Source organism: Streptomyces sp. NPDC004065, assembly GCF_044903565.1.
Taxonomy (GTDB): Bacteria; Actinomycetota; Actinomycetes; order Streptomycetales; family Streptomycetaceae; genus Streptomyces.
In genome coordinates this window covers 191,767-238,097 of the sequence record NZ_JBJDQT010000004.1, presented here as the reverse complement: position 1 = coordinate 238,097, position 46,331 = coordinate 191,767, and the positions used below count along the sequence as shown (strand labels likewise).

40 protein-coding genes (1 of these 40 running past the window's edge) are annotated in these 46,331 nt (G+C 75.6%); 17 read left to right on the top strand and 23 right to left on the bottom strand.

Annotated elements, in window-relative coordinates; all coding sequences use genetic code 11:
* The first annotated feature begins 511 nt into the window (after nt 1-511).
* Together ACI2LW_RS08350 and ACI2LW_RS08345 are read left to right on the top strand one after the other, a co-directional pair.
* The gene (locus ACI2LW_RS08350) at nt 512-1,087 is read left to right on the top strand and encodes a TIGR04222 domain-containing membrane protein (protein WP_404730374.1); all 576 of its coding nucleotides are present in this window, start codon (nt 512-514) and stop codon (nt 1,085-1,087) included.
* 286 nt (nt 1,088-1,373) lie between these two features.
* Entirely contained in the window at nt 1,374-2,129 is a 756-nt protein-coding gene (locus tag ACI2LW_RS08345; RefSeq protein WP_404730373.1) for a hypothetical protein, read from the top strand.
* Between the two features lie 198 nt (nt 2,130-2,327).
* On the opposite strand, the gene ACI2LW_RS08340 is transcribed toward ACI2LW_RS08345, so the two are convergent.
* Both ACI2LW_RS08340 and ACI2LW_RS08335 read right to left on the bottom strand, forming a co-directional pair.
* Nucleotides 2,328-3,983 carry an AMP-binding protein gene (locus ACI2LW_RS08340; RefSeq protein WP_404730372.1) on the bottom strand — a complete coding sequence of 552 codons (1,656 nt, stop codon included), beginning with the start codon at nt 3,981-3,983 and terminating at the stop codon, nt 2,328-2,330.
* A complete protein-coding gene (locus ACI2LW_RS08335; protein WP_404730371.1) occupies nt 3,980-5,653 on the bottom strand; it encodes an AMP-binding protein in 1,674 nt (557 codons plus the stop codon). Before ACI2LW_RS08335 ends, ACI2LW_RS08340 begins: the two co-directional genes overlap by 4 nt.
* Nucleotides 5,654-5,790: 137 nt before the next feature.
* Between ACI2LW_RS08335 and ACI2LW_RS08330 the strand changes: the two genes are divergently transcribed.
* The 4 genes from ACI2LW_RS08330 to ACI2LW_RS08315 all read left to right on the top strand — a co-directional run bounded on the left by ACI2LW_RS08330 (nt 5,791) and on the right by ACI2LW_RS08315 (nt 10,767).
* Nucleotides 5,791-6,726: a response regulator transcription factor gene (locus ACI2LW_RS08330; RefSeq protein ID WP_404730370.1), complete on the top strand. Its 936-nt coding sequence runs from the start codon at nt 5,791-5,793 to the stop codon at nt 6,724-6,726.
* A gap of 269 nt (nt 6,727-6,995) precedes the next feature.
* Complete coding sequence (locus ACI2LW_RS08325) at nt 6,996-9,437, top strand: nitric-oxide reductase large subunit (RefSeq protein WP_404730369.1); 2,442 nt, start codon at nt 6,996-6,998, stop codon at nt 9,435-9,437.
* Nucleotides 9,434-9,808 carry a hypothetical protein gene (locus ACI2LW_RS08320; RefSeq protein WP_404730368.1) on the top strand — a complete coding sequence of 125 codons (375 nt, stop codon included), beginning with the start codon at nt 9,434-9,436 and terminating at the stop codon, nt 9,806-9,808. Before ACI2LW_RS08325 ends, ACI2LW_RS08320 begins: the two co-directional genes overlap by 4 nt.
* A gap of 134 nt (nt 9,809-9,942) precedes the next feature.
* Nucleotides 9,943-10,767 carry a helix-turn-helix transcriptional regulator gene (locus ACI2LW_RS08315; RefSeq protein ID WP_404730367.1) on the top strand — a complete coding sequence of 275 codons (825 nt, stop codon included), beginning with the start codon at nt 9,943-9,945 and terminating at the stop codon, nt 10,765-10,767.
* A 56-nt stretch (nt 10,768-10,823) separates the two neighbouring features.
* Here ACI2LW_RS08315 and ACI2LW_RS08310 read toward each other — a convergent pair whose 3' ends face one another.
* Nucleotides 10,824-11,204, bottom strand: coding sequence for a putative zinc-binding protein (locus ACI2LW_RS08310; protein WP_404730366.1), 381 nt, complete (start codon nt 11,202-11,204; stop codon nt 10,824-10,826).
* 260 nt (nt 11,205-11,464) lie between these two features.
* Between ACI2LW_RS08310 and ACI2LW_RS08305 the strand changes: the two genes are divergently transcribed.
* Both ACI2LW_RS08305 and ACI2LW_RS08300 read left to right on the top strand, forming a co-directional pair.
* The gene (locus ACI2LW_RS08305; RefSeq protein WP_404730365.1) at nt 11,465-14,281 is read left to right on the top strand and encodes an ATP-binding protein; all 2,817 of its coding nucleotides are present in this window, start codon (nt 11,465-11,467) and stop codon (nt 14,279-14,281) included.
* Nucleotides 14,282-14,605: 324 nt separating this feature from the next.
* Entirely contained in the window at nt 14,606-15,397 is a 792-nt protein-coding gene (locus ACI2LW_RS08300) for a S1 family peptidase (RefSeq protein WP_404730364.1), read from the top strand.
* 191 nt (nt 15,398-15,588) lie between these two features.
* On the opposite strand, the gene ACI2LW_RS08295 is transcribed toward ACI2LW_RS08300, so the two are convergent.
* Together ACI2LW_RS08295 and ACI2LW_RS08290 are read right to left on the bottom strand one after the other, a co-directional pair.
* Nucleotides 15,589-16,014, bottom strand: a complete 426-nt coding sequence (locus ACI2LW_RS08295; protein WP_404730363.1) for a CBS domain-containing protein — start codon at nt 16,012-16,014, stop codon at nt 15,589-15,591.
* Nucleotides 16,015-16,123: 109 nt separating this feature from the next.
* Nucleotides 16,124-16,702, bottom strand: a complete 579-nt coding sequence (locus tag ACI2LW_RS08290; protein WP_404730362.1) for a TIGR03668 family PPOX class F420-dependent oxidoreductase — start codon at nt 16,700-16,702, stop codon at nt 16,124-16,126.
* A 185-nt stretch (nt 16,703-16,887) separates the two neighbouring features.
* Here ACI2LW_RS08290 and ACI2LW_RS08285 point away from each other — a divergent pair, with 185 nt between their 5' ends.
* Both ACI2LW_RS08285 and ACI2LW_RS08280 read left to right on the top strand, forming a co-directional pair.
* Nucleotides 16,888-17,808: a polysaccharide pyruvyl transferase family protein gene (locus ACI2LW_RS08285; protein ID WP_404730361.1), complete on the top strand. Its 921-nt coding sequence runs from the start codon at nt 16,888-16,890 to the stop codon at nt 17,806-17,808.
* Nucleotides 17,809-17,873: 65 nt separating this feature from the next.
* Nucleotides 17,874-18,182, top strand: a complete 309-nt coding sequence (locus ACI2LW_RS08280; RefSeq protein WP_404730360.1) for a DUF3040 domain-containing protein — start codon at nt 17,874-17,876, stop codon at nt 18,180-18,182.
* 379 nt (nt 18,183-18,561) lie between these two features.
* On the opposite strand, the gene ACI2LW_RS08275 is transcribed toward ACI2LW_RS08280, so the two are convergent.
* The 12 genes from ACI2LW_RS08275 to ACI2LW_RS08220 all read right to left on the bottom strand — a co-directional run bounded on the left by ACI2LW_RS08275 (nt 18,562) and on the right by ACI2LW_RS08220 (nt 31,657).
* Entirely contained in the window at nt 18,562-19,458 is an 897-nt protein-coding gene (locus ACI2LW_RS08275) for a glycosyltransferase family 2 protein (protein ID WP_404730359.1), read from the bottom strand.
* Between the two features lie 22 nt (nt 19,459-19,480).
* A complete protein-coding gene (locus ACI2LW_RS08270) occupies nt 19,481-20,341 on the bottom strand; it encodes a glycosyltransferase family 2 protein (RefSeq protein WP_404730358.1) in 861 nt (286 codons plus the stop codon).
* A 21-nt stretch (nt 20,342-20,362) separates the two neighbouring features.
* Nucleotides 20,363-21,409, bottom strand: a complete 1,047-nt coding sequence (locus tag ACI2LW_RS08265) for a glycosyltransferase family 9 protein (RefSeq protein WP_404730357.1) — start codon at nt 21,407-21,409, stop codon at nt 20,363-20,365.
* 122 nt (nt 21,410-21,531) lie between these two features.
* Nucleotides 21,532-22,932, bottom strand: a complete 1,401-nt coding sequence (rfaE2, locus tag ACI2LW_RS08260) for a D-glycero-beta-D-manno-heptose 1-phosphate adenylyltransferase (protein ID WP_404730356.1) — start codon at nt 22,930-22,932, stop codon at nt 21,532-21,534.
* Between the two features lies 1 nt (nt 22,933).
* Nucleotides 22,934-23,518 (bottom strand): SIS domain-containing protein, encoded by a 585-nt coding sequence (locus tag ACI2LW_RS08255; RefSeq protein WP_404730355.1) that lies wholly within the window; start codon nt 23,516-23,518, stop codon nt 22,934-22,936.
* A gap of 73 nt (nt 23,519-23,591) precedes the next feature.
* Nucleotides 23,592-24,809, bottom strand: coding sequence for a glycosyltransferase (locus ACI2LW_RS08250; protein WP_404730354.1), 1,218 nt, complete (start codon nt 24,807-24,809; stop codon nt 23,592-23,594).
* A complete protein-coding gene (locus ACI2LW_RS08245) occupies nt 24,806-25,759 on the bottom strand; it encodes a glycosyltransferase (RefSeq protein WP_404730353.1) in 954 nt (317 codons plus the stop codon). Before ACI2LW_RS08245 ends, ACI2LW_RS08250 begins: the two co-directional genes overlap by 4 nt.
* Nucleotides 25,756-26,751, bottom strand: a complete 996-nt coding sequence (locus ACI2LW_RS08240) for a glycosyltransferase family 9 protein (protein WP_404730352.1) — start codon at nt 26,749-26,751, stop codon at nt 25,756-25,758. Before ACI2LW_RS08240 ends, ACI2LW_RS08245 begins: the two co-directional genes overlap by 4 nt.
* The gene (locus ACI2LW_RS08235; protein ID WP_404730351.1) at nt 26,748-27,542 is read right to left on the bottom strand and encodes an HAD-IIIA family hydrolase; all 795 of its coding nucleotides are present in this window, start codon (nt 27,540-27,542) and stop codon (nt 26,748-26,750) included. The genes ACI2LW_RS08240 and ACI2LW_RS08235 overlap by 4 nt, the downstream gene beginning before the upstream one ends.
* A complete protein-coding gene (locus tag ACI2LW_RS08230) occupies nt 27,539-28,621 on the bottom strand; it encodes a glycosyltransferase family 2 protein (RefSeq protein ID WP_404730350.1) in 1,083 nt (360 codons plus the stop codon). Before ACI2LW_RS08230 ends, ACI2LW_RS08235 begins: the two co-directional genes overlap by 4 nt.
* Nucleotides 28,618-30,255: a carbamoyltransferase gene (locus ACI2LW_RS08225; protein WP_404730349.1), complete on the bottom strand. Its 1,638-nt coding sequence runs from the start codon at nt 30,253-30,255 to the stop codon at nt 28,618-28,620. The genes ACI2LW_RS08230 and ACI2LW_RS08225 overlap by 4 nt, the downstream gene beginning before the upstream one ends.
* A 439-nt stretch (nt 30,256-30,694) precedes the next feature.
* Nucleotides 30,695-31,657, bottom strand: coding sequence for an NAD-dependent epimerase/dehydratase family protein (locus ACI2LW_RS08220; protein ID WP_404730348.1), 963 nt, complete (start codon nt 31,655-31,657; stop codon nt 30,695-30,697).
* 472 nt (nt 31,658-32,129) lie between these two features.
* On the opposite strand from ACI2LW_RS08220, the gene ACI2LW_RS08215 reads away from it, so the two are divergent.
* Together ACI2LW_RS08215 and ACI2LW_RS08210 are read left to right on the top strand one after the other, a co-directional pair.
* Complete coding sequence (locus ACI2LW_RS08215) at nt 32,130-32,861, top strand: polysaccharide deacetylase family protein (protein WP_404730412.1); 732 nt, start codon at nt 32,130-32,132, stop codon at nt 32,859-32,861.
* Nucleotides 32,862-33,076: 215 nt separating this feature from the next.
* The gene (locus ACI2LW_RS08210; RefSeq protein WP_404730347.1) at nt 33,077-33,517 is read left to right on the top strand and encodes an SRPBCC family protein; all 441 of its coding nucleotides are present in this window, start codon (nt 33,077-33,079) and stop codon (nt 33,515-33,517) included.
* Nucleotides 33,518-33,721: 204 nt separating this feature from the next.
* Here the strand turns inward: ACI2LW_RS08210 and ACI2LW_RS08205 are convergent, their stop codons facing one another.
* From ACI2LW_RS08205 to ACI2LW_RS08195, 3 genes are read right to left on the bottom strand one after another with little or no spacing between them, the layout of a single operon-like run.
* Complete coding sequence (locus ACI2LW_RS08205) at nt 33,722-36,106, bottom strand: xanthine dehydrogenase family protein molybdopterin-binding subunit (RefSeq protein ID WP_404730346.1); 2,385 nt, start codon at nt 36,104-36,106, stop codon at nt 33,722-33,724.
* Entirely contained in the window at nt 36,103-36,672 is a 570-nt protein-coding gene (locus ACI2LW_RS08200) for a (2Fe-2S)-binding protein (protein ID WP_404730345.1), read from the bottom strand. The genes ACI2LW_RS08205 and ACI2LW_RS08200 overlap by 4 nt, the downstream gene beginning before the upstream one ends.
* The gene (locus tag ACI2LW_RS08195) at nt 36,672-37,565 is read right to left on the bottom strand and encodes an FAD binding domain-containing protein (RefSeq protein WP_404730344.1); all 894 of its coding nucleotides are present in this window, start codon (nt 37,563-37,565) and stop codon (nt 36,672-36,674) included. The genes ACI2LW_RS08200 and ACI2LW_RS08195 overlap by 1 nt, the downstream gene beginning before the upstream one ends.
* A gap of 362 nt (nt 37,566-37,927) precedes the next feature.
* Between ACI2LW_RS08195 and ACI2LW_RS08190 the strand changes: the two genes are divergently transcribed.
* From ACI2LW_RS08190 to ACI2LW_RS08180, 3 genes are all read left to right on the top strand, one after another.
* Nucleotides 37,928-39,727 carry a PucR family transcriptional regulator gene (locus ACI2LW_RS08190; RefSeq protein WP_404730343.1) on the top strand — a complete coding sequence of 600 codons (1,800 nt, stop codon included), beginning with the start codon at nt 37,928-37,930 and terminating at the stop codon, nt 39,725-39,727.
* Nucleotides 39,728-39,892: 165 nt separating this feature from the next.
* Entirely contained in the window at nt 39,893-40,663 is a 771-nt protein-coding gene (locus ACI2LW_RS08185; protein ID WP_404730342.1) for a hypothetical protein, read from the top strand.
* A gap of 59 nt (nt 40,664-40,722) precedes the next feature.
* Entirely contained in the window at nt 40,723-40,866 is a 144-nt protein-coding gene (locus ACI2LW_RS08180) for a hypothetical protein (protein WP_404730341.1), read from the top strand.
* Between the two features lie 48 nt (nt 40,867-40,914).
* On the opposite strand, the gene ACI2LW_RS08175 is transcribed toward ACI2LW_RS08180, so the two are convergent.
* Nucleotides 40,915-41,823: a GntR family transcriptional regulator gene (locus ACI2LW_RS08175; RefSeq protein ID WP_404730340.1), complete on the bottom strand. Its 909-nt coding sequence runs from the start codon at nt 41,821-41,823 to the stop codon at nt 40,915-40,917.
* A 166-nt stretch (nt 41,824-41,989) separates the two neighbouring features.
* Between ACI2LW_RS08175 and ACI2LW_RS08170 the strand changes: the two genes are divergently transcribed.
* Both ACI2LW_RS08170 and ACI2LW_RS08165 read left to right on the top strand, forming a co-directional pair.
* Complete coding sequence (locus tag ACI2LW_RS08170; protein WP_404730339.1) at nt 41,990-42,823, top strand: (2Fe-2S)-binding protein; 834 nt, start codon at nt 41,990-41,992, stop codon at nt 42,821-42,823.
* A 279-nt stretch (nt 42,824-43,102) separates the two neighbouring features.
* Nucleotides 43,103-44,149: a DUF2637 domain-containing protein gene (locus ACI2LW_RS08165; protein ID WP_404730338.1), complete on the top strand. Its 1,047-nt coding sequence runs from the start codon at nt 43,103-43,105 to the stop codon at nt 44,147-44,149.
* 63 nt (nt 44,150-44,212) lie between these two features.
* Here the strand turns inward: ACI2LW_RS08165 and ACI2LW_RS08160 are convergent, their stop codons facing one another.
* Nucleotides 44,213-44,701 carry an ATP-binding protein gene (locus ACI2LW_RS08160; RefSeq protein ID WP_404730337.1) on the bottom strand — a complete coding sequence of 163 codons (489 nt, stop codon included), beginning with the start codon at nt 44,699-44,701 and terminating at the stop codon, nt 44,213-44,215.
* Nucleotides 44,702-45,236: 535 nt separating this feature from the next.
* Nucleotides 45,237-46,331: the 3' portion of a pyruvate dehydrogenase gene (locus ACI2LW_RS08155; RefSeq protein ID WP_404730336.1), read on the bottom strand. 648 nt of this gene lie beyond the right edge of the window; 1,095 of the gene's 1,743 nt are visible here — the last part of the coding sequence; its start codon lies off the right edge, out of view; the stop codon is at nt 45,237-45,239.

The window sequence follows — 46,331 nt, the reverse complement described above, 5'->3', positions numbered from 1 at the left end:
AGGTCCCCCCGTGCGGGACAGTGCAGACCCCCCTCGCACCGCCCGTGCAGACCTCTCGCGCGGGGCCGCGCAGGCTCCCCGCGCAGAGCCGCGCAGGGCCCAGAACCTCTGTCGCCGGGCTGCGCGGGTCCCCCCGTGCGGGGTGGTGAAGGTTCCCCTCGCGCGGGGCCGTACAGGCGCCCCGCACGGGGCCGAGTGGCCGTGCGCCGCACCAGCCGTGGGGGACGGCGCCGGTGCTCGGGGTTCGAGGTCCCCGCGCGCGGAGCCGTCCGGTCCGTGGCCACGGGGCCGCACCCCCGCCGTGCGCGCCGCGTGCGGACGCCCGCGCGTACGGCAGGCACTGGGCGCGAGCCGCGTACGGCAATGGGCGCAGGCCGGGTACGGCACCCTCAAATCAACCTCTGGAACCGGCCGTCCGGGGCTTGGGCCACCCCCGGCGCCGGGCAGGCTGTCTTCACGCGGGGCCCGCCGGCACGGGGGTGGCGGGCCCCTGTCCCTCGCGGGGGCCTCCATGGACGACGCCACGGCGAACCGGCTGCGGCCGCACCAGATCGCGATGCTGCGCGGCGGCCGGCGCGCCGCCGTCAAGGTCGCCGTCCTGGCCCTGCATCTGCGGGGCTCCGTCGGCGCCGGGCCGGGCGGGACCGCGCGCACCACGGGACCCGTCGGCGACGCGCGGGACCTGCCCGCCCTGACCCGGGCCGTGCACAGCGCGCTCTACCGGCCCGCGGGCACGGGGCAGTTGCCGGCCCGCAGGTCCGTCGCGACGGCGCTGGCCGGTCTGCGCCGCGAACTCGTCGCCGCCGGCCTGCTGCGCCGCTTCCCGCCCGGCCGTACGCGGCACGGCCGGCGGGCCCTGCGCACCCTGCGCCGCCTGCATCCGTTGCCCGCCGCCGCCGAGGGCGTCACGCCCGAGGACCGGCTGTACGCCGTCGCCCTGTACGGCGACCGGGCGCTGACCGCGCTCGTGCCGCGCTTCGCGCGGGACGCTGGCCTGCTGGGCCGCGGCGGGACCACGGAGCGGGAGCTGCGGCAGTCCTGGGGCAGCGGCGGCGGCAGCGGGGGCTTCACCTGCGGCTCGGTGTGAGCCGGCGGCGGGCCGCGCGCGGGCCGCCCCGGTGGACCGCCCGGGACTCGGCTGCCGGGCGGGCCCCGGACAGCCGCGCGCCCCCTGGGCGGCCGCGCGCGCCGGACGCCGTGGCGACGCGGCCCGGACGGCCCGGCGTTGCCACCGCACCGGCGCGAAAGGTGTCAAGGCTGGGCCCAAAGCGCCCCCCCCGGGTGGGTGAAGCGCCGGACAGACGGCGGTGAACGGGAGCACCATGGGACGGCTTTCCCGACCGCCACCCGGACGCGACGCCCTGGAGTGCGCCATGCCCGAGAGCGTGCCGGTGCGATGCCCGGCCTGCCGGCGCGAGCACGTCTACACCGCGCCCTCCTACCCGTGCGCGTGCGGCGTGCCGGTCGCCCCGCCGCTGGACCCGCGCGTCGCCCCCACGCCCGTGGCGCGCCGCGTCTGGGACGAGGACTGGATCACCGTCCGCTGCGCCTGCTGCGGCCGCCGCGACCAGTGGCCGCGCCCGGAGCTGGGCTGCCCGTGCGGGACGGTGCTGCGGATCGCGGTCTCCCGGGCGGACGGCGGCGCGTGGTCGCCCCGGGGCGGCGTGACGGCGGAGCCGGCCGGCGGGGCCGCGGGCCCGGGCCCGGGCCCGGCCGGCACGGCGCCCGGCGGCGCCCCGGCGCGGGCGGGCTTCCGGCCCGTGGCCATCCGCACCGCGCGCGACGCGGTCACCGACGCCGCGCTGTATCTGCGCTGGCTCGGCTACGAGGACATCCGGCGGGCCGACCAGCGGCCCCCGTCCGGCATCGGGCTCGCCGCCCGGGGGCTCGTGGCCCAGGTGGACCCGGCCGCGCAGCGGGCCTCGCTGCGGGACGTGGAGTGCCTGTGGCTGACCGCGATGACGGAGTCCGCAGGGTGCGCGTACTTCTCGCTCACCGGGTACAGCCACCAGGCCCGCGCGAGCGCCGACGCGCTGCTGCTGCCGCTGTTCCTGCTGGAACGCACGGGCGTCCCCCGCCCGGTCAACGCCCCCGCCGAGGCTCTGCACTCCACCGGCGCCCGCACCTGACCGGGCGGCCTGACAGCCGAGCGGCCGGGCGGCCTGACAGCCAGGCCGGCCGAGGCAGCCGAGCGGCCGGGCGGCACGCGGCCACCCGCCGCTCCGGCCGTACCGGCTGTGCCACCCGGTGCCGCCGGCCGCCCCCGACCGCCCCCACGACTCCCGCTCGCCGTACGCCTCCCGCTCGCCCCACGCCTCCCGCTCGGCCTACCCTTCCAGCTCGCCGTACGTCCGGCGCAGTTCCACCTTGCGTACCTTCCCGGACACGGTCATCGGGAAGGAGTCCATGACGCGCAGCAGGCTGGGGACCTTGTAGTGCGCCAGCCGTCCGTCGCAGAAGGCGCGCAGTTCCTCCAGCGTCAGCGGGTCGTCGGGGTCGCGCGGGATGACGCAGGCCAGCACCTCCTCCCCGTACCGCTCGTGCGGCACGCCGACGACCTGGACGTCGCGGATCTTCGGGTGGGCGTAGAGGAACTCCTCGATCTCGCGCGGGTAGATGTTCTCGCCGCCCCGGATGATCATGTCCTTGATCCGGCCGACGATCTCGACGTACCCGTCCTCGCGCATCACGGCCAGGTCGCCGGTGTGCATCCAGCGGGCCGCGTCGACGGCCTCGGCGGTCTTCTCCGGCTCCTCCCAGTAGCCGAGCATCACGCTGTAGCCGCGGGTGCACAGCTCGCCGGCCGTGCCCCGGGGCAGGGTGACGCCGGTGGCCGGGTCGGTCACCTTCACCTCGATGTGCGGCAGCACCCGGCCGACGGTGCCGGTGCGGTGCTCGAGGTCGTCGTCCATCCGGGTCTGCAGGGAGACCGGGGAGGTCTCCGTCATGCCGTAGCAGATGGACACCTGGGCCATGTGCATCTCGGCGACCACCCGCTTCATCACCTCCACCGGGCAGGGCGAGCCCGCCATGATGCCGGTGCGCAGGGTGGAGAGGTCGTAGGCGGCGAAGTCGGGCAGGTTCAGTTCGGCGATGAACATGGTGGGGACGCCGTACAGCGAGGTGCAGCGCTCCTGCTGCACGGCCTGAAGGGTCGCCCTCGGGTCGAAGGAGGGCGCCGGGATCACCAGGCACGCGCCGTGCGAGGTCGCCGCGAGGTTGCCCATCACCATGCCGAAGCAGTGGTAGAACGGCACCGGCACGCACACCCGGTCCTGCTCCGTGTAGGCGATCAACTCCCCCACGAAGTACCCGTTGTTGAGGATGTTGTGGTGGGAGAGCGTGGCGCCCTTGGGGAAGCCCGTGGTGCCCGAGGTGTACTGGATGTTGATGGGGTCGTCGCAGGACAGCTCGGCGGCGCGCCGCCGGAGTTCCTCCGCGTGTGCGGGTGTGCCGCGTGCGATCAGCGCGTCCCAGCTCGGGTCGCCGATGTGGACGGTTTCCCGCAACTGCGGGCAGTTGCCGCGCACTTGGTCCACCATCGCGCGGTAGTCGCTGGTCTTGTGCCGTACCGAGGCGAACAGCAGCGAGATGCCCGCCTGTTTGAGCACGTACTCGACCTCGTGCGTGCGGTAGGCCGGGTTGATGTTGACCATGATGGCGCCGACGCGCGCGGTGGCGTACTGGACCAGCACCCACTCCGCGCAGTTGACGGCCCAGATGCCCACCCGGTCGCCCTTGGCCACGCCGCTCGCGAGCAGCGCGTACGCCAGCGCGTCGACGTCCGCGGCGAACTCGGCGTAGGTCCAGCGCCGGCCGGAGGGCACGTCGACGAGCGCCTCCCGGCCCGGCCAGGCGGCGACGGCCCGGTCCAGGTTGGCGCCGATGGTGTCGCCGAGCAGGACCGTGCCGCTCGTTCCGTGCGCGTACGACAGTTGTGCGTACGGCAGTTGCGCGTACGGTTCCGAGAGTTCCGAGGTCACCGGAAGTCCTCCTCGCGGTACTCGTCGGCCGAGCCCGCGGCCGTGGCCTCGCGCAGCTCGATCCGGCGGATCTTGCCGGACACGGTCTTGGGCAGCTCGCCGAACTCCAGCCGGCGGATGCGCTTGTAGGGGGCGAGGACCTGGCGGGAGTGCTCGAAGAGCACCTTCGCGGTGTCGGATCCCGCCTCGAAGCCCTCGGCGAGCACGACGTACGCCTTGGGCACGGCCAGCCGCAGCGGGTCGGGGGCGGGCACGACCGCCGCCTCGGCCACCGCCTCGTGCTCCAGCAGGGCGCTCTCCAGCTCGAACGGGCTGATCTTGTAGTCGGAGGCCTTGAAGACGTCGTCGGAGCGGCCGATGTAGGTGAGGTAGCCGTCCTCGTCCCGGGAGGCGACGTCGCCGGTGCGGTAGTAGCCGCCGGCCATGGCCTCGGCCGTGCGGTCGGCGTCGCCGTGGTAGCCGGTCATCAGTCCGGCCGGGCGCGCGGACAGGTCGAGCGCGATCTCGCCCTCGGCGGCGCCCGGCGCGCCGGTCACCGGGTCGAGCAGCTCCACCCGGTAACCGGGGCTGGGCCGGCCCATGGAGCCCGTCTTCAGCGGCTGGCCGGGACTGTTGGAGACCTGCACGGCCGTCTCGGTCTGCCCGAAGCCGTCCCGGACGGTCCTGCCCCACGCCCGCCGTACCTGCTCGATGACCTCGGGGTTCAGCGGCTCGCCCGCGGCCACCACCTCCCGGGGCGGGGTGCGCAGCTGGGTGAGGTCGGCCTGGATGAGCATGCGCCACACGGTGGGCGGGGCGCAGAAGGTGGTGACGCCTGCGCGGTCCATCTCGGTCATCAGCCGGGCCGCGTCGAAGCGGGAGTAGTTGTGGATGAAGACGGTCGCCTCGGCGTTCCACGGGGCGAACAGGTTGGACCAGGCGTGCTTGGCCCAGCCGGGCGAGGAGATGTTCAGGTGCACGTCGCCGGGCCTGAGGCCGATCCAGTACATGGTGGCCAGGTGCCCGACCGGGTACGAGGTGTGGGTGTGCTCGACCAGCTTGGGGCGGGCGGTGGTGCCGGAGGTGAAGTAGAGCATCAGCGGGTCGTCGGCGAGGGTGGGCCCGTCCGGGAGGAAGCCGGCGGGGGCGGCGTACCCGTCCTCGTACGGCTGCCAGCCCTCCTCGGGCACGCCGCCGACGCTGATGCGGGTGTAGCCGCCGGGCACCTCGGCGAACTTCCCCGTGTCCGCGGCGCGCACGATCACGTGCGCGACCCGGCCGCGGTCGACCCGGTCGCGCAGGTCGGCGGGGCCGAGCAGCGGGGTGGCCGGGATGACGACCGCGCGCAGCTTCATCGCGGCGAGCGCGGTCTCCCACAGCTCGGCCTGGTTGCCGAGCATGACGAGGATCCGGTCCTCGGCGGCGACACCGCGCTCACGCAGCCAGTTCGCGATCCGGCCGGACCGCTCGGCCAGCTCGGCGAAGGACAGCCGGGTCTCGCCGCCGTCCTCCTCGACGATGTGCAGGGCGGTGCGGTCGTTGCCCTCGGCGATGACGTCGAACCAGTCCAGCGCCCAGTTGAAGTGCTCGAAGCGGGGCCACTGGAAGCCGGCGTAGGCCGTGGCGTAGTCCTCACGGTGCTCCAGCAGGAAGTCCCGGGCCCTGCGGAAGGTCTCCGTCGCCGTCGTCATCTGTCCTCCATGTACGGTCCCTCGGTTCCGGACCATTGCGGGGCGGCTCTGTCACATCGTGTAATCCGTGATGCGGGTCTCACTACCCCCGAACGGGGGTGTGGTGAGCACGGTGTCCGTGGAGAAGGGGCGAGCGGGTGACGGCGAACGCGTCCGGGGTGGCGGAGATCCGGGCCGCGCTGGTGCGGCTGCGGCGCACGACGGGTCTCCCGGTCGCCTTCGGCGGGCTGGTCGAGCCGGGCCGGCCCCGGGTGCGGATCAGCGAGCTGACCGGCACCTCGACGCCCGCGCTCAGCGCGCTCGCGGTGGCCTCCGGCAACGGGCTGGGCGGCAAGGCGGTGGCGCTCGCCCGCCCGTGCGCGGTGACGGACTACTCGCTCTCGCGGCAGATCAGCCACGAGTACGACGCCCCGGTCGCCGCGGAGGGGCTGCGCTCGGTCCTGGCGGTGCCCGTGGTGGTACGGCGCCGGGTGCGCGGGGTGCTGTACGGGGCGCTGCGCACCGCCCAGCCGCTGGGCGACCGCGTCCTGGGCGCGGCCGTGGCGGCGGCGCGGGACGTGGAGCAGGCGCTGGTGGTGCGGGAGGAGGCGCGGGACCTCATGGCGGCGGCCCGTCCGCTGCCGGCCGCGGACCCGGCGGCGCCCGGCGCCCCGTGGTCGGGCGCCCCGTGGTCCGGCGCGGCGTGGGAGGAGGTGCGCGAGGCGCACCGGGAGCTGCGCTCGCTGGCCCCGCGGGTCGCGGACCCGGCGCTGCGGGCGGAGGTGCTGCGGGTGTGCCGGCGGCTCGCGGGGGCCGCGCCCGCGGACCTCTGCCACGGGGCCGGGGAGACCGGCCGGGGCGTGGCGGGTGAGGCCGGGGCACACGGGCCTGCCGGGGCCGGCGGGCTGTCGCCCCGGGAGCTGGACGTGCTGGCGTGCGTGGCGACGGGCGCGACCAACGCGGCGGTGGCCGCACGGCTGGGCGTGCGGCCGGAGACGGTGAAGGGCTATCTGCGCTCGGCCATGCGCAAGCTCGGCGCCCACACCCGGGGCGAGGCGGTGGTCTGCGCCCGGCGTGCGGGTCTGCTGCCGTAGCACACCGGCCGGCGAGCTCGCGACCGCTCTCGACGGCCCGCGACCGCTCGCGACGGTCTCGAGGGCTCGCGACGATCTCGACGGCTCTCGACGATCTCTCAGGACAGAGCACCCCCGGAGTCCCTTCGGGGGTGCTCTTCCCTTTGTGCGGCGACGGCCGGAGTTTAAACGACTACCCCAGTTAAATACCAACTTTGATTGGTACTACTCTCCCCCCAAGGACACGGCACCCGTCGAAGACGGGTGTCTGGTTGAGGGAGGCATGACATATGGGAGCAGTACCGGCCGACCCCGGCGGGGGCGGCGGACCCACCGGGGACAAGCGGCCGCGGATGATCGCCCGCGGCTGGGTGCAGGCGGCGGTCCTCGTCACACTCGGCGGGTTCCTCGTCCTCGGTTTCCTGGCGTTCCGCACCTACGAGGCCCAGCCGCCGATCCCCGAGCGCACGGTCACCGCGAACGGCCGGGTCGTCTTCACCGGTGACGACGTGCGCGAGGGACAGAAGGTGTTCCTGCGCGCCGGCCTGATGCAGTACGGCTCGATCTACGGCCACGGCGCCTATCTGGGACCCGATTTCACGGCCGACTACCTGGACCGCAGTGCCCGGCTGGTGCGCGCCGCGTACACCCGCGACGGCGCGGCGGACGCCGGCGAGAGGACCGTCCGGGACTACCGGACCAACCGCTACGACGCCCGGACCGGCACCCTGGTGTGGAGCGACGCGCAGGCCGCCGCGTTCACCGAGCTGACCGGGCACTACGCCCGCCTGCTCGGCAGCCCCGACGGCAAGCAGGGCCTGCGGCCGAAGGCGATCACCGACCCCGGCGAGATCCACGACGTCACGGCCTACTTCGGCTGGACGGCCTGGACCGCCGCGGCCGAGCGCCCCGGCCACGACTACTCGTACACCAACAACTGGCCCTCCGAGCCCCTGGTCGGCAACGAGCCCACCGGTCACACCGTGACCTGGAGCGTGCTGTCGCTGATCTTCCTGCTGGCGGGCTCCGGCGCGCTGTTCGCGGCCTTCGGACGGTGGAACTTCCTCGGCTGGCACCGCCGCGACCACCGCGAACTGCGCTTCCACTCCCCCGACACGGTCCGGCTCACCCCGGCGCAGCGCACCACGGCCTGGTTCTTCCTGGTGATGGCCGCGCTGTTCCTGTGCCAGGCGCTGCTCGGCGCGGCGGCCCAGCACTACCGGGCCGACCTCGGCAGCTTCTTCGGCATCCCGCTGGACCGCTGGCTGCCGTACAACCTCGTGCGCACCTGGCACACCCAGCTGGCGATCTTCTGGGTGGTCACCTCCTTCCTGGCCATCGGCATCTTCATCACCCCGCTGATCGCCCGGGGCTGGGAGCCGCGCAGGCAGGCCCTGCTGACCAGGGCGCTGCTCGGCGCGCTGGTCGTCGTGGTCAGCGGCAGCCTGCTCGGCGAGCTGGCCGGGCAGCGCGGGGGGCTCGGCCGGCTGTGGAGCGTGCTGGGCAACCAGGGCTGGGAGTACCTGGACCTGGGCCGGCTGTGGCAGATCCTGCTGACCCTCGGCATGGTGATCTGGGTGGTGATCCTCTTCCGCGGGCTGCGGCGCAGGCTGCGGCAGGAGAGCGTCGCCAACATGCCGTGGCTGTTCTTCCTGGCCGCGCTCGCCCTGCCCGCGTTCTACGCGGTGGGCCTGCTGGCGGGCCCCGAGTCGCAGTTCACCGCGGCCGACTTCTGGCGCTTCATCGTGGTGCACCTGTGGGTCGAGGACTTCATGGAGCTGTTCACCACGGCCACGGTCGCCTACCTGTTCGTCCTGCTCGGCGTGGTCCGGGAGCGGGTCGCCCTCGCGGTGATCTTCCTGGACATCGTGCTGTACGGCGCGGGAGGTGTCATCGGCACCATGCACCACCTGTACTTCTCGGGCGAGCCCGCCGAGCACCTGGCGCTGGGCGCGACGTTCTCCGCGCTGGAAGTGGTGCCGCTGCTCTTCCTCACCGTGGAGGCGTGGGGCTTCCTGCAGATCGGCGCCCGCCGCCAGAGCCTCTCGGACACGCCGTTCCCGCACCGCTGGGCGGTGATGTTCCTGGCGGCCGTCGGCTTCTGGAACTTCCTCGGCGCCGGCGTCTTCGGCTTCCTGGTCAACCTGCCGATCGTCTCGTACTACGAGATGGGCACCGGTCTGACCGCCAACCACGCGCACGCCGCCATGATGGGCGTGTACGGGATGCTGGCGGTCGGGTTCGCGCTGTTCGCGCTGCGCTACCTCATCCCCGAGGACCGCTGGTCGGACCGCTGGCCCCGGCTGGCCTTCTGGTCGCTCAACCTGGGACTGGCCTGGATGTCCTTCGCCACCCTGCTGCCCGGTGGCGCCCTCCAGCTCTACCAGGTGGTCCAGAGCGGCTACGCCGACGCGCGCAGCCTCGGCTACCTCCAGGGCGACACCAATGTGTTCCTCGAGTGGCTGCGCCTGCCCGGAGACGTGGTGTTCCTCGTCGGCGGCGTACTGCCGCTGCTGTGGATGACCTGGCTGGGCGTACGCCACCGGACCGGGCGGACCCGGCGGCCGGACGACGCCGAGGCGAGCCTGCTGTTCACCGAGGCCGGACCCGCGGCGGACGGGGAGGGCGACGCGGCGGGCGAGGACCCGGCGGACGGGCACGGCGCCGGGGCGGGCGAGGATCCCGCGGACGGTTCCGCGGGAACGGGCGCCCCGGAGGCGGTGACCCCGTGAGCGCCGAGACGCTGCTCGCCGCCGGCTATGTGGCGGTGCTGTGGGTGGTGGCCCTCGGGCTGGACCTCTACGGCCGTCAGACCACCGCCGCCTGGGAGTCCCGCGTCTTCACCGGCTACCACCGGGCCGTCGACCAGACTCCCCCGGCGGTCGGCGCCGACACCTGGCCGCACTCCGAGGTGCACCGCTTCCACCGGGCCTTCTCGCTGTTCGTCTGCGTGGTCGGGGTCGTCCTGGCGGGCGCCGAGACGGTCCGCCATCACGCACCGGCCGAGATCGCGCTCCTGGCGGCGGTGTGCGCTCCGCACTGCGTGCTGCTCGCCCTGCTGGGGCGCAGGCTGCGCCGGACGAGGTGCACGCCGCCCGGGTGAGCGGCGGCCGCGGGCGGGACGCGTCGGGCGCCTCGGGGGTCGGAACGCGGCCGCGGGGGTGGGAAACGGTACTTGCCGCACTACATAGAAACGGTACTTACTGTTTCTAACCCCCGCGGCCGTATCATTCCCGTATGGCTCCCCGACGACAGCTCACCGACCCCGGCACCGCCGCCCCGGCCCAGCGGGGGCGGCGCGCGGCCGTCCTCCAGCTGCTGCGGGAGGCGGACGGGCCGCTCGGCGTGGCCGAGGTGGCCGAGCGCGTCGGCGTCCACCTCAACACCGCCCGCTTCCACCTGGACGCCCTGGCCGCCGACGGCCTGGCGGCCCGCGGCACCGCGCCGCGCGACGAGCCGGGGCGGCCGAAGGTCGTCTACTCGGCCGTGCCCACCGAGGGCCCGGACGGCTCGCGCAGCTTCCGCCTGCTGTCCGACATCCTCCTCGGCGTCGTCTCCGCCTCGGTGGAGGATCCGGTGGCCGCCGCCACCCGGGCCGGTCACTCCTGGGGCGCGTACCTGACCGACGCCCCGGCGCCCACCGAGCGCGTCGGCGCCGAGGAGGGCGAGCGCAGGCTGGTGGCGACGCTGGAGGACATCGGCTTCGTCGCGGAGCCGGAGCCGGAGCCGGAGCCGGACCCCGAGCCGGGGTCCGGGCCCGAGCCCGGGCCCGGGCCGCGATCCGTGGCGGAGGCGTCCGAGCAGGAGGCGTCCGGACCGGAGACGTCCGGGCAGAGGCCCTCGCCCGGCGCCGAGCGGCGGCTGCGGCTGCACCACTGCCCGTTCCGCGAGGTGGCCCAGCGCCGCCCGGACATCGTCTGCGCCATCCATCTGGGACTGATGCGGGGCACCGTGGAGACCCTGCGCGCACCGCTGGCCGCGGAGGGCCTGGAGCCGTTCGTCACCCCGCACCTGTGCGTGGCCACCCTGCGGCGCACCGACACGGCCGGCTCCCGCGGCTGAATCCCCGCGCAGGCCCCCGCGGAGGCCCCGGCACGGCGCCGGCGTCCACCCGCCGGCTACGCCGTGGTGCCGATCTCCTCGGCGATCCGGTCGATCAGGCCGTCCAGGACGCGCTCGGCCTGCTCCGGGTCGAAGTCCTCGCCCAGCCGCTTGCGCACCCCGTCGTCGCTGAGCAGGTGGTGCACGGCCGGCGTCACCCCGTGCCGGGCCAGGCAGCTGCGGGCGCACTGGAGCACGCAGCCGTCGACGGCGATCACCGGCCGGTCGCCGCGCGCCTTGCGGACCAGGCTCGGCACGTCCCCGCCGACGCCGGCGATGCACGACATCTCGGCGATCCCGCGCCGGTCGAGCTGGACCGCGATCCAGTTCGTCATCTGCGCCGCGCTGGAGCAGCCGGAGCAGGAGTAGACAAGGGGCAGGTCACGGCGACGGGTCACCAAGGCGGGCCTCACTCAACGCAGCACTCGACGCCGTACTCGACACGGCGGGAACGACGCGAGCCTAGGACGGGCGGGCGGGCGGAATCCTGGGCCGGCCGGGGTCCGGAAAGGTCCGTTCGGGCCTTGTGAGCTGTTGTTCCTCGGTCACCTTGTTATTTCCCTCACCGCCCTGACCCCCCTCACGGCAAAGGTGCGCTGCCTAAGATTGGCCTGGACGCGACATAAGAGGGGAGCGGCGGTCCGTGGGAGGAGACTTCATGGAGCCGGGCAGACCCCGCACCGACGTCCTGATCGGCCGGGAGGAACTGCTCGCGGCGGCGCGCGAGCAGCTCTCGCGCGGGGGCAGCGTGGTCGTCCAGGGTCCCGCCGGAATCGGCAAGTCGACCGTGCTGCGGACCCTGGCCACGGAGCAGTCCGGCACCGCCCGGACCGTGCTGCGCTGCACCGCCACCGAGTCCGAGTCCCACCTGCCCTTCCTCGCCCTGGCCGACCTGTTCGGCCTGGTCCTGGACGAGGTGTCGGCCGGCCTGCCCGCCGCCCAGCGCACCGCCCTGGAGTCGGCGCTCACCGGACGCGGCGAGTCCAGCCTCCAGCGCGACGGGCTCGCCCTGCGCCTGGCGGTGCTGTCCGCGCTGCGCGCGCTCGCCGCCAAGGGCCCGGTGCTGGTCGTCGCCGACGACCTCCAGTGGCTGGATTCGGCCAGCGCCGAACTGCTCGGCTTCGCCGCCCGCCGGCTGGGCGAGACACCCGTGCAGATGCTGTGCGCGGTGCGTACCGAGGACGAGGACTGGGACCGCCATCTGCGCGCCTGCCCGCCCGACACCCTCGCCGTCCGGATCGGGCCGCTCTCGCGCGCCCAGGTCTCCGCCCTGCTCGACCAGCGCGGCTACACCGGCCTGCCCCGCTCCACCGTCCGTGACATCCACCGCACCAGCGGCGGCAACCCGCTGTTCGCCCTGGAACTCGGCCGTGCCCTGGCCGAGAACCCCACCCCGCCCCGGCCGGGCGAGCCGCTGCCGGTGCCCACCTCGCTGCGCGCGCTGGTGCTCAGCCGTCTGGAGATGCTGTCCGACGAGGCCCGCCGCACCCTGCTCGTGGCCAGCGCCGGCGCCCGCCCCACCCCGGCCCTGCTGCACGCGGCCGGCCGGGAGAACGCCGAGGCCGAGTGCGCCCAGGCCGCCGCGCTCGGGCTGCTGGCCACCGAGCCCGAGGGCCCGGCCGTACGGTTCGCGCACCCCCTGATATCCGCCGCGCTGTACGCCGAGGCGCCCGCCCGGGAGCGCCGCGCCGCCCACGCCGCGCTGTCCACGGCCGCCTCCGACCCCATCGAGCGCGCCCGCCATCTGGCGCTCTCCAGCAGCGGCACCGATCCGCGGGTGGCCGCCCGGCTGGCCGAGGCGGCCGAACTGGCCCGGGACCGCGGGGCGCCGTCGGTGGCCGCCTCGCTCTCCCTGCTCGCCGCCCGGCACACCCCCGCCGACGGCGCCCCGAACCCGGACATCCGGCGCCTGGAGGCGGCCGAGGACTCCATCACGGCCGGCGAGGTGGACATCGCCCGGGACATCGCCCGCGAGGTGCTGACCCGGGCCACCGCGCCCGCCGACCGGGTGCGGGCGTGGATGGTGGTCATCGAGGCGGCCGGCCAGGCCCTCGGGGACGTCGACGCGGTGTTCCCGCAGGCGCTGGCCGACGCCGGGAACGACCCGCGGCTGCTCGCCCTGGTCCACTACCAGCTGGCCTGGCGCGCCCTGGTGGTGGAGGGCGACTTCGCCGAGGCCCGCGAGGAGGCCGCGCATGCCGCCGAGCTCGCCGCGCGCGGCCGGGACCGGCGCACCGAGCTCATGGCGCTCGCCTTCCAGTCCTCCACCGAGACCCTGATGGGCCACCCGGACGCGCCGCTCACCATCAGGCGCGCGCTGAAGGAGCCCCAGGACCCCTATGTGGCCTGCCACCACAACGGCGTCGGCTCGGCCCGTTTCCGCTGGCTGCTGATGAGCGACCAGCTGACCGAGGCCCGGGCCACCATCACCGCGCTGCTGCGCGAGGTGCGGCGGCGCGGCATGGTCGAGAGCGAGGTGCACTACCTGCGGATGCTCGCCGAGACCGAACTGCGCGCCGGGCACTGCGGCCGCGCCCTGGACCTGGCCCGCGAGAGCCTGCGGCTGGCCCGGGACACCGGCATCGGCGAGGGCGCCTCCGCGATGCTGGCCTGCTTCGCCGAGGCCTCCGGCGGCGACACCGGGCGGGCGCTCGCCCTGGCCCGGGAGGCGGTGGAGCACGCCGAGGAGGACGGCGACCAGATGTACCTCTCGCGCGCCCTGGCCGCCCTGGGATACGCCCAGTTCGTCGCCGGGGACGCGCGGTCCGCCGTGGCGGCGCTGCGCCAGGTGCGGGAGCTGGAGCAGGGGCTCGGCGTCACCGACCCGGCGCGCGGGCGCTGGCACGGCGACCTGGCCGAGGCCCTGGTGCGCATCGGGGAGCCGGCGGAGGCGCAGCAGGTCGTCGACGCGGCCCGGGAGCACGCGGTGCGGCTGGGCCGGGAGAGCGTGCTGGCCGTGCTCGACCGGTCCGAGGCGCTGGTGCGGGCGGCGCGCGGTGACCACGACGGCGCCGTAACGCAGCTGACGTCGGCGCAGGACCGGCTGGCCAGGCTGGGGCACGGACTGGAGGAGGCCCGGGCGGCGTTCGCGCTGGCCCGGCTGCGCGCCGCCGCGCGGGCTTCCGGGCCGGCCCGGCCGGGGGCGCGGGCCGTACCGGGTCCGACGGCGTACGACGAGGCCGCGCGGCTGTTCCGGCGGTGCCGGGCGCTGCCGTGGCTGCGCCAGGTGGACGAGGCCGCCGCCACCCCACCTGCGGAACCGGAAGCCGCCGGCGCGGCGCTGGACGGGCTGGCCGCGATGGAGCGTCAGGTGGCCGCCCTGGTCATGGAGGGGGCGACCAACCGGGAGATCGCGGCCCGGCTGTACGTCAGCGTGAAGACGGTCGAGGCGACCCTCACCCGGGTCTACCGCAAGCTGGGGATCCGTTCGCGGGTGGACATCGTCCGATTGGCGGCGGGCCGGCGCGCGAAGTGAGCACGGCGCGGGTTGACTGACCGGGTGGACGCGGTGACGGCCGCCGGCCGCCTCCGGCACGGCGGCCTCGCGCGCCACGGGACGACCGGGGACCGCCGAACGGGACCGGACCACCGGGCAGGACGTGACCACCGGGTGGGACCGAGGGTTTTCCCTGCCCAACTCCGTTAGGGGGTTCCCTCATTGGGAGGCGGGTGCGCCCGGTCCTAGCGTAAGGGGCGTGCCGCTCGCCCGGGCACACGGGGTTCCGAGCGCAGATCCCAGGACTTGCGTGCTCCACCCCCACCCGCGCGACCCCCCACCGGCCAGCCCTCGAGGAGACGCATGTTCCGCCTCACCCGAGCCAGACGGACCGCCGCCGCGCTGACGGCCGCCGGCGCCGCCGCCGCGACCGCGCTGCTGACCGCCCCCACCGCGGTCGCCGCACCGGAGCCCATCGTCGGCGGCACCACGACCACCACCACCGCGTACCCCTTCGTCATGCAGATCACCGACGCCGCCGGAAACCAGTTCTGCGGCGGCACCCTGGTGGCGGCCAGGAAGGTGGTCACCGCCGCGCACTGCATGGTCGGCGAGACCACGAGCAGCGTCCGCGTCGTGGGCGGGCGCACCTATCTCAACGGCACCAACGGCACGGTGAGCAAGGTCAGCAGGATCTGGGTGAACCCGGACTACACCGACGCCACCAACGGCGACGACGTGGCCGTGCTGACCCTGTCGACGTCCATGCCGTACTCCACGGCCAGGTACGTCTCCGCCTCGGACACGGGCGTGTACGCGGCCGGTACCACCGCGCGCATCCTCGGCTGGGGCACCACCTCGGAGAGCGGAAGCTCCTCCAACCAACTGCGGACCGCGACGGTTCCCGTCGTGTCCGACGCGAGCTGCCGCGGCTCGTACGGCTCCGACTTCGTCGCGAGCGACATGGTGTGCGCCGGATACTCCTCCGGCGGCGTGGACACCTGCCAGGGCGACAGCGGCGGTCCCCTGCTCATCGGGGGCGTCCTGGCAGGGATCACTTCCTGGGGCAACGGCTGCGCCGAGGCGGGTTATCCGGGTGTCTACACCCGGCTGACCACCTTCTCCGGCCTGGTGAGCGCGCAGGTCGCGTCCTGAGCCGTGCCCCGGCGGCCGACTCCTGAGGGGACCGCCCTCAGGTGAGTGCCAGGGGGCGTTGCGAGCCACCACGAGCGGCCCGCAACGCCCCCTATCCAAGCGGCCCGACGCCCCCTCTTCCCCGGGGTCCTACGCCCTTCTCACAAGTCGGCGCCCGCTTCCCACGGGTCGGCGCGACGGCCGCCGTCCGGTCAGCGGTTCGGGTCGGCGGCGGTGATCTCGGCCAGGGTCGTCCGGGTGTCCTCCGTGGTGGCGAGGTCGCCGAGGCTGACCATGCCGACCGGGCAGCCGCCGTGCTCGACCACGGGCAGCCGGCGCACCGCGTACCGGCGCATCAGTTCCGCGGCGTGGTCGGTGGTGTCGTCCGGGGTGAGGGTGGCCACGGGAGGGCGGGTGCAGACGGAGCCCGCGGTCGCCTCGTGGGGGTCGCGACCGTCGGCCACGGCCCGGATCACGATGTCGCGGTCGGTGAGGACGCCGAACAGATCGCAGTCGTAGGCGACCAGCACGTCTCCCACGTTCTGCTCGCGCATCACACGGGCCGCGCGCTCCAGCGTGGTCATCGGCTCGACGGCCACCGCGCCGGGGGACATCACGTCGCGTACTCGCCGGGTCATGGGGCACCTCCCGGAGGGGTCACGTGCGGGGCACCGGAACATCGGCCCACCGGCCGCGTAGCCAGAACGGGTGCGGCCAAACGGGCGGGGCGCCGTGCGGGTGTCCCGGTCATCCGGGCGGGCCGGCGGGGTCCGCCGGGGCGGCCTGCCATCCGGTCCAGCGGTGGACGGTGACCGCGATCACCGGTCCGCGGGGCGGGGTGCGGGCGTACTGCGGGTACTTCCGCCGCAGGGCGGCGACGGCTGCCTCGTACTCAGCGCGCTCCTCGTACTGCTCGTACTCCTGGTACTCCGCGCGCTTCTCGTACTCCGCGTACTCCGCGTACTCCGCGTGCTCCGCGTGCTCCTCGTGCTCCTCGTGCTCCCGGCGCGTGTCCGCCGCCGGGGCGCCGGGGCCGTGGGGCGCCAGGATTCTGGCGCCGCCGTCGGCCCGGGCCCACCACAGGCGGTCCCAGTCCTCGTCGTAGGCGTCGGCCAGCAGGCACACGGCCGGGGAGACCTCGATGTTGTGCAGCCGCTTGAGGCGGGCGGTGGTCTTGGGCTTGTGGTCGACAGCCGTGACGATCCCGTCGGCGCCGTCGGTGGCGAACACCACCGGGACCAGGTGCGGGCGCCCGGCGTCGTCCACCGTGGCCAGCCGGGCCACCCGGGCGGCGGCGAACCGCGAGCGCGCCTGGTGGGGGCTCATCCGTGGCACGGGCTGCCTCCCGTCCTTCTTCCTCCGTCGTTCGGCTCCCCTCCCGCTTCCTTCCGAGTCGCCGGGCTCCCCTCCCGCTTCCTTCCGTCGCCCGGCTCCCCTCCCGCGTCACACCGGGTACCCGCCGGCGAGCGGGGACGATTCGCGTGCGGGCGGCCGGGCACCCGGGGCGCACTGTGCATGGAGAACGACGAACGCCGCGCGTCCTGCTCACCGGGTGGTTCAGCTTCCCGGACGGCGAGGCGACCGCCGGCGACGTACTGGCCCTGCACCGGGTGGAGGACGTGCTGCGGCGGTCCGGGCTGGCGTACGACGTCGCCTGGAGCCCCGGTTTCCGGCCCGGCGCGCTGCACCTGCAGGACGCGCCGGCCGAGCGGTACGGGTGGCTGGTGTTCGTGTGCGGTCCGCTGCACGGGCCGCAGATCGAGGCGCTGCACCGCCGGTACGCGCACTGTGTGCGGATCGCGGTGGGCACCTCCGTGATCGACCCGGCCGCCCCCGCCGTCACCGGCTTCCACCGGGTCCTGGCCAGGGACGCGGCCGGCGCCGAGCCGTCCCGGGACCTCGCCGCCCGCGCCCCCGCCCTGCCGGACCGGCCCGTCGTGGGAGTCGTCCTCACCCACGGGCAGCACGAGTACGGGGGCGCACGGCGGCACGAGGCGGTCGCCCGGGAGGTGACCGCCTGGCTGCACGGCAAGGACTGCGCGCGTCTGGAGCTGGAGACCCGGCTCGACGTCCACGACTGGCGGCTGTGCGCCACGCCGGCCCAACTGGAGTCCCTGCTCGACCGCGTGGACGTGGTGGTCACCGACCGGCTGCACGGGATGGTGCTCGCGCTGCGGGCCGGCACGCCGGCGCTGGCCGTGGACCCGGTCGTGGGCGGCGCGAAGGTGACCGCCCAGGCACGGGCCTGCGGCTGGCCCGCGCTGGTGCCCGCCGAGCGGGTCGGCGCGGCGGAGCTGGAGCGCTGGTGGGGCTGGTGCCTGTCCTCGGGCCGGGTGGCGGCGCGGCGGCTGCGGGACGAGTTCGCCTCCGGCGCCGGCGAGGACGGCGCGGACCGGCTCGCGGGGGCGCTCCGGCCGCCCGGCGCCGGTTAGTTCGGCGGCGTCCGGGCACCCGGGATCCATTGCGGCAGGCAGGCCGGTTCCCCGTAGGAGCAACAGTGTCGACAAGCCGACTTCCCGATCATGAACAGCGCATTCTCGACGAGATCGAGCGCGCCCTGAGCCGTGACCGCCGGCTGGCGAGGCGGCTGCGCACGGCGCGCCGCCGACGCCGGCCCGATCTGTCCGGGGTCGCGTCCTGGACGCCCCGCCCGTGGACCGTGCTCCTGCTGCTGGCCGTGTCGGTCGCCCTGATGACGGCCGGCATCGTGACCTCGCGGCCCGGGGTGATCTGGGCGTTCGCCGCGGTGTGGCCGCTGTCCCTGTTCGCCGCCTTCCGGCTGCTGTGCCGGTGGACGGGGTCCTGAGCGCGCCCGCACCGCGACCGCCGTCACGGCTCGCACCGCCTTCGGCCGTGCGAGCCGTTTGCCCCCTGGGGCCGGGGGGACCCGCCGGACGGAGGTGATCGTCGTGCCCGGGCCAGGAAGCAAGAAGTACGACACCAAGCGCGCGAGGGCGCGCAAGGAGGCGGAGCGGTCGGGCATCTCCGACCAGGACGCCAACGAGGCCGCCAACGAGCGGCTGCAGCAGGACCCCAAGTTCCGCAGCAGCGGCCCGCGCACCGAGCGGGGACGCGGCCCCAAGGGCGAGCGGCCCGGGAACACCGACCAGGGAGACGAACCGACCAGGGAGACGAGGCCCCGCACACGCTCCGGCGTGTGCGGGGCCCTTCGTCGCCCCTGTTCGTCACCCGGTGTAGCTGCGGGCCGTCGAGCGGCGCTGGCTGTCCTCCAGCAGTCTGAACCGCCCCTCCACCTCCGGCGGCAGCACGCGCCGCTCGCGCAGTACCCACGGCAGCGCGGCCGTCGCCTCGGCGAAGGCCCGCAGCGACGCGGTGTCGCGGGGCACCGTGCGGGCCAGGTGCAGGGTGCGGCGCAGGGCGCGCGGGACGGGGCGGCGCAGCCAGGTGAACCACAGCGTGTTGCGGATGCCGTCCCTGCGCCGGCGGGTCGGGTCCCGCACCGTGGACGGCTGGTGATGGATCGTCAGTTGTTCGGCGTAGGTCAGCCACCAGCCGTCCGCGGCGAGGTCGGCGGCGAGCAGTTCCTCCTCGCCGCCCAGCCACAGCCGCGGGTTGAAGCCGCCCGCCCGCCGGAACGCGTCGGTGCGCAGCACGGTCGCCGCGGCCAGGAAGGAGCCGAGCGCGGGCCCGGGCAGCCAGCGCGGCCCGGGCACGGGCGAGTCGCGCAGCTCCGCCACGATCGGGTCCTCGGTGCCGTCCGGTTCCACGAGGATGCGGGCGGTGACGGTGCCGAGCGCGGGATGCCGGTCGAGCAGGTCGGCCGCGCCGGACAGGGCGCCCGGCGACCACCACGAGTCGTCGTCGCAGAAGGCCACGTAGGGCGTGCGCACCCGGCGCACGGCGAGGTTGCGGCCCACGGCGCCGAGGTTGCGGCCCGGGCGCAGCAGCCGTACCTGCGGATGGTGGCGGGCCACGGCGGTGGACGTGCCGTCGGTGGAGCCGTTGTCGGTGACGATCACCTCGGGCCGCTCGGGGAGTTCCGCCAGGCGGTCGAGGGTGCGCAGGAGTTCGGGGCGCCGGTTGTGGGTGATGACCACGACGGTGGTGCGCGGGTCGGTCACGGGGGCCTCCGGGGGTCGTGGGTCAGCCGTTCGGGACCGAGCGGGCGGCCCGTTCCACGTGCGGGGGCAGCGGGCGGCGGGCCGCCAGGGCGCCGGGGAGGCGGGTGAGGGTCTCGCGCAGGGCGCGGCGGGCGCCGGGGTCGTGGCGGGCGTCGGCCGCGAGGGCGCCGGTGCGGGCCAGGGCGTGCGGCAGCGGGCGGCGCAGCCAGGCGGTGAGGACGGTGTTGCGGCGCTGGACGGCGGGGCGGCCGGTGCGCGGGGTGGGCGCGGGATGGTGGTGGGCGACCACCTCGGGGCAGTGGGTGACGCCCCAGCCGCGGGCGGCCAGGTCGTAGGCGAGCAGGGTCTCCTCGCCGCCGAAGAACAGCACGGGGTGGAAGCCGCCCGCGTCCAGGTAGGCGGTGCGGCGGGTGACGCAGGCGCAGGCGAGGAAGCCGAGGACCTGGGTGCCGGGCAGATCGGTGGCGGGGCCGAGCGGGGAGCCGGCGAGCATCTCGTTCAGCGGGTCGGGCTCCTGCCCGGGGCCGACGAGGGTGCGGGCGGAGAGCAGGCCGAGCCGCGGGTGGGCGTCGAAGAGCCGGGCGGCCCGCTCCAGGGCGCCCGGGGCCCACCAGGAGTCGTCGTCGCTGAAGGCCACGTAGGGGGTGGTCAGGGCGCGGACGCCGGCGGTGCGGGCGAGGGCGCCGCGGTTGGCGGGCAGGGCCAGCACGCGGACCTCGGGGAAGTCGCGGGCGAGCAGGGTGCGGGTGCCGTCGGTGGAGGCGTTGTCCGCCACGACGATCTCGGGCCGCTCGGGCAGGGCGAGCAGGTGGCGGAGGGTGACGGCGAGAGTGTCCGCGCGGTCGCGGGTGGCGATGACCACGCCGACGGAGGAGCGTTCCATGGTGCTGGTCTCCCGTCGCCTCTACGGCATCGGTGGCATCGGTGGCTCGGGGCGCCGCGGCGCGCGGTCGCCGGGTTGCTGCGGCGGCCGGCCCGGTGGGCCTGGGGGTGAGCCGGGCGGTCCCGGGGCCGGGAGGGTGTCGAGGGCCCGCAGGACCTCGCCGGGGGTGATCCGCAGCAGCGCGGGGTCGGGGCGGCGGCCGTGCGGGTCGCCCCGCGGGCCGTGCCACAGGGCGGCGTGGCGCGGGTCGCCGGCGGGCGGGCCCCAGCGGCTGGGCGGGACCGGGCCGCACAGGGTGACCGAGGGGGTGGCGTGGGCGACCGCGAGGTGGGCGATGCCGGTGTCGCCGCTGACGACGGCACGGGCGCCGGCCACCAGGGCGGAGAACCGATCCAGCGGGAGCCCGCCGCCGAGGACGTCGGTGTCGGGCAGGCCCGCCTTCTTGGCGAGCGTGGCCACCAGGTCCCCCTCGTCCGCTCCCCCGGTGACGACGACGCGGTGACCGCGGGCGCGCAGCGCCTCGGCCACGGCGGCGTACCGGCCGGCCGGCCAGCAGCGGGCCGGGGAGCCGGCGCCGGGGTGCACGACGACCGCGCCGGGGGCCGGGCAGGGCGCGGACGGGCGGGGCAGCCGCAGGTCGGCGGGGTCGGCGTCGACGCCGTACCAGCGCAGCAGGCGGCACCAGCGCTCACGTTCGTGCTCGTCGGCGTACCACGGCGGACCCTCGACGTCCGGTGTGCCGGGGTGCGCGAAGGCGAACAGCCGGGCCGGGCGCAGGGCGGCCAGGAGCAGGTGGCTGGGCGGTCCGTTGCCGTGCAGGTCGACGGCCACGTCCGGCGGGGGGCCGCTCCAGTCGAGCGTGCGGGGTACGGCTCGGCCGGGCGCGGCCGCGGGCAGCAGCCGGTCCACGGCGCCGGTGGCCGCCACGAGCGGCGCCAGCCCGGCCGGCGCGGCGAGCACCAGCTCGTGGTGCGGGAAGGCGCGGCGGAGTGCCCGCAGGGCCGGGACGCCGGCCAGCAGGTCCCCCAGGCCGAGCGCTCGCAGCACCAGCAGCCGCGGACGGCGCACGCCCCCGCCGGCCCCCGCACCGGTACCGCCCTCGGGGCCGGCACCGGCCCCCGTCCCGGTCCCGATGCCGGCCCCGGTGTCCGTACCGGCGGCCGTTCCGGCGGCCCTTCCGCCCCGGCGCGTCACCGTGCGCCCTCCGCCGCCCTCGCCATCAGGGCCGTCGAGGAGCGGCCGTCGAGGTACGGGAGCAGGACGGCCTGCCCGCCCCACTCCTCCAGGAGGGCGGCCTCCGGGAGTTCCGCGCCCGCGTAGTCGCCGCCCTTGACCCAGACGTCCGGGCGGAGTTCGGCCAGCAGGCTCTCGGGGGTGTCCTCGTCGAAGACCGCCACCGCGTCGACGCAGGCCAGCGCGCTCAGCACGCGCACCCGGTCGGCCAGCGGGTTGACCGGGCGGCCCTCGCCCTTGCGGCGGCGCACGGAGGAGTCGGAGTTGACGCACACGACCAGGCAGTCGCCCACCCGCCGGGCGGCCTGGAGGAGGCCCACGTGCCCGGCGTGCAGCAGGTCGAAGCAGCCGCCCGCCGCGACGACGGTGCCGCCGCCCGCACGGACGCGGGCGACCACGCCGGCCGGGTCCTCCCCCTGCGGCGGGGCGGCGGGGGTGCGCCGGGTGCCCTGCAGGGCGCCGGCGCCGCCCGCGCCCACGAAGGCGGTCGCCGCGGTGACGGCGCCCTCCACGGCCTCGCCCACCAGCGCGCCGTCGGCGAGCAGTCCGGCGGCCGTGGCGGCGAAGCGGTCGCCGGCGCCGCAGGGGTCGCCGTGGTGGGCGGCGGTCACCGGGACCAGCAGCGGGTGCTCGCCGTACGACAGCAGCGCGCCGCGCGCCCCGAGGGTCACCGTGACGGCGGCGACCCGCCAGTGCCGTACCAGGGCGGTGGCCTCGTGGGCGACGGCGCGCAGTGCGTTGCCGGGGGCGGACCGGTCGGCGGCGCCGTCGTGCCCGGGGCCGGCGTCCAGGGCCGCGGCGAAGGCGTGCGCCTCCGCGCGGGCCGGGGTGACCAGGCGGGTGCCCGGCACCGGGGGGCCGCCGCGCGGGTGGGGGTCCCAGACCACCGGGGGCCGTCCGGCCAGCTCCTCGCGCAGGGCGTCCGCCGCGCCGCGGCCGTAGTCGGAGACCAGGACGGCGCGGGCGCCGGACAGCGCCGTACGGGCCTCGGCGGTGGCCCGCAGGACGCGGCCGTCGCCGCGGTCCAGGCGGACCACGGGGCGGCCCTGGGCGAGCACGCGGGTCTTCTCCGGCAGCGCTCCGGTCGTCGGCAGGGGGACCAGCCTCAGCCAGGGTTCGAGCAGCCGGCGCAGCTCCCGGCCGGCCGGGCCGTCGTCCAGGCCGGTGACCAAGGTGACGTCGCGGCCGTCGCGGGCGGCGAGGTACGCGGTCAGGGCGGCGCCTCCCGGCCGTACCCGCTCGTCGCAGTCGGCGACGACCGGTACGGGCGCGTCGGGCGCGAGCCGGTCCGCGTGTCCGGTCAGGTCGCGGTCCAGCAGGGCGTCGCCCACCACGACCAGGGGTGCCTTGCCCGTCATGTCACCTCCCGTGCCGCTCGACGGCGGCGTCGAAGGCCGCGCAGACCATGTGCACGGCGACCAGGTGGAGTTCCTGCACGGTGGCCGTGGACGCCCCGGCCACGCACAGCGCCTCGTCGCTGCCCGCGCTGAGCGGGTTGGGTGCCGGGCCGGTCAGCGCCCACACGCGCAGGCCGGCGGCGCGGCCGGCGTCGGCGGCGGACAGCAGGTTCGCGCTGGCGCCGCTGGTGGACAGCAGCATCAGGACGTCGCCGCGGCGGCCGTGGGCGCGCACCTGGCGGGCGAACACCGCGTCCACGCCGTAGTCGTTGGCGATGGCGGTGGTGCTGGAGGTGTCCGCGTGCAGGGCGATCGCGGAGAACGGCGGCCGGTCGTCGCGGTAGCGGCCGACGAGTTCGGCGGTGAGGTGCTGGGCCTGGGCGGCGCTGCCTCCGTTGCCCGCGGCGAGCAGCCGCCCGCCGCCCCCGAGGACGGCGGCGAGCCGTTCCCCCCACCGCTGGGTGATGTGCGCGGAGCCGCGGAACTGCCCGAGGGCGTCCAGGAGTTCGTCGCAGTGGCCGGTGACGGCCGGTGTCCCGACGCTCATGGCGTCACCTCCGGGAACTCGGTGGGGGGACGGCGTACGGCGGGCATCACGCCACCTCCGGGTACGGCGGGCATCACGCCACCTCCGGCTTCGGCTCGTGGGCGGCCGTGACGCGCCGGTAGACCTGTTCGGCGCCGTCGGCGACGCGCGCCCAGGTGAAGCGGGCGAGGACGCGTTCGCGGCCGGCCGCGCCGTAGCGGTGGCGGGTGCGGTCGCTGCCGAGCAGTTCGCGCACGGCGGCGGCGACGGCCGCGGGGTCGCCCCCGGGGACCAGCCGGCCGGTGCGCCCGTCGGCCACCGAGTCGCGGTGGCCGCCGACGTCGGTGGCGACGACGGGCACCGCGCAGGCCATGGCCTCCAGCGGCACGATCCCGAACGGCTCGTACACCGGTGTGCACAGCACCAGGTCGGCGCTGCGGATCAGGGCGGGCATCCGCCGCGGGTCGACGGCGCCGAGCAGCCGTACCCGGTCGCCGACGCCCTCCTGTTCGGCCAGCCGGCGCAGCCGTTCGGCCTCGGGTTCGGTGTGCAGCAGCGCGGCCGGCGGGCCGCCGGCGACGAGGAGTTCGGCGTGCGGGATCCGGGTGAGGGCGCGGATGGCCTGGTCGTAGCCCTTGCGGCGGACGAGCCGGCCGCAGGCGAGCAGCCGGTGCCGCTGGACGCGGGCGGGCGCGCCGCAGGCGTCGGCGCGCGGGTGGAAGTGGCCGGCGTCCACCCCGCAGGGCACCACGGAGACATGGCCCGGGGAGATGCCCATGTCCGCGAGTTCGTGGACCTCGTCGGTGCAGGTCGCCAGGACCCGTTCGCAGGTGCGGCCGATCTGCCGTTCGATGCCGATGCGTTCGCGCGGACTGGTGTCGTCCCTGCCCTGGTGGCGGCGCTTGACGGTGCCGAGGGCGTGGTACGTGTGGACGACCGGGATGCCGTGCGGGCCGGCGCCGAGCAGGGAGGCCATGCCGGACATCCAGAAGTGGGCGTGCACCACGTCGGGCCGCTCGTGGCGCCAGACGCGGGCCAGATGGCCGCCGAAGGCCGGCATGTACTCGAACAGGGCGTCCTTCGGGAGGACTTCGGGCGGCCCGGCCGGCACGTGCTCGACCATGCCGCCGCCGGGCAGCGGCACGCGGTCGGGCAGGTCCGGGCCGTCGCGGCGGGTGTGGACGGTGACGTCGTGTCCGCGGCGGGCCAACTCCTCGGTGAGGCGGGCCACGTACACGTTCTGGCCGCCGGCGTCGACGCCGCCGAGCGCGGCGAGCGGGCTCGCGTGCTCGGACACCATGGCGATCCTCATCGGGTCACCTCCTTCAGCAGCCGCTCCCAGTCGTCCAGGAAGCGGGTCAGTCCGTAGCGGGAGAGCGCGGCGGCGCGCGCCTGCTCGCCGACCGTGCGGGCGTACCCCGGATCAGCGACGAAGTCCCGTACGGCGTCGGTGAGTACGTCGATCCGGTTGGAGACCACCCCGGCGCCCGGGGGCACGGCCTCGGTGACCTCGGTGGTGGCGAGGGCGACCACGGGCATGCCCAGGTGCATCGCCTCCAGCAGCGACAGGCCGAGGGAGGTCCAGCGGACCGGGTGGAGGTACACACGGCGCCTTGCCATCGCCCGGTGCAGTTCCCGCTGCACCAGTTCGTGGGAGCGGCAGCGGCCGGGGGGCAGGCCGAGCCGGCCGGCGAGGCCGTCGGTGCCCATGCCGAAGACGTCGAGCGGGGCGGCCCGCGCGAAGCCCGGCAGCAGGTCGGTGCCGGTGGTACGGCCGCGCCGCACCGGTTCGTTGACGACGACGGCCGCGTGCGGCAGTTCGCCGGTCCACAGCGGGCCCGGGTCGACGACGCCGTGCTCGACGACGGTGGTGTCGGCGCCCCCGGCGTCCCACATCAGGCGGTTGAAGTGGGTGACGTGCACGAGCGGCACAGGGCCGGGCAGGCCGGCGACCGGGTGCCGGGTGTCGGGCACGTCGCCGAGCGGGGCGTTGTGCTCCAGGTACACCATGGGCGGGCGCCGGCCGAGCCACCGCCGTACCAGGTCGTACTCGTGCGGGCGTTGCAGGACGACGACGTCGATGTCCGCGTCGCGCAGCCTCTCCGGCGGCAGTTCGATCACCGAGTCGGGCCAGTCGAAGGTGCGGGCGCGGCCGAGGCCGTCGGGCCCGCGGCCGGGGGTGACCGGGACGACGTAGGTGTGCGGGCCCTGGACGAACGCGGTCGTCCAGGAGCCGTGCACGTGCCAGATCAGGATTCTCACGCCTGCATCACCTTCTCCACGGCGGCGAGCACGTCGTTGGCGGTCACCGACTCCAGGCAGGGGTGCCCGGGCACCGGGCAGTTCCGGGCGCGGCTGCCGGCGCACGGCGCGCGCTGGTCGCCGAGCAGCACGCAGGGGACGCCGTAGGGGCGCCAGCGCTCGGCGGGCACGACGGGGGCGAACAGGGAGACGACGGGGGTGCCCACGGCGGCGGCCAGATGGGCGGGGCCGGTGTTGCCGGTGACGACGGCGCGGGCGCCCGCCAGCACGCCGGACAGTTCGGGCGCGCCGGTGCGGCCGCCGAGGTCCAGGCCGTGGGCGCCGGCCACCCGGGAGGTGAGGTCCTTCTCGCCCCGGCCGCCGGTGACGACGACCCGGTGTCCGGCCGCGGCCAGTTCCCGCACGGCCTGCGCGCAGCGTCCCGGGCTCCAGGCACGGGCGGGGACGCTGGCCCCGGGGTGCAGCACGACGTACGGCCCGGGGCCGGTGAGGTGGGTGGTGTCCGGCGGGGGCAGGACCCGCGGCCGCCCGTCGTCGGGGCGCGGGAAGCCGGCGGCCTCGGCGAGGTCGAGGGCGGCCTCGGCCTCGTGGGCGTGCGGGGCGCGCTGGTGGCGCACGTCGAGCAGCGAGCCGGGGTAGTCCACGCTGTCGGCGGCGATGCGGCGGACGCCGGCCAGGCGCAGCAGCAGGGCGGTGGGCAGCGGGGACTGGTGGAAGGAGGTCAGGACGAGGGCGGTGCCGGCGTCCAGGGCGGCCAGACGGTCCAGGAGGGCGTCGGTCGCCGCGCGGTCGACGGGCGGCGGTTCGAAGCCGGCCCAGGGCGCGTCCCACACCAGGATCTCGTCCACGGCGGGCAGCAGCCGCGCGGCCGGCTCGCCGCGCGGCCCGCACAGCAGGGTGACGTGGTCGGCGCGGGCGGCGACGGCGCGGACGGCGGGCCCGGCGAGCAGGACGTCGCCGAAGCTGTCGAGTCGGGTGACGAGGGCCTTCATCGGGGCCTCCGGCCGTGACCGGCTTCGCGGCCGGCGTGTGCGGGGTCGGCGTATGCGTGTGCGGGGTCGGGGTGTTGGGGGCCGGGGTGTGCGGGGTCGGGGTGTTGAGGGTCGGCGTGTGGCGGGGCGGCGTGTGCGGGGTCGGCCTGCTGAGGGCCCGGGACGGCGTGTGCGGGACCGGTGTGCCGGCAGCCCGGGACGGTGGCGGGCGGGGTGTTCTCCCGGCGGTCTCCGCCGGCGGCCGGGGCGGCGGGCCAGGGGGGTCCGGCGAGCGCGGCGCGGACGGCCGTCGCCAGGTCCGGCGCCACATGGGGTGCGGCGGCCGTCTCCTCGGGCCGGGTCACGGGGGTGGGCACGAGGACGCCGTGGGCGCCGGCGCGCCGGGCGGCCTCGACGTCGGCGCCGATGTCGCCGATCACGACCACGGCGGCGGGCTCGACGGCGAGCCGGGCCGCGGCCGTGAGGATCAGGCCGGGCCGCGGCTTGCGGCAGGGGCAGCCCTCGCCGGGCCCGTGCGGGCACACGGCCCACACGTCGAACGGGCCGAGCAGCGCGTCCACGCGTGCGTTGACGCGGCGGACGTCCGCGGCGGACACCAGACCGCGTGCCACGCCGGACTGGTTGGTGACGACGCCGGTGCGCACGCCCCGGGCGCGCAGCAGCCGTACGGCGTCGCGGGCGCCGTCGACGGGGCGGACCTGGGCGGGGTCGCCGTTGTAGGGGACGTCCTCGACGAGGGTGCCGTCCCGGTCGAAGAGCACCGCGCGGACGGCGGGCGGCGGACGGTTCACGGCGCCACCTCCCCCTCCCGCCAGGCGGGGGCACGGCGGTGCCGCCACAGCCCGCTCAGCCAGTGCCAGCCGGCCACCGGGGGGATGAGGACGCTGGTGGCGACCATGGTGGTCACCTCCTCACGGGTGCGTGGCCCGGGCGCGATGCGCGCCCAGGCGAACTCCGCGGTGCCCGCCGCCCAGCCGAGCGCGGCGACGGCCGCGGCGCGGCGGCGCCCGGCCAGCGCGAGGGCGCAGGCGCCGGCGCCCGCGGCGGTGATGGCGAGGTGGGAGCGGATGCGGCCGCGCGGGGCGACCGCCTTCTGCCACCAGTCGCGTCCGTGCAGGCGCAGCATGAGCGCGTCGTCGGCGTTGCCGCGCTGGGCGCGCAGGGACACCCAGCGGTCGGCGGGGCGCACCGGGTGCCGGGTGGTGCGGCGGCCCTGGCGGATGCGCCAGCCGGCGTCCAGGACGCGCAGCGCGAGGTCGGCGTCCTCGCGGAAGGCGCGCCGGAAGCGTTCGTCGAAGCCGGCGACCTGCTTGAGCGCCTCGGTGCGGTAGGCCATGTCGGCGGTGATCCAGCGGGCCTGTGCGAGTCCGGCGGTGTTGCGCTCCCAGTCGGTGGGGCGCCGCTCCCCCGGCAGGGGCACCGCGATCACCCCCTGGACGGCGCCGGTGTCGGGGCTCGCCTCGGCCAGGTCCTGGGTGAGCTGGTCGCACCAGTGCGGGCCCACCTGGACGTCGTCGTCGAGGAAGGCCACCCAGGGCGTGGTGACGGCGCGCAGCCCGGTGTTGCGGGCGGCGGCGGGTCCGCGGCCGCCGCTGGTGAGCACGGTGGTGCGGTCGCGGAGTTCGCCGAGGACGCTCAGCGGGTGGTCCAGGGCGCCGGGTTCGGGGTCGGGCCGGTCGTCCACGAGGACGATCTCCTCCGGGGGCGGCCCGATGGCGGCGGCGAGCGCGGCCAGGCAGTCGGCGAGGGTGGCCCGGGCCAGGGTGGGCACGACCACGGCGTAGGCGGGCCCGGCGGCGTGGCCGTCGTGGTGGCCGGCGGTCCGGTGGCCGGCGGCGCGGCGGTCGCGGTGGCCGTCGGTGCGGCTCATGCGTACGCCCTTCCCCTGCGCACCGCGTACGGGCCGATGGCCAGCAGGTCCACGGGCGCGCTGCCGAAGCACTCCAGCGCGTCGCGCGGGTCGTCGACCATGGGCCGGCCGGCGGTGTTCAGGCTGGTGTTGACGACGACGGGCAGTCCGGTGTGCCGTTCGAAGTCCCGCAGCATGCGGGCGACCAGCGGTTCGTGCCGCTCGTCGACGGTCTGGATGCGGGCGGTGCCGTCGACGTGCACCACGGCCGGGATGCGGGCGCGCCAGTCGCGGTGGACGTCGTGCACGAAGAGCATGTACGGGCTGGGGAGGGGCCCTTGGAACAGTTCGTGGGCGCGTTCGGCGAGCACCATGGGCGCGACCGGCCGGAACTCCTCGCGGCCCTTGACCCGGTTGAGCCGTTCCAGGTTCTCGGCACGGCCGGGATGGGCGAGCAGGGAGCGGTGGCCGAGGGCGCGCGGGCCGTACTCGCTGCGGCCCTGGAACCAGGCGACCACGCCGTCGCGGGCCAGTTCCCGGGCGACCGTCGCGGCGATGTCGTCGGGCCGTTCGTACGGTACGCCGGCCTCCTCGAGCCAGTGGCGCAGTTCGTCGTCGCTCCAGCCGCGGCCGAGGTCGGCGCCCGGCATGGGTCCGGGCGTCTCGCCCTCGCTCGCGGCGAGGTACAGGGCGCCGCCCAGCGCGGTGCCGGCGTCGCCGGCGGCGGGCTGGACCCACACGTGCCGGTACGGGCCCCGGGCGGCGATCGCCGAGTTGGCGACGCAGTTGAGGGCGACGCCGCCGGCCATGGCGAGGGCTTCGCCGCCCGCCTCCCGGTGCAGCCAGTGGACGAGTTCGAGCAGGACCTCCTCCAGCACCGCCTGGCAACTGGCCGCGAGGTCGGCGTGGTCCCGGGTCCATGGCTCGTGCCTGCCGCGCGGCGGGGCGAGGGCGGCCCAGTCGACGTCGTGGGCGCGGAAGCCGCCGTCGGACGTGGCGTGGACGTGGGGGCGCAACTGGGGCAGGAAGCGCGGCTTGCCGTAGGAGGCGAGCGCCATGACCTTGTACTCGTCGCTGCTGCGCAGGAAGCCGAGGTGTGCGGTGAGTTCCTCGTAGACGAGGCCGAGGGAGTCGGGCAGGGCCTGTGCGGCGAGTGTGTCGAGCTTGCCGTCGTGGAAGCGGCCCGCGAGGTGGGAGGCGGCCTCGCCGCGGCCGTCCAGGACGAGCACGGCGCTGTCCGGGTGCGGGGAGGCGGGACCGGCGGAGGCGGCGTGCGCGATGTGGTGCGGCACGAAGACGACCTTGGCCGGGTCCAGGCCGGGCAGCGCCTCGGCGAGGAACTCCGGGGCGCGGCGCGCGTACTCCAGGCGCAGCGGGTCCCACGGGTCGGACAGGCCCAGGTCGGCGGCGGGCCGGGCGAGGGCGGGGTCGAAGGAGTAGGTGACGGCGTCCAGTTCCTCCGGCCGTACGCCCGCGTGTTCCAGGCACCAGCGGGCGGAGAGCTCCGGCAGTTCCCACGCGGAGAACGGCACCGGGCGCTTGCCGTGCTTGCGTCGGCTGAAGCGCTCCTCCTCGGCGGCCGCGACCGTGCGGCCGTCGACGACGAGGGCGGCGGCCGGGTCGTGGAACAGGGCGTTGATACCAAGGATGCGCATGGGGGCGGCTCCGTCCCGTTGGCGGAAGGTTCTGCGTGGGGACTTGCGGCTCGTGGGGCCCGCGGACCGCGTTCTCGGCTCTGTGGTGCGAGTGGGCTCCTGTGCCGGTCGGGGCTCCGGGCTTCTGGGTGCCGCGCCTCGCCTGTCTCAAACGCGTGAAGTCAACTGGCACCGTGAAAGACCGCTTTCTCACCTCATGTCACGATTTGGGGACGCTGTGTGAGACCTGCCGGCGGGCGGCCGCAGTACGGTTCGGGACACCGCGGTCGACTCACCGCGGGCAGGACGGACCGGGCACCGGTGACCGGGGCAGCGCGCCGGACGCAGGCCCGGGCGAAGGCGACCGCGACCCCGCACCGGGCGCGGGCCCCGGCGAAGGCGACCGCGACCCCGCGCGCCCCCGCACCGGGCGCGTGTGGGGGTAGCCCCCTGCGGGTGCTCAGGCGGCCACGGCGCGGGAGAACCAGCCGATGGTGCGCCGCAGGCCCTCGGACCAGTCCACGCGCGGCTGCCAGCCGAGCCGCTCGCGGGCCAGCCGGGTGTCGGGCCGGCGCCGGCCGGGGTCGTCCACGGGGCGGTCGACGAACCGGATGCGGGAGGAGGAGCCGGTGAGGTCCACGATCCGGCGGGCCAGCTCCAGCACGGTGATCTCGTCCGTGCCGCCGATGTTGACCGGCCCCGGCTCGCGCGAGGCGGCCAGGGCGAGCACTCCGTCGACCGTGTCGTCGACGTAGCACAGCGACCGGGTCTGGCTGCCGTCACCGGCGACGGTGAGGGGCAGGCCGTCCAGCGCCTGGGCGACGAAGGTGGGGACGGCGCGGCCGTCGCCGGTGCGCATGCGGGGGCCGTAGGTGTTGAAGATGCGCGCGATGGCGGTGTCGGTGCCGTGCGTGGCGCGGTGCGCGGTGACCAGCGCCTCGGCGAAGCGCTTGGACTCGTCGTAGACGCTGCGCGGGCCGACGGGGTTGACGTTGCCCCAGTAGTCCTCGCGCTGTGGGTGCTCCAGCGGGTCGCCGTAGACCTCGGAGGTGGAGGCGAGCAGGAAGCGGGCGCCGTCGGTGCGGGCGCGTTCGAGGGCGTTGCGGGTGCCGGCGCTGCCGGCCTCCAGGGTCTCCAGCGGCAGCCGCAGGTAGTCGGCGGGCGAGGCCGGGCAGGCGAGGTGCAGGACCAGGTCGAAGCGGCCGGGCAGACCGCGCAGGGCGCCGGGGTCGGTGGTGTCGGCACGGAGGAAGCGGAAGCCGCGGCGCCGCTCGAGTTCGGCGACGTTGGCGTGCGCGCCGGTGGCCAGATTGTCCAGGCACACGACGCCCGTTCCGGCGTCGAGCAGCCGCGCGCACAGATGGGATCCCACGAAGCCGGCTCCGCCGGTCACCAGGGCCCGGTGCCAGGTCCGTCCGCTCACGGGACTCTCCTCCCTCTCGCCTTCACTCGCGTGATGGCTTGAGTAACCCCCTGGCAGGACGGCACACATCGGCGCCCGTCGGCCGAGCACCCGCGCCCGTAGACCGAGCAGAGATCCGTCGGTCACATTTTCGACCCCGCTATACACCACGTCTATACACACTGTATAGAGTCCCGGCATGGCTTCGGCGACAAAGAAGACGGCGGAAACCGGGCAGGGGTTGCGGACGATGGCGAAAGCGGGGCGGGCGGCGAGGTCGGGGCCGGGGGGCCGGGCGGAGCGCCCGGGCGGTGAGTCCGGAGTGCGGGAGGGGTGGAGAGCGAGCGTACTCGGGGGCCGGCGGACCACGGGACGGGGGGCCGCGGGACGGTGGCTCGGAGAACGGGGCGCCGGGGAACGGGCGCTCGGAGAACGGGGGGCCGGGAAACGGGGGCCTGGGGAACGGAGGGTCGTCCGACGGGCCGTCGCCGCGCTGGCCGCGGCCGTCTGTCTGGCGCCCGTCCTCACCGGCTGCGGGCAGGAGGGGGACCGCACCATGCCGAGCACCGCCCGCGCCCGGGCGGTGGCGGGCGCGCCGGCCGATTTCGGCACGGTCGACTGCCGCGAGGCCAAGTGCATCGCACTCACCTTCGACGCCGGGCCGAGCGAGAACTCCCCCCGGCTGCTGGACATCCTCAAGGAGAAGAGGGTCCCGGCCACCTTCTTCCTGCTCGGCGCACGGCACATCGAGAAGTACCCGGAGCTGGTCCGGCGGATGGCGGCCGAGGGCCACGAGGTGGCCAGCCACACCTGGGACCACCAGATACTCACCCGGATACCCCCGGCTCGCGTACGCGACGAACTCACGCGCACCAACGAGGCGATAGAGCGGCTGACCGGGCGCAAGCCCACGCTGATGCGCCCGCCGCAGGGCCGCACCAACGCCACCGTGCACGAGATCTGCAAGGAACTCGGCATGTCGGAGGTGCTGTGGAGCGTGACCGCCAAGGACTACGCCACCAGCGACTCCGCGCTGATCACCAAGCGCGTGCTCGCCCAGGCCTCCCGCGACGGCATCATCCTGCTGCACGACATCTACCCGGGCACGGTGCCCGCCGTGCCCGGCGTCATCGACGCGCTCAAGGAGCGGGGGTACGTCTTCGTCACCGTGCCGCAACTGCTGGCGCCGGGGAAGGCGGAGCCGGGGGAGGTGTACCGGCCGTAGCGCGCCCGGACGCGCGGGAACGGTCGCGGCGCGCGGGGTGACGGCGCGGACGGTCGCGGCGCGTACCGCCGGGTCGCGCGCCGCCGCACCGCACCCCCGCACCCCGCCCCGGCACGCCCTCGCGCACTTCGGCGGGCCGGGCCGCGCGCTCGGCCAACCGTGTGAGCCGGGGCCGAACGCGCGGAGCACCCCTTGAAGTTGCCTACGATCGTGCCGTGGTCAACTTCTCCCTCCAACGCACGGCGCCGCTCCCCCTCGACGAGGCCTGGCGCCGGCTCACGCAGTGGCAGCGGCACGCCGACGCCGTCCCGCTGACCCGCGTCACCGTGGTCACCCCCGCGCCGGACGGTGAGGGCACGCGGATCGTGGCCCGTTCGGCCGTCGGCCCGCTCGGCTTCGACGACCCCATGGAGGTCACCGTCTGGCGCCCGCCGGCCGACGGCGAGCCGGGGGTGTGCCGGCTGGAGAAGCGGGGCCGCGTGGTCCTCGGCTGGGCCGAGATCGAGGTGCGGCCGGGTCCCGGGGGACGTACCCGCGTGCTGTGGCGGGAGGAGCTGCGGGTGCGTTTCCTGCCCTCCCTCTTCGACCCCGTGCTGGAGCGCGCGGCGCGGGCGGTGTTCGGGCGGGCGGTGAACAAGCTGCTGCGCCGCGCGTGAGGCGGCGGCGCGGGGTGAGGCGGCGGCGCGCCGCGCCGGAAGCCCTCACCCCACCGGCCCGTCCCCGGCCACCGACGCGTCCCCGACCACCGGCCCGGGCACGCCATCCGGCACCGGCGCGTCCTCCCGCCCCGGTGACGGCGGCAGGGTGGGACGGCGGCAGGGCAGGTCGGCCGGCCCGCGGGGTGAAGTCCCCCGGGAGACTCAGCCGTTGCGGCCGGTCAGGTGCTCCGGACGCACCGGCGTCCGGTTCAGCTCCAGCCCCGTCGCGTCGCGGATCGCCGCGAGCACGGCCGGGGTGGAGGACAGGGTGGGCGCCTCGCCGACGCCGCGCAGCCCGTACGGGGCGTGTTCGTCGGCGAGTTCGAGCATGTCGACGGGCATGGGCGGGGTGTCGAGGATGGTGGGGATCAGGTAGTCCGTGAAGGACGGGTTGCGCACCTTCGCGGTCCGCGGGTCGACGACGATCTCCTCCATCACCGCCATGCCCAGTCCCTGGACCGTGCCGCCCTGGATCTGGCCGGCCACGGACAGCGGGTTGAGCGCCTTGCCGACGTCCTGGGCGCAGGCCAGCTCGATCACCTTCACCAGGCCGAGTTCGGTGTCGACCTCGACGACGGCGCGGTGCGCGGCGAAGGAGTACTGCACGTGCCCGTTGCCCTGGCCGGTGCGCGGGTCGAAGGGCTCGGTCGGCCGGTGCCGCCACTCCTCCTCGGCCTCGACCGCCTCGTCCCCGAGGACGTCCGCCAGACCGGCGAGCACCTCGCCGCCGCCGGTGACCACCTTGCCGTCCGCCAGGAGGAGTCCGGGGCCCGCCCACGCGGGATGCCGGGAGCCGAACCTGCGGCGCCCCAGCTCCAGCACCTTCTCGCGGACGAGTGCGCAGGCGTGCCGCACCGCGCCCCCGGTGACGTACGTCTGCCGGGAGGCCGAGGTAGAACCGGCGCTGCCCACGCGGGTGTCGGCGGGGTGGATGGTCACCCGGGCGACGCCCAGCTCGGTGCGGGCGATCTGCGCGTGCACGGTGACACCGCCCTGGCCGACCTCCGCCATCGCCGTGTGCACGGTGGCCACCGGCTCCCCGGCCACCACCTCCAGGCGGACGCGGGCGGTGGAGTAGTCGTCGAAGCCCTCGGAGAAGCCCACGTTCTTGATGCCGACCGCGTAGCCCACCCCGCGCACCACGCCCTCGCCGTGGGTGGTGTTGGACAGGCCGCCGGGCAGCTGCCGTACGTCGGCGCCCTCGGAGCTCTCCCACTGGCGCTCGGGCGGCATCGGCATCTCCTTGACCCGGCGCAGGAGTTCGGCGACCGGGGCCGGGGAGTCGACGACCTGCCCGGTCGGCATCACCGACCCCTGGGACATGGCGTTGAGCCGCCGGAACTCCACCCGGTCCATGCCGACGGCGTCGGCGAGCTTGTCCATCTGCGCCTCGTAGGCGAAGCAGGCCTGGACCGCGCCGAAGCCGCGCATGGCGCCGCAGGGCGGGTTGTTGGTGTAGAGGGCGAGGGCCTCGATGTCCACGTCGCCGACCTCGTACGGGCCGACGCCGAGCGAGGAGGCGTTGCCGACGACCGCCGGGGAGGCGGAGGCGTACGCGCCGCCGTCGAGGACGATACGGCACCTGACGTGGGTGAGCCTGCCGTCGCGCGTGGCCCCGTGCTCGTAGGACAGCCTGGCGGGGTGGCGGTGGACGTGGCCGAAGAACGACTCGTAGCGGTTGTAGACCATCTTGACGGGCCTGCCGGTGCGCAGCGCCAGCAGGCAGGCGTGGATCTGCATCGACAGGTCCTCGCGCCCGCCGAACGCCCCGCCGACGCCGGCCAGCGTCATCCGCACCTTGTCCTCGGGCAGCCCGAGGACGGGCGCGATCTGGCGCCGGTCGGAGTGCAGCCACTGGGTGGCGATGTAGAGGTGGACGCCGCCGTCCTCCTCGGGCACGGCCAGACCGGACTCGGGGCCGAGGAAGGCCTGGTCCTGCATGCCGAAGACGTATTCGCCGCGGACCACGAAGTCGGCCTCGGCGGCGGCCCGTTCGACGTCGCCGCGCACGATGGGCTGGCGGTGCAGGATGTTGGGGTGGGGGACGCGGCCCGCGTGGTGATCGGTGCGGTTCTCGTGCACCAGGACGGCGTCCGGTGCGGTCGCGGAGGCCTCGTCGGTGACGACGGGCAGCTCCCGGTAGCCGACCCTGATCCGGTCGGCGGCGCGGCGGGCGGTCTCCGGGTGGTTGGCGGCGACGAGGGCGACCGGCTCACCGTGGTGGCGGACCTTGCCGTGGGCGAGGACCGGGGTGTCGCGGATCTCCAGTCCGTAGTGCCTGACCTCGGTGGGCAGGTCGTCGTACGTCATCACGGCGTACACGCCCGGGACGGCGAGGGCCTCGCCGGTGTCGATGGAGAGGATCTCGGCGTGCGCGTGCGGGGAGCGCAGGATCTGGCCCCAGAGCATGTCCTCGTGCCACAGGTCGGAGGAGTACGCGAACTCGCCGGTGACCTTCAGGGTGCCGTCCGGGCGGAGCGTGGATTCGCCGATGCCGCCGCCGGTCCGTGCGGCCTGCGTGATCCTGGTGGGGGCGCCGTCGGTCATGCCCGCTCCCCCTCGGACTGCCGGGCGGCCGCCAGGCGGACCGCGTCCATGATCTTCTCGTAGCCCGTGCAGCGGCACAGGTTGCCCGAGAGGGCCTCGCGGATGTCCTCGTCGGTGGGGTCGGGGTTGCGCTCCAGCAGGTCGTCGGCGGCGACGAGCAGGCCCGGGGTGCAGAAGCCGCACTGGACCGCGCCGGCGTCCAGGAACGCCCGCTGGACCGGGGCCAGTCGCCCGCCCCCGCCGTCCTCCCCGGCGCCGGCGTCCTCCGCCGCGCCGCCGTGCTCCCCCGCGCCCCCGTCCTCCGCGCCGGACCGCCGCCGCGCGTACGCGGCCAGCCCCTCCACGGTCACCACCTCGCGGCCCTCGGCCTGTCCGGCGGCGACCAGGCAGGAGCACACGGGCACGCCGTCCAGGCGTACGGTGCAGGAGCCGCACTCCCCCTGCTCGCAGGCGTTCTTGGAGCCGGGCAGGCCGAGCCGCTCGCGCAGCACGTAGAGCAGGGACTCGCCCTCCCAGACGTCGTCGGCCTGCTGCGGGCGTCCGTTGACGGTGAGACTGACGCGCATCACGCGGCTCCTTCCGGGGCGTTGCGGGCGCCGCGGTACGACTCCCAGGTCCAGGTGAGGGTCCGGCGGGCCATGACGCCGACCGCGTGGCGGCGGTAGGCGGCGGTGCCGCGGACGTCGTCGATCGGGTCGCAGGCGGCGGAGCACAGCTCGGCGAACCGCCCGGCCACCGACGGGGCGATGGTCCGGCCGCTGTCCCACAGGCCGTCCTCCTCCAGCGCCGCGCCCAGGAACTCCTCGGCCTCCTTCGCCCGGACGGGGGTCGGGGCGGCGGAGCCGATGCCGGTGCGCACGGTGCGGGTGGCCGGGTGCAGGGCGAGGCCGAACGCGCACACCGCGATGACCATGGCGTTGCGGGTGCCGACCTTGGAGAACTGCTGCGGGCCGTCGGCCTTCGCGATGTGCACGGCCCGGATCAGCTCGTCGGGTGCGAGCGCGTTGCGCTTGACGCCGGTGTAGAACGCGTCGACCGGGATGCGCCGCACGCCGCGCGCCGCCGACTCCGCCTCCACCTCGGCGCCCGCCGCGAGGAGCGCGGGGTGGGCGTCGCCGGCGGGCGAGGCCGTGCCGAGGTTGCCGCCGACGCCGCCGCGGTTGCGGATCTGCGGGGAGGCGACCGTGTGCGAGGCGAGCGCCAGCCCCGGCAGCTCGGCCCGGAGGTTCTCCATGATCTTCGTGTAGGGGACGGAGGCGCCCAGCCGCACGCTCCGCTCGCCGGTCTCCCACTCGTACAGGTCGCGGACGCGGTTGAGGTCGAGGAGGTACTCGGGCCGACGGTGACCGAAGTTGATCTCGACCATCACGTCGGTGCCGCCGGCGATGGGCACGGCGGTGGGGTGCTCGGCCTTCGCGGCGAGCGCCTCCTCCCAGCTGGCGGGGCGAAGGAACTCCATGACCGGCTCGCTTCCTCGTCTCGTGGCTCGCTCTCACAGGGTGGTCCGGGCAGGTCCCGTCCGGTGCGGCGGTGCGGCTCGTTCATGTGCTTTTTACGGGCGGTGGCCTCAGTACACCGCCGTGTACGCCGAAGGGTCAGTCACCGAAACGCCCAAGGGTTTGGCTGGCCAGGCCGGGCATCTTGTAGATTCGTATGAACGGAGGCCTTCGGTCACCCCGGTGATTCCCCCTGGAAACACAGGCCACGGCCCCTGCCCCGGTACGGCCGTCGCCCGGCCGTCGTCCGGCCGTACGGCCCGGCCCCCCTCCTCACAAGATCATCAACGGTTTCCCGAGACGAAAGAACGGCGGCGAACGACACATGCGGCTGCGCGCACTGCTGGACACCGACGCGCTGGGCCTGAAGCTGCTCGGCGGGCAGGACGAGCTGGACCGCACCGTCCGCGGTGTGATGACCACCGACCTGCGCGACCCCAGCCGCTACCTCTCCGGCGGCGAGCTGGTGCTGACCGGGCTCGCCTGGCGGCGCGACGCCGCCGACTCCGAGCCCTTCGTGCGGATCCTGGTGCAGGCGGGCGTGGCCGCGGTGGCCGCGGGCGAGGCCGAGCTGGGCGAGGTGCCGGAGGACCTGGTGGCGGCCTGCGCCCGGCACCGGCTGCCGCTGTTCGCGGTCAACGAGTCGGTGGCGTTCGCCACCGTCACCGAGCACGTCGTACGGCAGGTGTCCGGCGAGCGCGCCGGGGACCTCGCCGCCGTGGTGGACCGGCACCGGCGAATGATGACCTCCGGCCCGGCGGGCGGCGGCCCCGACGTGGTGCTGGACCTGCTGGGCTCGGACCTGGACCTGCGGGCCTGGCTGCTCTCCCCCACCGGCCGGCTGATCGCGGGCCCCAAGGCCGCCGGGGCGGCGCCGCCCGCCGAGCTGTGCGCCACGCTCGCCGCCGAGCACCTGGCGGCCGGCCGCACCGGCCGGCGCGGCCCCCACCGGGTGACCGTGGACGCGACGACGTACTCCCTGTTCCCCATCCGCGGCGGCGGCTCGCCGCAGGACCGGCCGGAGGACGGGGACGAACGCGGTGCGCGCGGGGCGCGGGCGGTGCCGGACGGACGGGACCGGCGTGAGTCGGTGCTGTCGGAGTGGGTGCTGGCCGTCGAGGCGGACGCGGGCGACTGGCCCGCCGAACGGCTGGACCTGCTGGACGGCGTCACCCAGCTGATCGCGGTCGAGCGGGACCGGCGGGAGGCGGCCCGCACGGTGCGCAGGCGGCTGGCCCAGGAGGTGCTGGAGCTGGTGCAGGCCGGGGCGCCGCCCGCCGAGATCGCCGCCCGGCTGCGGGTCGCCGCGCCGGTGCTGCTGCCCGGCCTGGGGTCGGCGCCGCAGTGGCAGGTGGTCGTGGCCCGCGTCGAGTGGGAGGGCGGCGCTGCTGCCGGGGACGGCACGGCGGCCGGGGACGGCACGGCGGCCGGGGACGGCACGGCGGCCGGGAGCGGCCCGGTCGCCCAGGCGCTGCTCGAGGAGATCCTCGCCGCCCCCTCCCCCGGCTCCGGGTACTCCCCCGCCGGGCCCGAGCCCTCCGACCGGATGGCCGTCGCGCACACCGGGGACGAGGCCGTCGCGCTGGTCCCGCTGCCGGCCGTCCCGGCCGAGGGGGACGGCGCCGAGGCCGGCGTCGTCGCCGAGACGCTGCTGCGCACCGTACGGGACCCGCTGACGGCCGGTCTGGACGGCGACGGGCGGCTCACCCTCGGCGTCAGCGCGGCCGTGCACTCGGCGGAGGGGCTGCGCGGGGCGCTGGAGGAGGCCCGGCACGCCCGCCGGGTGGCCGCGGCGCGCCCGGGGCGGGTGTGCGCGGCGGGCCACCAGGAACTGGCCTCGCACGTGCTGCTGCTGCCCTTCGTGCCCGACGACGTGCGGCGTGCCTTCACCGCCCGGCTGCTGGACCCGCTGCGCGACTACGACCGGCGGCACCGCGCCGAGCTGATACCGACGCTGGAGGCCTTCCTCGACTGCGACGGCTCCTGGACCCGGTGCGCCACCCGGCTCCACCTGCACGTCAACACGCTGCGCTACCGGATCGGACGGATCGAGCAGTTGACGGGTCGTGACCTCGCCCGTCTGGAGGACAAGCTGGACTTCTTCCTCGCCCTGCGGATGAGCTGAAGCGGGGTACGGCCCGCCCGTCCCCGGCGTGTGCCGCGCCCGGCCCACGACTTTGTGAAATCCTTCACCCAGCCTCTTGGCCGGGCCGCGGAGTTCGTGCTGAGATGCCGCCACCACTCAAGGCTCGACGGCGTGCTCGGGGAGGGCAACGTGGCGCATACCGCCATGTCTGGTAACGGAACGACCGCAGGTGACGATCCACTCCAGACCGCGGTATGGCGGCTGCGCTCACGCGCGTGCTGGACCGACGCGGCAGAGCTGCTGCGGCCGGACACCGCGGCCGCGGCGCTGCAGAGAACCTCGCTGCTGGTCGAGCGGTGTCTGTACACCGAGGCCGGCTGGGAGGATGCCGAGGACGCGCTGCGCACCGCGGAGGCCCTCGCGCACACCGACGACGAGCGGGGCGCGGCCGCTTGTGAACGCGGGTACTTGGCCTACGCCGCCACCCTGCACGGCGTACGGGACCGGGCCGACGAGGCGCGGTCCGCGCTCGGCCGGGCGGCGGCCCTGATCGCGCCCGGGGCGCCGGGGCGGGCCCTGCTGGACTTCAGGCGCGGGCTGATCGCCGAGAACCTGACCGGCTCGCCGCAGGCCGCGCGTGCCGCCTACCGCCGCGCCCACGCGGGCGCCACCGCGCACCCCGACCCGCTGCTGCTGTCCTTCACCTGGCGGCACCTGGCCGGGCTCGCCCTGCGCGAGGGCGAACTGGCGGAGGCACGGCACGGGTTCGCCGAGTCGCTGCGGATCCGCGAGGAGCTGGGCTACCTCGTCGGCACGGCACCGGCACTGGTGTCGCTGGCCGACACCGAGACGGAGCCGGAGGCGTCACGGCTGCGGGAGGAGGCGCGCCGCCTGTTCCGCCTGCTCGGCGGCGTACCGACCTGGCTGGCCCGCCACCTGACGGCCCCGCCCGCGGCGGGGGCGGCCACGGCCTGAGCCGGGGGCGGCCACGGCCTGAGCCGGGGGCGGCCACGGCGGCGCGCACGGCGACCGTGGTGCGGGCGGCCGCGGCGGTGCTGTCCGTGGTGGGCGCGGCGGATGCGGTCGTCGACGCCCACCGGATCGGCGACTCCGGCGCGAAGGCCGCCTGGCACGACGCCTGCGGCAGGTCGGCGACCACGTCCGGGGACGGCGGCTGAGCGTCGGCCGGCCGCCGCCCCGCGCTTCCGGCGGGGCGGCTGCCGGGCTCAGTCCTGGGCCGCGAAGTGGCTGTGCAGGAGGGTGCGCACCGTGTCCGGGTCGCGGGCGATCAGCGCGTCCAGGAGTGCCGTGTGCTCCACGGCCTCGGCGACCAGCCCGGCGCGGGTGGCGCCACTGGCGGCGCCCACCAGGGGCCACTGGGCGCGCCGGTGGACGTCCTCGGCGATCCGGGAGAGCTGCCCGTTGCCGGCCAGGGAGAGCAGCGCGCCGTGGAAGGCGCGGTCGCTGTCGGCGTAGGTGGCGCGGCAGCCGGAGGAGGCGGCCCGCACGGTGGCCTCGGCCAGCGGGCGCAGTTCGGCCCAGCGCTCGACCGGCACGGTGCGGGCCAGCCGCAGGATCACCGGGACCTCGATCAGTGCGCGCACCTCGGCCAGCTCGGCGAGTTCCCGTGCGCCGCGCTCGATCACCCGGAAGCCGCGGTTGGGCACGACCTCCACGGCGCCCTCGGCGGCGAGCTGCTGCATCGCCTCGCGGACCGGGGTCGCGGACACCCCGAAGCGCTCGCCGAGCGCGGGCGCCGAGTAGACCTCGCCCGGGGTCAGCTCCCCGGAGACCAGCGCGGTGCGCAGGGCGTCGAGGATCTGTCCGCGCACGGAGGCGCGCCGTACGAGCGGGCGGGGGTGCGGCAGGGGCGGTTCGCCGTGGGTGTGCTCGCCCCGGACGGCGCCGGCCGGTGCCGGGTCGTCGTGGGGGGCGCCCCGCACGCCCTCGGCGTCCCACGCCCGCCGTGCGGCCCCGGGCACCCGTTCGCGTCCCACGTCCTCGGCGCGCGGCTGACGGGGCACCCGCGGGCCGGAACCACCGGTGCCACCGGAACCACCGCTGTCACCGGTGCCGTCGCCCGGCCGGGGCCCGGGGATGCCGGTGCCGGCGGAGTCCTGCGCGCCCTGCTTCACGGTCCTCCTCCGGCCTTGGGGGTGCTTGGGGTCATTACGACGGGTTGTTACTCGCCCGTCAAGCACCATAGGGGCAACAGGCCAAAGGTTCACACTCCGTTGCAGTGAAGTAAGGTGAGGCTAACTTCAGTAGAGCCTCAGTCGCGCGCGGAACGGTGATGCCCCCATGCCTGTGCCCCCGTCGGCCGTGGCGGGCGCCTACGCCCGTCTCACCGAGGTCTTCCCGGGCCTGACCGTCACGGTGACGGACCCCGGCGAGCCGGTCCCCGAGGGCGACGGCTGGACCCGCGCCTCCTCCCTGACCTCGGACGGAGCCGCCCTGGACGCCTTCCTGGCCCGGGACGCGGAACAGGTGCTGCGGGACTACGGCACGCGCGCCCGGCCCGACGTCGTGGCGGGCTTCGGCCTGCACCGGTACGCCTGGCCGGCCTGCCTGCTGTTCACCGTGCCCTGGTTCCTGTACCGCCGGGTGCCCCGGCTGCCCGTGACGCACGTCTCCTACGACCGCGCCGCCGGCCGCATGGCGGTGCGCCCCGTCTCCTTCGCCTGCCTGCCCGGCGACCCGGCGGCCGCGCTGCCCGGCGCCCGGGTGGCGGACGGGGCGGAGGCGCTGCGCGCCGAGGTGCGGGCGGCGGTCGCCGAGCACCTGGAACCGGTGCTCGGCGGCTTCGGCCCGCGCATGCGGCGGCGCGGCCGCGCCCTGTGGGGCATGGCGACCGACGAGATCGCCGAGGGCCTGTGGTACGTCGCCCGGCTACTGGGCGAGGAGGACCGGGCGCTGCGCGAGCTGGACCTGCTGCTGCCGGGCGCCACCCCGCCGTACGCCGGCTCGGCCGCCTTCCGGGAGCTGACCGGTCCGGACGGCGAGCGGCTGCCCACCCGCGACCGGGCCGGCTGCTGCCTTTTCTACACCGTGCGCGCCGAGGACACCTGCGTCACCTGCCCGCGCACCCGCGACGCGGACCGGATCGCCGGACTGGTCGCGGCGTCCGCCCGTTGAGCGGCGCCGCACAGGATCGCCGGCGCGGACGACACCCCCGCGGTCACGACTGATTCACAACTTTCTCACCCTTCACGGGAACTTTCCGCGGAACCATCCGTCCGGGTAGTCTTATTCGAACTCAACTCCCGCCCCTCAAGCGGCAGTTCGAGCAGAACGCCGTCCTGGGCATCCCCCCGCACTCCCTTGGCGGCCTCTTGCCCCGAAACCCCCTGAGGGCCGCTGGGATTGGGCCACTATGGCGGGCGTTACGCCCTATCCCAATGCAAGGGACCCCAGATGAGACTGACCGACATATCGCTGAACTGGCTGCTTCCGGGCGCCGTACTGCTCCTGGGCATGCTGGCGGCGGTGGCGGTGCTCGCGCGCGGCAAGCGCTCCTCCGGGGAGAACGCGAGCGCGGACGACTCGTGGGAGCGCAGCGAGGAGCGCCGCAGGCGCAAGGAGGCCGTCTACGGGACGGCCTCCTACGTACTGCTGTTCTGCTGTGCGGCGGTCGCCGCCGCGCTCTCCTTCCACGGCCTGGTCGGCTTCGGCCGGCAGAACCTCGGCCTGACCGGCGGGTGGGAGTACCTGGTGCCGTTCGGGCTGGACGGCGCGGCGATGTTCTGCTCCGTGCTCGCGGTCCGCGAGGCCAGCCACGGCGACGCGGCGCTCGGCTCCCGGATACTCGTGTGGACGTTCGCGGGCGCCGCCGCCTGGTTCAACTGGGTGCACGCGCCGCGGGGCATCGGCCACGCGGGCGCCCCGCAGTTCTTCTCCGGCATGTCCCTGTCGGCGGCCGTGCTGTTCGACCGCGCCCTGAAGCAGACCCGCCGGGCCGCCCTGCGCGAGCAGGGTCTCGTCCCGCGTCCGCTGCCGCAGATCCGTGTCGTGCGCTGGCTGCGGGCCCCCCGCGAGACCTACAGGGCCTGGTCGCTGATGCTCCTGGAGGGCGTGCGCAGCCTGGACGAGGCGGTCGAGGAGGTGCGCGAGGACAAGCGCCAGAAGGAGGAGAACCGCAGGCGCCGGCGGGAGCAGGAGCGTGTCGAGCGGGCGCAGCTGAAGGCGATCAGCCGGGGCCACCGCGGCTTCCCCGGGCGGGGCGGCCGGGAGCTGGAGGCCCAGCCGCAGGCCGCGCTGGAGCGCGGTTCCTCGCAGGTCACCGCGGAGCCTGCCATATCCGCGGCGGAGTCGCTGCCCGTACGCGCGCGTCCCTCGCTGCAGCCGGTGCGCAAGTCGGACCCGGTCACCGTCGACCTCACCGCGGAGGACGACACGATGGCCCTGCCGCGTCTGGACTCGCTGGAGCGCAAGCTCAAGGACCTGGAGCAGCAGTTCGGCTGACCCCGCGCGGGTGACCCGGGCGGGGGCGGGGGCGGGCCGTGGCGGCCCCGCCCCCGTCCGCGTTCACGCGGCGCCCGCGCCCAGTTCGAACCAGACCGACTTGCCGACGTCGTGCGAGGACACGCCCCAGGCGTCCGCGAGGGACTGGACCAGCACCAGGCCCCGTCCGCTCGTGCCGTCGCAGCCGCCCTGGGGGCGCGGCCTGGGCCTGCGGGCCACGAAGTCCCTTACCTCCACACGCAGTCCGCGCGGTGTCACCGTGGCCGTCAGGATCGCCTCGTCGTCGGTGTGCACCAGCGCGTTGGTGACCAGTTCGCTGGTGAGCAGCTCGGCGACCTCCGAGCGGCCGGGCCTGCCCCAGTGGCGCAGCAGCTCGCGCAGCGCCCGGCGCGCCTCCGGCACCGCCTTGAGGTCCGCCCGCCCCAGCCTGCGCCGCAGCCGCCGCGCGGGGGGCCTTCCCCCGAGGCCCTCGGCCTCCTCGTCCGCCTCCGCCGTCCTCACCGAGGAGGCCCCGGCCGTCCCGGGACCGCGTCCTCGTGCCTGCCTCTTCATGACCCCCGCCCGCGTGTCGATGTCGGTTCCCCTCCAGCTCGAACACGTTCACGGGAATCCATGCCCTCTGGGGCACGGGCCAGTCATGGCGGACCGGGGACGACCGGGTGTTCGGCCACGCGTGGACGGCCCGGTACGGGTCCCGGGCCGGGCCGGACCACCCCGTCCGGTCGTGCGCGCCCGTGCGCGGCGCCCGCCGCGACCGTCCGGGATGGGCCCAACTGCCCATCGGGGCATGCGGTTCCGGACGTATCCGGACCACCACCGGCGCGCCTGTTGGCCCAGGGGAACCGATCGCCCACCGCGCAACTGCCCGTGGCATCCGCCCGCGCCCGGCCGAAGTTGGCCGGAGTACGACGCTTTCCGCCGCCCCACGGTCCCGGACCGCCCCAGCCCGCCCCACGGTCCCGGACCGCCCCAGCCCGCCCCACGGTCCCGGACCGCCCCGGGCCCGCCCCGCGGCGCCGGGCAGGCTCAGGGACCGCCCCCGCGGCGCCGGACGGGCTCAGGGACCGCCCCGCGGTGCCGGGCGGGCTCAGGGCCGGGGCACGTTGCGCAAGTTGGAGCGGGCCATCTGCACCATCCGGCCCACCCCGCCGTCGAGCACGATCTTCGAGGCGGACAGGGCGAAGCCGGTCACCATCTCCTTGCTGATCTTCGGCGGGATGGACAGGGCGTTGGGGTCGGTGACGACGTCCACCAGCGCCGGGCCCTTGTGCTTGAACGCCTCCTTGAGGGCACCGGCGAGCTCCTTGGGCTTCTCCACCCGGATGCCGTGGGCGCCGCAGGCGCGCGCGACGGCGGCGAAGTCCGGGTTGGTGTTCGCGGTGCCGTACGAGGGCAGGCCCGCGACCAGCATCTCCAGTTCCACCATCGACAGCGAGGAGTTGTTGAACAGCACCACCTTGACCGGCAGGTCGTACTGCACGAGGGTCAGGAACTCGCCCATCAGCATGGAGAAGCCGCCGTCCCCGGACATGGAGATCACCTGGCGGCGGCGGTCGGTGAACTGGGCGCCGATCGCCATCGGCAGCGCGTTGGCCATCGAGCCGTGGGAGAAGGAACCGATGATGCGGCGGCGCCCGTTGGGCGAGATGTAGCGGGCCCCCCACACGTTGCACATCCCGGTGTCGATGGTGAACACCGCGTCGTCGTCGGCGACTTCGTCGAGGACGGCGGCCACGTACTCGGGATGGACGGGGACGTGCTTGTCCACCTTGCGGGTGTACGCCTTGACCACGCCCTCCAGCGCGTCGGCGTGCTTCTTGAGCATCCGGTCCAGGAAGCGCCGGTTCTTCTTCTCCCGCACCCGCGGGATCAGGCAGCGCAGCGTCTCGCGCACGTCGCCCCACACCGCGAGGTCCAGTCGGGAGCGCCGGCCGAGGATCTCCGGCCGGACGTCGACCTGGGCGATCTTCACGTCGGTCGGCAGGAAGGCGTTGTACGGGAAGTCGGTGCCGAGCAGGATCAGCAGGTCGCACTCGTGGGTCGCCTCGTAGGCGGCGCCGTAGCCGAGCAAGCCGCTCATCCCGACGTCGAACGGGTTGTCGTACTGGATCCACTCCTTGCCGCGCAGCGCGTGCCCGACCGGCGACTTGATCCTTCCGGCGAACTCCATCACCTCGGCGTG

What these genes read in the sequence shown, in the direction of transcription:
- ACI2LW_RS08205 (WP_404730346.1), bottom strand. Translation starts at nt 36,106, where the DNA reads ATGACCGACGGCGCCCCCACCAGGATCACGCAGGCCGCACGGACCGGC.
- ACI2LW_RS08250 (WP_404730354.1), bottom strand. Translation starts at nt 24,809, where the DNA reads ATGAGGATCGCCATGGTGTCCGAGCACGCGAGCCCGCTCGCCGCGCTC.
- rfaE2 (WP_404730356.1), bottom strand. Translation starts at nt 22,932, where the DNA reads ATGACGGGCAAGGCACCCCTGGTCGTGGTGGGCGACGCCCTGCTGGAC.
- ACI2LW_RS08300 (WP_404730364.1), top strand. Translation starts at nt 14,606, where the DNA reads ATGTTCCGCCTCACCCGAGCCAGACGGACCGCCGCCGCGCTGACGGCC.
- ACI2LW_RS08345 (WP_404730373.1), top strand. Translation starts at nt 1,374, where the DNA reads ATGCCCGAGAGCGTGCCGGTGCGATGCCCGGCCTGCCGGCGCGAGCAC.
- ACI2LW_RS08325 (WP_404730369.1), top strand. Translation starts at nt 6,996, where the DNA reads ATGGGAGCAGTACCGGCCGACCCCGGCGGGGGCGGCGGACCCACCGGG.
- ACI2LW_RS08170 (WP_404730339.1), top strand. Translation starts at nt 41,990, where the DNA reads ATGCCTGTGCCCCCGTCGGCCGTGGCGGGCGCCTACGCCCGTCTCACC.
- ACI2LW_RS08255 (WP_404730355.1), bottom strand. Translation starts at nt 23,518, where the DNA reads ATGAGCGTCGGGACACCGGCCGTCACCGGCCACTGCGACGAACTCCTG.
- ACI2LW_RS08200 (WP_404730345.1), bottom strand. Translation starts at nt 36,672, where the DNA reads ATGCGCGTCAGTCTCACCGTCAACGGACGCCCGCAGCAGGCCGACGAC.
- ACI2LW_RS08305 (WP_404730365.1), top strand. Translation starts at nt 11,465, where the DNA reads ATGGAGCCGGGCAGACCCCGCACCGACGTCCTGATCGGCCGGGAGGAA.
- ACI2LW_RS08160 (WP_404730337.1), bottom strand. Translation starts at nt 44,701, where the DNA reads ATGAAGAGGCAGGCACGAGGACGCGGTCCCGGGACGGCCGGGGCCTCC.
- ACI2LW_RS08335 (WP_404730371.1), bottom strand. Translation starts at nt 5,653, where the DNA reads ATGACGACGGCGACGGAGACCTTCCGCAGGGCCCGGGACTTCCTGCTG.
- ACI2LW_RS08185 (WP_404730342.1), top strand. Translation starts at nt 39,893, where the DNA reads ATGTCTGGTAACGGAACGACCGCAGGTGACGATCCACTCCAGACCGCG.
- ACI2LW_RS08270 (WP_404730358.1), bottom strand. Translation starts at nt 20,341, where the DNA reads ATGGAACGCTCCTCCGTCGGCGTGGTCATCGCCACCCGCGACCGCGCG.
- ACI2LW_RS08165 (WP_404730338.1), top strand. Translation starts at nt 43,103, where the DNA reads ATGAGACTGACCGACATATCGCTGAACTGGCTGCTTCCGGGCGCCGTA.
- ACI2LW_RS08225 (WP_404730349.1), bottom strand. Translation starts at nt 30,255, where the DNA reads ATGCGCATCCTTGGTATCAACGCCCTGTTCCACGACCCGGCCGCCGCC.
- ACI2LW_RS08190 (WP_404730343.1), top strand. Translation starts at nt 37,928, where the DNA reads ATGCGGCTGCGCGCACTGCTGGACACCGACGCGCTGGGCCTGAAGCTG.
- ACI2LW_RS08350 (WP_404730374.1), top strand. Translation starts at nt 512, where the DNA reads ATGGACGACGCCACGGCGAACCGGCTGCGGCCGCACCAGATCGCGATG.
- ACI2LW_RS08195 (WP_404730344.1), bottom strand. Translation starts at nt 37,565, where the DNA reads ATGGAGTTCCTTCGCCCCGCCAGCTGGGAGGAGGCGCTCGCCGCGAAG.
- ACI2LW_RS08290 (WP_404730362.1), bottom strand. Translation starts at nt 16,702, where the DNA reads ATGAGCCCCCACCAGGCGCGCTCGCGGTTCGCCGCCGCCCGGGTGGCC.
- ACI2LW_RS08240 (WP_404730352.1), bottom strand. Translation starts at nt 26,751, where the DNA reads ATGAAGGCCCTCGTCACCCGACTCGACAGCTTCGGCGACGTCCTGCTC.
- ACI2LW_RS08295 (WP_404730363.1), bottom strand. Translation starts at nt 16,014, where the DNA reads ATGACCCGGCGAGTACGCGACGTGATGTCCCCCGGCGCGGTGGCCGTC.
- ACI2LW_RS08315 (WP_404730367.1), top strand. Translation starts at nt 9,943, where the DNA reads ATGGCTCCCCGACGACAGCTCACCGACCCCGGCACCGCCGCCCCGGCC.
- ACI2LW_RS08230 (WP_404730350.1), bottom strand. Translation starts at nt 28,621, where the DNA reads ATGAGCCGCACCGACGGCCACCGCGACCGCCGCGCCGCCGGCCACCGG.